This is a genomic window from Denitromonas iodatirespirans, from assembly GCF_018524365.1.
GTDB lineage: Bacteria > Pseudomonadota > Gammaproteobacteria > Burkholderiales > Rhodocyclaceae > Nitrogeniibacter > Nitrogeniibacter iodatirespirans.
Window position 1 is genome coordinate 1 of record NZ_JAEKFT010000032.1, and the last position, 50449, is coordinate 50449.

Here is a 50449-nt window from a genome sequence, read left to right on the forward strand (position 1 = left end):
GCAGCATTCGACCCTCGGCTACAAGTCGCCAGTTCAGTTCCTGGAGAACTGGATCAGAGCGCAGCATCAGGAAAAACAGGTAGCATGAAACCCACCCTTTGGCAGACGAAAAACCGAGGGAACCTCAGTTGTAGCGCCCTCTGCCGCGCCAACCGGAGGACGTGCCGGGCGGAAAGAGGGGCTTCGCTGTTTGAGCCCGCAGGGCGAGTTTGCGAAGCACCCCGCCCGGGGCGTCCGGAGGGTGGGGACCCCGAAGGGGCGCGAAAGTGGGCCGTGCTTCTTTGCCTATCTTTCTTGCACGAGCAAGAAAGTAGGTCGCCCGCCGGGGCGAGACCCGGCCAATCCAAGCCGATCGAAGCCGCCCAAAAATAAAACTACCGACACCCGAACCCGCAAGCCCCCCAGCGCGGGAAGCGCAAATCAAACTACCGCCTGCCACCCCGCCGAGCCAAGAACAAACCGGTGATTCCCCACCGGATAAAACAAACTCTCAGCCATATGCCGTCGCCAGACGACAAGATGCACATGCCCCGGCGTCACATCCAGCTGATGAAAAAACAGCCCCTCGGCGGAATGCCGCCCCGACGTCGGCGATCCGACCCCGATGCCGATCGCGTTGCGCCCCGCGTCCGACGCCAGCAGCCGCACTTCGCTGCGATGCAGGTGCCCCCATAGCAGCAGGTCGGCGCCGCCTTCGCCGATGAGCAGGTTGCGGGCGAGGTTGGCGCCGGCCATGCCGCCCTTGTTGCCGCGCTCGCGGGTGGCAAAGGGGTGGTGGGCGGCGGCGATGCGTAGTTGGCCCTCGCTGCCGCCAGCCAGCCACTGCGCCGCGTCGCGGGCGGCGGCGCTGCGGATGCGGCCGGAGCGCCAGGACAGCGGGTTGGTGCTGTCGATGAGGGCGAGGCGGACCTGGCGCCAGTCGAGATGGCTGGTGGTGGCGTCGTCGATGTGGCGGCGGTAACGGCCGCGCGGGGTGAACAGGCGGTGCCAGGGGCGGAACAACGGCATGTCGTGATTGCCGGGGATGGCCAGCCAGTCGCCGGGCAGCTGGTCGAAGAACTGGCGCGCGGCGATGAACTGGCTGTTGCGGGCGCGCTGGGTGAGGTCGCCGGTGATGAGCGTGAGCTGCGGCGAGAGCTGGCCGACGGCGTCGAGCAGGATCGGCGCGGCGCCCGGTGCCTGGGCGCCGAAGTGCAGGTCCGACAGATGAATCAGGCGAAGGGTTTCCGGTGCCGTGTTCATGGCCTCAGTGTAGTGGATCGGGGCGGACCACCTGCAGGCTGTCGGTCTGGTAGCTCAGGTGCAGCGGCAGCCGGCATTTGACCAGTTCGCCGTCGAGGGAGACGCGCAGGCGGCGGCGGTGGCGGTCGATGTCGACCTCGACGGACTGCAGCGCGGTGAGTTCGAAGGTGGGGACGTCGGACAGACGCTTGAAGAGCGCTTTGAACGCGGCCATCAGCACATGGCGCCGGCCCTGGTGGCGCATCAGCACCAGGCCGAGGGCGCGGCCGTCGCATTGTTGGGCGAAGGGGGCGTCCACGGTGGCCAGTTGCAGCGGGTTGGCGCCGAAGAACACGGCGTTGGCGTGGCAGCGCCGGGCCTCGCCGCCGGTGTGCAGGCGCAGCTTGAGAATCGGGTAGCGGTTGAACAGCGTGGCGATGCCGGACAGCACGGCGGTGACACGGCTGCGCCCGAGCAGGGCGGTGTGGCGCTCGCGCGCGGCGATGATGCGGGTGTACAGGCCGAAGGCGGCGTGATTGAAGAACAGCAGGCCGTTCACGTCGCCACAGGGCGTGGGCCGGGCGTGGCCGGTGAAGGCCAGGTGGGTGGCGGCGGTGAGGTCGGTGGGGATGCCCAGGTGACGGGCGAGCAGGTTGTAGGTGCCGGTGGGGATCACGGCCAGTGGCTTGCCGCGGATGCGGGCATGCTGGGCGGCGCTGCGCACCGTGCCGTCGCCGCCCACGGCCACCACCAAATCGGCCACGGCGGCGGCGCGCTGGCAGACCCGGTCGAGCCGGCTGGCCTTGCGCGGCTGGAACCACAGCAGGCGATCATCCGTGCGCGGCAGCGCGGCCTCGATGCGGGCGCGCAGATCGTCGTCCCGGCCGTTGGCCGAGCGGGTATTCACGACGATGGCGACGGTGCGCTGGGGCATGCGGTAGCCGGATCGGGGCGGGCAAGGGAGAATACGGGCTTTGCGGCGCAGCGGCCGCGTCGTCTGCGCATCATACCGCCCATGCCTCTCTTTGTTCGCAAGCATGCCGAGCGATTCTCCGCCTGGCTGATCCTGTTGATGATGCTGTTCGCGCTGGCGGTCGGCGCACGCCTGCCGGTGCCGGCATGGCTGGCCGGCGTGTGCGCGTGGAGCGCCTGCGCGCTGCTGTGGCCGAGCCTCGACGGGCGTCAGCGGCGCACGGCCGGGATCCTGATCGGCATCGGGCTGGCGGCGCTGGCCTGGGCGGGTTGGCAGACCGGTCGCTGGCCCTGGCAGGGGGTGCTCACGCAGAACATGGCGCTGCTCGGCATGCTGGCGGCGGTGAGCTTCCTGCAACTGATCGGGCTGTCGGGCGATGCGCAGACGCTGCCGCGCGGCCCCGGCGCGCTGTGGCGCACCATTGGCGGGGTGCATGTGTTCGGCGCGGTGATCAATCTGTCGTCGGTATTCATCATGGCCGACCGCATGGGCGGCGGGAAGTCGCCCTCGCCGGTGCAGACCGCGGCGCTGACCCGCGCCTTTCTGGCCGCGGCGCTGTGGTCGCCGTTCTTTGCCGCGACGGCGGTGGCCATCACCTATGCACCGGGCGCCACGCTGGGCGAGCTGGCGCTGGCCGGAGTGCCGCTGGCGATCGGGCTGAACTGGTTGGCGGGGCGGGATCTATTGCGCCATTCGGCCGAGGCGCGGGTGTTTGCCGGCTACCCGATGCGCCCGTCGGCGCTGTGGGTGCCGGCCGGCTTGGCGCTGATGGTGATCGCCGGCCACTATTTCTGGCCGGAGTGGACGACGCTGGCCATCGTGTCGCTATGCGCGCCGCTGATGGCGGCCGGCGTGGTGCTGACACGTAGCGGCGTCACCGAGGGGGCCGGCGCGCTGGCGCGCCATGTGCATCGACGCCTGCCGGCGATGCGCGGCGAGCTGGCGCTGTTTCTGGCCGCCGCGGTGTTCGCCACCGGGCTGGATGCGCTGATCGCCACCCAGGGCGGGCGCTTGACGCCTGCCCACTTCGGGCCGCTCCAGTCGGCGCTGGTGTTGGCCGGCATGATCGGGCTGTGCGTGATCGGGGTGCATGCGGTGATCTCGATCGCCATGGTGTCGGCCTGGCTGGCGCCGATCTCGCCCGACCCGATGCTGCTGGCGGCGGTCTTCACCCAATGCTGGGCGATCGGTCTGGCGGTGAGCCCGATGTCCGGCATCCATCTGGCCTTGCAGGGGCGCTATGGCCTGTCGGCCGGCGCGTTGGCGCGCGGCAATGCGCGCTACTGCCTGCAGGCCTATCTGGCGGCGGTGGCGGTGCAGGTGGCCATTGCGGGGTGGCGCGGCTTGCCGTTTTGAGCGGGACTACTGTTTCGCGGTCTCGGCGAGCAGGGTTTGCGTGGAGCTGGCGCAGTAGTGCTGGGCATCGGCGCTGGCCGGGGTGCAGTCCTTGAGGCTGTCGACCGGGCGGGCGGTCAGCACGCCATCGCGCACCGTGAGTTCATAGGCATGACGCGGGGCCGCCGAGGCGGTGGCATGCGAGAAACGGGCGAACTGCTGGCTGCCGCGCAGGCACTGGATCTGCTGCACATTGGCGCCGCCGGACTTGAGAATCGCGGCGATGGCGGTGGCGCGCGCCTCGCATTCGGCCTGATCGGCGGTGCTCACGAAGGCGGCCGACAGTTGTCCGTCGGCCAGCAGGGTGAGGATGAGCATGATGTGTCCGAGGGCCATGGCCGGGGTCCTGTGAGGTGATTGGTGAGGATTGTCGCCGTGGGGGTGGCGGGGCGTCCACCGCCTGGATCAAGTCCCGGCGAGCAGGCGGCGGGCCGTGTCGACGGTTTTGCCCACCACGGTCTCGTCATCGCAGGGCACCACGCTCAGGTCGCCCCAGTCTTCGACGAACTTGCGCTGCCAAGTGAGTTGCCGCTTGGCCAGCTGGCGGGTGGCGGCGATGCCCTTGTCGCGGAAGGTGGCAGCGTCGGTGAGGCCGTCGAGATGCTCCCAGGCTTGGCGGTAGCCGACGCAGCGCATGCTGGGCAGATCGAGGGTGAGTGCGTAGCGGGCACGCAGGGCGCGGACTTCGTCGAGGAAACCAGCGGCCAGCATGGCGTCGAAGCGCGCCTCGATGCGCGCATGCAGCACGCTGCGGTCCTCGGGCGCCAGGGCGATGCCGACGAAGCGGTAGGGCGGCGGCGCCATCTCGCGGCGCGCGTAGCTGTCGGCCAGCGGGCGGCCGGTGAGGCGCACGATTTCCAGCGCGCGCTGGATGCGCTGGGCGTCGTTGGGTTGCAGGCCGGCGGCGGCATCCGGGTCGAGCCGGGCCAGCGCCGCATGTATGGCCGGCCAGCCGAACTGGCGGGCGTCGGCATCGATATGGGCGCGCAGCTCGGCGTCGGCCTGCGGCAGGTCAGACAGGCCCTCGCGCAGCGCCTTGAAGTACAGCATGGTGCCGCCGGCGAGCACCGGCAGGCGGCCGCGGGCGGTGATCTCGGCCATCAGGCGCAGCGCGTCGTCGCGGAACTTCGCCGCCGAATACGCTTCTTCGGGGCTGAGAATGTCGATCAGGTGATGCGGGCACACCGCCTGCTCGGCGGCGCTCGGTTTGGCGCTGCCGATGTCCATGTCGCGGAACACCAGGGCGGAGTCGACGCTGATGATTTCGATCGGCAGGTGTTCGGCCAGGGCCAGCGCGCTGGCGGTCTTGCCGCTGGCGGTGGGGCCGAGCAGGAGCAGGGCGGGCGGCAATGCGGAGATGGGCATGGCGCCATTCTACCGGTGTGCCGGGGGGCGGTGTCCTTGCGTGCGGCGCTGCGGTATTCTCGCGGATCATGCCGGCAGGATGGGTGCAAGTGCTGCCGGAGCATTTGGGAATGGACTGTGATGATCGATCGTTTTCGCGCCGTGCGGCGCCTGTTGGCCGGCCTGCTGGCCGCGCTGTGTCTGTCGGCCGGTGCCCTAGCGGCGCCGACGCTGTGGGAGGTGCGCGACGGCCAGGGGGTGCTGCGCGCCTATCTGTTCGGCGCCATCCACCTGTGCCATGCCGCGTGCTACCCGCTGCCGGCGGGGGTCGAGGCGGCCTTTGCCGCGGCCGAACGCACCGCCTTCGAGCTCGACGTGAGCGATCCGTCGCTGCCACAGACCCTGCTCAAGGCCGGCTTGCTGCCGCCCGGCCAGACGCTCAAGTCCCTGATGCCGGCGGATCTCTACGCCCAGCTGCACGATGCCGCCAAGCAGGTGGGCATGCCGGTGTCGCGCATCCAGGCGATGCAGCCGTGGTTCGCCTCGACGCTGTTGATGGCCTTGGCGGCGAGCGAGGCCGGCTTTTCGACCGAGGCCGGGGTCGACGGCGTGTTGCAGCAGCGTGCCCGCCAGGCGGGCAAACCGGTGCTGGCGCTGGAGACACCGGCGCGCCAGATCGCCGCCTTGTCGGGCGGCGGCGAGCGGGCCCAGCAGGCGGCTCTGCGCCAGACGGTGGATCTGGTGGCCGGTGGGCAGATGGGCGCGTACCTGGACCGGATGGTGGACGCCTGGCAGCGCGGTGACGATGCTGCCCTGCAGGCGCTCATGGTCGAGGGCGTCGACCAGGCGGCCGTGGCGCCGCTGATCGCCGCGCTGATCGACGCGCGCAACCTCGAGATGGCCGACCGGCTGGAGACGCTGATGGCCGAGCCGGGCGTGTTGTTCGTGACGGTGGGCGGCGGCCATCTGGTGGGCGAGCTGGGTATTCCGGCCCAACTGGCGGCGCGCGGCTGGCAGGTGGTTCGGCGATAGCGTAGGCGGTTTCGTCGGGCGGAAGCGCGAAGCGTCATCCGCCACCGGTGCCGCTTTGGGGTGTTGTTTGGCGGATGGCGCTGGGCTTGTCCGCCCGACGGGCTTCCCGCTCGGTGCTTACTGCCCCCGCAAGAAGAAGCGATCCAGCTCGGCCATGGAAAACTGCGTCCAGGTCGGGCGGCCGTGGTTGCACTGGTCGGCGCGTTCGGTGGCTTCCATCTGGCGCAGCAGGGCGTTCATTTCGGGAATGGTCAGCGTGCGGTTGGCGCGCACCGCGCCATGGCAGGCCATGGTGGCGAGCAGCTCGTTGCGCCGGGCGGTGATGACCTCGGTGGCGGGCATGTCTTCGAGCTCGGCGAGCACCGAGCGGGTCAGTTCGCCGACGTCGGCGCTCGATAGCAGCGCGGGTACGGTGCGCACCGACAGCGCCGTGGGGCCGGCGGGGGAGATCTCGAAACCCATGCCGGCCAGTGCTTCGGCGCAGGCTTCGGCGGTGGCCATCTCGCGCGCCGACACCGTCAGCACGGCCGGGATCAGCAGGCGCTGGATCGAGGGCGTGCCGTCGAGCACGGTCTTGAGCCGCTCATAGAGGATGCGCTCGTGGGCGGCATGCATGTCCACCAGCACCATGCCGTGCGCGTTCTGCGCCAGGATGTACACCCCGTGCAACTGGGCCAGCGCGAAGCCGAGCGGCGGGGCTTCGCCGGTGTTTTCGGGCGGCATCGCCGGCGCGGTGTAGTTGCCCTGGGGGCGCGCTTCGGCGGGGCGGGCACTGGCGGCGAAGTCGTAGTAGCTGCGTGCAGCCGATTCCATGGCCAGCGGGCTTTGCACCGGCGTGGGGGCATAGTGGCCGAAGGCGGCGGCCGGCGGGGCGCCTGCGGGGGCGGCCGGCATGACGGCCTCGCGCCCGGCCTCGGCGGCGCCGGACTGGCCCAGCGCGCGTTCGACCGCGTGATAGACGAACTGATGCACCGCCCGCGATTCGCGAAAGCGCACTTCGATCTTGGCCGGATGCACGTTCACATCGACGGTGCGCGGGTCGATCTGCAAGAACAGCACATAGGCCGGATGCCGGCTGCCGTGCAGGATGTCGCGATAGGCCTCGCGGATGGCGTGGGTAATGAGCTTGTCGCGCACGAAGCGGCCGTTGACGAAGAAGTATTGTGCGTCGCGGCTGGCGCGGGAGTAAGCGGGCAGCGAGGCGAAGCCGGTGAGCTGCAGCGGGCCGGCCTCGACGCTGACGGCGCGGGCGTGGTCGAGGAAGTCGTCGCCCATCAGCAGGCCGACCCGGCGGGTCATGTCGCTGGCCGGCAGGCGGTGGCTGACCCGGCCGTTATGGGTGAGCTGCATGGCGATGTCGGGCCGCGCCAGCGCCACGCGGCGGAAGGCTTCGTCGCAATGGGCGAATTCGGTGCCCTCGGTCTTGAGGAATTTCCGCCGCGCCGGGGTGTTGTAGTAGAGCTCCTGCACATCCACCACGGTGCCGTGGTTGAGCGGTGCGGGTTCGGGCGCGCGGCCGGGGCCGTCGACCCGCCAGGCGTGGCCGGCGCCGCGAGCGCGGCTGGTGATGGTGGTGCGCGCCACCGAGGCGATGGCGGCCAGCGCCTCGCCGCGAAAGCCCATGGTGGCGACCGATTCGAGGTCTTCGAGCGAGGCGATCTTGCTGGTGGCATGGCGCTCCAGCGCCAGGGCGAGGTCGCCCTTGTCGATGCCGCAGCCGTCGTCGCTGATGCGGATGCGCCGCACGCCACCGGTTTCGAGCGCCACCTCGATGGCCTGCGAGTCGGCATCGACGGCGTTTTCAAGCACTTCCTTGAGTACCGAGGCGGGGCGTTCGACGACTTCGCCGGCGGCGATCTGGTTGATGAGCGGGTCGGAGAGGCGGTGAATCGCAGGCATGGGCAGGCAGTGAATCGTGTCAGAGGCAACGGAGCCGGTTGCAGGAGTCGAACCCGGAACCGGCGGCTTCGGTATGATACGCGCTGCCTTCTCTATTGCGCCGCGTCATGGAACTGATCACCCAATTCATCGATATCGTCCTGCACCTCGACAAGTACCTCGCCGTGGTGCTGGCCGACTATGGCAACTGGATCTACGCGATCCTGTTCCTGATCATCTTCTGCGAGACCGGTCTGGTGGTGACCCCCTTTCTGCCGGGCGATTCGCTGCTCTTCGTGGCCGGCGCGCTGGCCGCCACCGGCGGCATGGACATCGGCTTGTTGATCGGCTGCTTGTTCGTCGCCGCGGTGCTCGGCGACAACACCAATTACTGGATCGGCCGTTCGGTCGGGCACCGGGTGTTCCGCTGGGAGCAGTCGCGCATCTTCAACCGCGCCGCCTTCGACAAAACTCATGCGTATTTCGAGATGCATGGCGGCAAGACCATCATCATCGCCCGCTTCCTGCCGATCTTCCGCACCTTCACGCCCTTCGTGGCCGGGGTGGCGAAGATGACCTATTCGCGCTTCCTGCCGCTGGACATCGCCGGCGGGGCGATCTGGATCGGTTCGCTGTGCCTGGCCGGCTACTGGTTCGGCAACATTCCCTTCATCAAAGACAACCTGAGCTTCGTCATCCTCGGCATCATCGCGGTGTCGCTGATTCCGCTGGTCGTGGGCTGGGTACGGCACCGGCGCGCGGCGACGCAGGCGAGCTGAGAGCCTGAGCGGATGCGCCATGTCGCGCTGATGCTGTTGACGGGCGCGCTGCTGGCCGGCTGCGCCGCGCCGGGCTCGGGGCCGGCGCCCCGGCTCGATCGCGGCTTCTCGCTGGCCGGGCTGGCCAAGTCGGACATCGACAAGGTCGCCGAGGTCCATCACTACCACCTGTTTCAGTCGCTGCGCCGGCTGACGCTCAAGCTCTACCGGCGCAACCCGGCCGAATGGCGCAAGCGCGGCGTGGACAGCGCCGAGGCGGCCGTCGCCGACTTGTTCGACCGTGACCATCGCTGGCGCCTGGAGGCGCTCAACTACCGCCGTGGCGCCGAGGCGATCCAGATCGCGCTCACGCCCGACTACCCGGGCGACCGGGTGCGGGCCTTCGTCACCGGCATGGTGAGCATGGTGCAGAAGGCGCTGGGCGACCGGGCCGAGTTCTATCTGCTCGATGAGGTCGACCCGCAGCGGGTGTACAATGCCGCCCGGAACATCGAAGTCGCCGCCTGGAAGCTCGGGCAGGCGCGCGATGAACATGGGCAGTTGCTGCTCCTGAGCAACGAGATGGGGCCGGTGACCAATCTGAGCTTCGAGCGCGAGTTCGGCCGCCAGATCGCCTTGCTCGATGCGCTGGCCGACGTGCTGGCCGAGCGCGAGGGGCGCACCATCACCCGTGTCATCCAGAACGCCGCGACGGCCGTTTTTCTTCCCCTGTAATCGTCATCCGCTGGCGGGGTCGATCCCTGCCGGGCGAGAGCGCCCCGAGTCAGTCACATGAAATCCATCGTCATCCTCATTTCCGGCCGCGGCAGCAATATGGAAGCCATCGTGCGCGCGGCCATCCCCGGCGCGCGCATCGCGGCGGTGATCAGCAACCGGCCCAATGCCGCCGGCCTGGCCTTTGCTGCGGCGCAGGGCATTGCCACCGCCGTAGTCGACCACTCGGGCTACCCGGACCGCGCCAGTTTCGACGCCGCGCTGGCCGAGACCATCGACCGCCACACGCCCGACCTGGTGGTGCTGGCTGGTTTCATGCGCGTGCTGACGTCCGATTTCGTGCGCCGCTACGAAGGCCGGCTGATCAACATCCATCCCTCGCTGCTGCCGTCCTTCACCGGCCTGCACACCCATCGGCGCGCGCTGGAGGCCGGCGTACGGGTGCATGGCACGACGGTGCACTTCGTCACCGCCGAGCTCGATTGCGGGCCGATCATCATCCAGGCGGCGGTGCCGGTCATGGATGGCGACGACGAAGCGGCGCTGGCCGCGCGGGTGCTGGTGCACGAGCACCGCATCTTCCCGCAGGCGGTACGCTGGATCGTCGAAGGCCGGGTGAGCATCGACAACGGCGTGGCCCGCGTGGCCGGGGCGCGCCAGGACGGCGTGCTGATCAGCCCGCAGCCGGAGGTGGCGTGATGCGCCGTGGCGTGTTCGCCCGGGTGCTGTGCCTGGTCGCGCTGATGGCGAGCGCTTCGCTGGCGATGGCCGAAGCCGCGTCGTGGCCGGCGCAGGGGCGCATCATCTACCGCGTTTTTCACGGCGACGGCGGGCTTCAGATCGGCCGGGCCACGCACAGCTGGTGGCACGATGCGCGGCGCTATCGCATGGAGTCGCTGGTCGAGACCACCGGTCTGGCCGCGATCCTCAAGAATTTTCGCTATCTGCAACGCAGCGAGGGCGCATTGACGACACAGGGGCTGCGCCCCGAGCGCTTCAGCGTCGACCAGCGCGGCAAGCCGCTCCAGGCGGCGGTTTTCGACTGGGCCAAGGGCGAGGTGCGCATCGACCGTGGCGACAGCAAACGCCAGGCGCCGCTCGGTGCCGGCGATCAGGACGTGCTCAGCATCGGGCATCAGCTGGCGCAGCCGGCAGCACGCCAGACACCGTTCGAACTGACCGTGGTGAACAACAAGTCGGCCGCCGTGGCGACGGTGCGCGACCTGGGCGAGGCCGTCGTGAGCCTGCCGCTGGGCGAGTTGCCGACCCGCCATTTTTCGGTGCGCTCCGAGGATGGCAAGGTCAAGATCGACCTGTGGCTGGCCAGCGCCAGCCACAACCTGCCGGTGCGCATCCGCGTCGAGAACGGCAAGGGCGACGTGCTGGATCAACAGGCCGAGCGGGTCGAGCTCGGCGCGCCACGGTCCGGGAGTCCCTCATGAATTCGCCGTTTCCCGCCGTGCTGCACCAGCACACGGCACGTCTGCTCGAGCAACTGCTGCGTTTCGAGCACCCCGCCGATGCCACGGTGCAGCAGTATTTTCGCAAGCATTCGGCGCTGGGCAGCCGCGACCGCGCCCGCGTGGGCGATGCGGTGTTCGGCTGCCTGCGCCATCTGCGCCGGCTGCGACATGCGGCGGGCGAGGGCGCCGGGGCCGAAGCGCTGGTCGCGGCCTGGGCCGCCGGTGCCTGGCAGACGCAGGACGCCACAGCACTGACGCCGGCCGAACAGGCCGATCTGCCCGACTGGCTGTGGGCGCGCTGGCCGTGGCCGGCCGAGACCGCCATGGCCGTGGCCGAGGCCTTCAAGCAGCCGGCGCCGCTCGATCTGCGGGTGAACATCCTCAAGGCCAAACGCGAGGCGGTGCAGGCCGCGCTGGCGGCCGCCGGCATCGAGACCGTGGCCGGGCGCTGGGCACCGCAGGCGCTGCGTGTGATCGGCAAACCGGCGCTGCAGCGCCATGCGCTGATGGTCGATGGCAGCATCGAAGTGCAGGACGAGGGCAGCCAGCTGCTCGGTCATCTGCTCGGTGCGCGCCGTGGCGAGCAGATCGTCGATTTCTGTGCCGGTGCGGGTGGCAAGAGCCTGCAGATCGGCGCGCTGATGCGCAACAGCGGCCGCGTGCATGCCTTCGACGTGTCGGCCGGGCGCCTGTCGGAGCTGGCGCAGCGCGCCAAGCGTGCCGGGCTGGCCAATGTGCAGCCGATGGCGATCCGCGACGAGCTGGATGCGCGCCTCTCGCGCCTGGCCGGCAAGGTGGACCGGGTGCTGGTCGACGCGCCGTGTTCTGGCCTGGGCACGCTGCGGCGCAACCCCGATCTCAAATGGCGCCAGGGGCCGGAGCAACTGGCCGACAAGGCCGCGCTGCAGGCCTCGATCCTCATGGCCGCCGCGCGCCTGGTGAAGCCGGGTGGCGTGCTGGTGTATGCCACCTGCAGCCCGATGGCCGAGGAGAACGAGGCGGTGGTCGAGGCTTTTGTGGCCGAACACCCCGCGTTCGCGGTGGAGCCGGCGCTGCCGGCGTTGGCCAAACAGGGCATCGACCTGCCGCAAAGCGACAGCCCCTATCTGCGGCTCGACCCCTTCCATCACGACACCGACGGCTTTTTCGCCGCGCGCCTGGTGCGGTGCGCGTGAGTCGCTGGCTGCTGGTGGCTGCCATGCTGTGGCCGGCGATGGCCGGCGCGGCGCTCGGCCCGGTGGCGGCCGAGGGCCAGGTCGAGGTGCTGTTCGCCCCGCAGGATCCGGTCGAGGCGCGGCTGATCGCCTTGATCGGGCAGGCGCGCCGCAGCGTGCAGGTGCAAAGCTACATCTTCACCCGCAAGAGCGTGGCCGAGGCGCTGGTGGCGGCGCATGGGCGCGGTGTGAGCGTGCGTGTGCTGGCCGATGCGAAGATGAACCAGCGCGGCAAGAATGCCCTGCCGCAGCTGTTGGCGGCCGGCGTACCGGTGGCGCTGGAGACGGCTTACAGCGCCGCGCACAACAAGATCATTCTGATCGATGCCGACAGCGCGAACCCCGTGGTGATCAGCGGGTCTTACAACTTCACCTGGTCGGCCGGGCGGAAGAACGCGGAGAACGTGCTGGTCCTCCACGGGCACGGAGATGTGGCCCGCGCCTACCGAGACAACTGGCAACGGCACTGGACGGCGGCGACACGCATCGACCGTCTGCCGGTGAAATTGGTGGATTGAAGGGCCGGGACTGCCTTCACGTATAATCCACCCCCTGAGTTTTAAAAGGATGTGCCTCACATGTTGAATGGCCTGATTGATCTGCCCTGGTGGGGTTATGTGCTGGTGGCGCTCGGCCTGACGCATGTGACGATCGCCTCCGTCACCATCTTCCTGCATCGCCACCAGGCGCACCGCGCGCTGGAGCTGCACGCGATTCCCAGCCACTTCTTCCGTTTCTGGCTGTGGATGACCACCGGCATGGTGACCAAGGAGTGGGCGGCGATCCACCGCAAGCACCACGCCAAGTGCGAAACTCCGGACGATCCGCACAGCCCGCAGACGCGCGGCCTGAAGAAGGTGCTGTGGCAGGGTGCCGAGCTGTATCAGGCCGAAGCGTTGAACCAGGAAACCCTGGACCGCTACGGCCACGGCACGCCCGATGATTGGCTCGAACGCCATCTCTACCGGCGCAACACCCTGGGCATCGGCCTGATGCTGGTGATCGATCTGGTGCTGTTCGGCGCCATCGGCCTGACCATCTGGGCGGTGCAGATGATCTGGATTCCGTTCTTCGCTGCCGGCGTCATCAACGGTGTGGGGCATTTCTGGGGCTATCGCAACTTCGACTGCGCCGACGCCTCGCGCAACCTGCTGCCCTGGGGCATCCTGATCGGCGGCGAGGAGTTGCACAACAACCACCACAGCTTCGCCACCTCGGCCAAGCTGTCGGCGCGCTGGTATGAATTCGACATCGGCTGGATGTACATCCGCTTGCTGCAGTTCGTTCGCCTGGCAACGCCCAAGAAGGTGATCCCGCTGCCCAAGTTCGGCGCGGCGCGGCAGGTGCCCGACGGCGAGATGCTGGGGGCCATCATCACCCATCGCTACGACGTGATGACGCGCTATCTGCGCAGCCTGCGCCAGACCTACCACGAGGAGATCGAGGCGCTGCGCCAGAAGCATGCCCAGACCTTCAAGCTGCGTTCCACCGAGCTGGTCCGCCTGCTGCAGCGCGAATCGGCCGGCCTGCCCGACGACATGCAGGCCCAGCGCAACGCCGCTCTCGCGCACAGCGACCGGCTGGCCATGCTCGAGCGCATGCGCAGCGAGCTGGCGGCCCTGTGGGCACGCTCCTCGGTGTCGTCCGAGCAGCTGCTGGCGCAATTGCGTGACTGGATCGAGCGCGCCGAGCAAAGCGGCATCGCCCAGTTGCAGGAGTTCTCGCACCGTTTGCGCTGCTACGCGGCGTGATCGCCGCCGGGCGGTGAGGTCGGGCTCGGCCGCATGTCGCGTATCCTGCTGTTCAACAAGCCCTTCGAGGTGCTGTGCCAGTTCTCGCCCGAAGGGGCGCGGCTGACGCTGAAGCATTTCATCGACGTACCCGGCGTCTATCCGGCCGGGCGGCTCGATGCCGACAGCGAGGGCCTGCTGCTGCTGACCGACGACGGCGGCCTCCAGCACCGCATTGCCGATCCGCGCCACAAGGCGCCGAAGACCTATCTGGCGCAGGTCGAAGGGATCCCCGACGAGGCGGCGCTGGCCGTCCTGCGCGAGGGCGTCGACCTGGGCGACTTTCGCAGCGCACCGGCCGAGGCGCGCCTCGTGCCCGAGCCGGCGTGGCTGTGGCCGCGCACCCCCCCGATCCGCGAGCGCAAGGCGATCCCGACCTGCTGGGTCGAGCTGGTGCTGCGCGAGGGCAAGAACCGCCAGGTGCGGCGCATGACGGCCAAGGTCGGCCATCCGACGCTGCGCCTGATCCGCAGCGCCATCGGCGACTGGTCGCTGGCCGGCCTGGCACCCGGTGCCTGGCGCGAGGTGCCGGTGCCTGCGGCGCTACGCGCGCGGGTCGCCCGCATGTCGTCGCCGCGCGGCAGACACTGAACCGCAAAGCGGCTATGCTGTAGTCGTTGTGCTGCGGCGCAGCAAAAGCATCGCCGATACTTGATTGACGGAGTTCGCGTGACCGATACGATCATCGCCACCATCGCCGCCATCGGCGTCGTCGGCGGCGCCTGCCAGTGGCTGGCCTGGCGCCTGCGCCTGCCGGCGATCCTGTTCCTGCTGCTGACCGGCATCCTTGCCGGGCCGGTCGGCGGCTGGCTGAAACCGGACATCCTGCTCGGCGATCTGCTGTTTCCCTTCGTGTCGCTGGCGGTGTCGGTGATCCTTTTCGAAGGCAGCCTGACGCTCAAGTTCTCCGATATCCGCGGTATCGAAACGGTGGTGCGCCGCTTCGTGACCACCGGCGCGCTGGTCACCTGGGGCATCGTCACCGTCGCCACGCAGTGGATCACCGGCATCTCCTGGGGGCTGTCCACGTTGTTCGGCGCGGTGATGGTGGTGACCGGCCCGACGGTGATCGTGCCCATGCTGCGCACCGTGCGCCCGACCATGCACATCGCCAACGTGCTGCGCTGGGAGGGCATCATCATCGACCCCATCGGCGCGCTGCTGGCAGTGCTGGTGTATGAGTTCCTGATCTCCTCGGGCACCGGCGGCGGGGCCCTCGGGGCGACCCTGACGGTGTTCGTCCGGCTGATCCTCGTCGGCTCGATGACAGGCATCGGCGTCGGCTATCTGGTGGGCGAGGCGCTGCGCCGCGACTGGCTGCCGCACTACATGTTCAACGTGGCGACGCTGGCGGCGGTGATGGGCGCCTTTGCGCTGTCGAACGCGCTGGCGCACGAGTCGGGCCTGCTGGCGGTGACCGTGATGGGCATCTACCTGGCCAACCGCAAGGGCGTGCCGGTGGAGGAGATCCTGTCCTTCAAGGAAAGCCTGAGCCTGCTGCTGATCACCGCGCTGTTCATCCTCCTGGCGGCGCGGCTGGACCTGGACCTGCTGCTCGGGCTGGGCTGGTCGGCGGTGCAGATTTTCGTGGTGGTGCAGTTTCTGGCGCGTCCGCTCAACGTCTTGTGGTCCACCCGCGCCTCGAGTCTGAGCTGGCGCGAGCGCGGCCTGCTGGCCTGGATCGCGCCGCGTGGCATCGTCGCCGCGGCCGTGATCGCACTGTTCTCCTTGCAACTGGAGCAGAAGGGCTATGCGGACGCGGTGCTACTGGTGCCGCTGACCTTCGTGGTGATCATCGGCACGGTGGTGTTGCAGAGCCTCACGGCCGGCCCGCTGGCCCGGTTGCTGAAGGTGGCCGAGCCCGGCTCGGGCGGCTTCCTGATCGTCGGCGCCAATCCGCTGGCGCGGGCCATCGCCCAGGCCCTGAGCCAGAACGCTGTGGCGGTGCGCCTCACCGACATGCTGTGGGACAACGTCAGCCGCGCCCGCATGGCCGGTCTGCAGACGTATTACGGCAACCCGCTGTCGGAGCATGCCGAGGTGTATCTGAACACCGCGGGGCTGGGCCGGGTGCTGGCGATGACGGCCGACGAGCACCTGAACGAGCTGGCGTGCACCCGCTTCAAGGGCGACTTCGGCCCGAAGCGGGTGTATGCGCTGCGGGTCGGGGCGCGGGAGAAGGGGCGCAAGGCGGTGTCGCTGGCTGGGCTCGAAGCCTTCGGCGATGGTGTCAATTTCGTCGAGCTGTCGCGTCGTCTGGCGCGTGGCGCCGAGATCCGCCGTACCAACATCAGCGAGGCCTTCAGCTTCGAGCAGTTCCGCGCCAACTACGGCGAGCGGGCGGTGCCGCTGTTCGCCATCGACCCCAAGGGGCGGGTCGAAGTGTTTGCCTCCGAAACCGAGGTTCAACCCAAGGCGGGATGGGTGGTGCTGGCCTTGGTGGATGCCGATCCCGACGAGTACAAGCGCCCGCCCGCCAAGGCGGATGCAACGGCCTGAGGGCGGGGCTCAGGACAGCCTGACGCGGCTCTGCTTGGGCACATGCTGGACCAGGAAATCCATCTGGTCGGCCAGGATGTTGCGGTTGGAGAGGATCAGGTATTCGGCCTTGTTGGGCACGTAGGGGGCGTACAGCAGCGTCATGCCGGCGCGCTCGGGGCGGCGGTTGTCCTTGCGCTGGTTGCAGCTGCGACAGGCGGTGACCACGTTCATCCACACATCCTTGCCGCCGCGCGAGACCGGCTCGATATGGTCGCGGGTGAGCAGTGCGCCCGACAGGGTGGTGCCGCAGTAGGCGCAGGTGTGGCGGTCGCGGTGGAACAGTTCGCGGTTGTTCAGCGGCGGGACTTGCCGCAGGCTGCCGGGGCGCAAGGCACGGCCCTTGATGGCGATGATGCTCTGGCTGCTGATCGACGAGCGCTCGCCGGTGATGCGGCAGGTGCCCCCGAGAATGTGAAAGGCCTGGGCGCCGATCGACCAGGCGACCATGTCGCGCGCGTGATAGGTACAGGCCGCCTGCCAGCTGACCCAGCGGTGGGGGTGACCGTTGGTGTCCAGGGTGAGGATCCACGGACGGGCTGCCGGTCGATGGGGCTGCAGGTCAGGAGATTCAACGGCAGACATGTGGCAAGGCGCTCCGGTCAGTGGGGGGCGGGCGGTCCGAAACTCGCCTGTTAGAGCGTTTGGACCAGGCTTAGGTTCCTTCCGGGAGGGAGGTCCTGGCCAAGGCCAGATCCTCGGTATGGACGCCATAGCGTTCGTTGCGGCGATCCTCGAGAAAACGCTTGAGGGCGAAAGTGACCGAGCGGAAGGCCAGGGTGTCCCAGGGAATCTCGGCTTCGTGGAACAGCGCGACCTCGAGCGATTCGGCGCCGGCGGCAAAGTCGGCGTCCTGCAGTTCGGCCCGGTAGAACAGATGCACCTGGCTGATCTCGGGAATATTGACCAGCGCGAAAAGGGGGCCGACGCGGATGCGGGCGCAGGCCTCTTCGAGGGTTTCGCGGGCGGCGGCCTGGGCGGTGGTTTCGCGATTCTCCATGAAGCCGGCCGGCAGGGTCCATTTGCCGTAGCGCGGTTCGATGGCCCGTCGGCACAGCAGGATCCGGTCGCCCCACACCGGAATTGCGCCGACCACCATTTTCGGATTCAGGTAGTGGATTTCGCCGCAGTCGTCGCAGACATGACGGGGCAGCGCGTCCCCGGCCGGGACCCGCAGGCTGACAGTGGCGCCACAGGCTGAACAGAACTTCATGAACACTCTCCGGAACGCCCGCTCGCGCGGGCCGCTGAGCTGGCTCATTCTAGCAGGCGACGCGACCGTATCGGCCGGCCCATGCGCGCGGGTCTAAAGTCGGGCGGCGACGGGCCGTAAGCTGTCGGGAGATCCCCAGACGGCGCCACACGCGCTTCACGCGACCGGACGAGAACCAAGACAAACGCATGGGTTCCACGATAGACATCCGAACCTTCGAGCAGATCAAAGCCTCGGGGGATCTGCCTTCGCCCAAAGGCTCGGCGCTGGCCATCATTCGCCTGACCCGCCAGGACGACGTGTCGCTGGCGGAGCTGACGCGCGTGATCAAGACCGATCCGGCCTTCGTCGGCCGTCTGATCAAGGCGGCCAATGGCGCGACCGTCGGCGGGCGGCGGAAGATCGCTTCGGTCCAGGACGCGCTGACGGTGCTCGGCTTGCCGGCCGTGCGCAACATGGCCCTGGGCTTTTCGCTGCTGTCGAGCCTGCGCAGCGGCGCCTGCAAGGCCTTCGACTACGATGCCTACTGGTCCGGCGCGCTGCTGACGGCGGTGGCCCTGCAGGCGGTGGCACAGCGCATCCGCACGGTGCCGCCCGACGAAATGTTCTGCCTCGGTCTGCTGTCGCGGATCGGCGAACTGGCGCTGGCCACCATCTACCCCGATGCCTACGGCGAGCTGCTGACGCTCCTGAGCGCGTCCGACGACGGCGATCTGGCGGCCAGTGAGCGCACCGCCTTTGCCATGGACCATCGCGAGCTGACCGCCGCCATGCTGGCCGACTGGGGGCTGCCGCGTCTGTTCGTCGAGGCCGCGGCGCTGTTCGAAGTGCCTGAGCGCGCGCAATGGCCGGCCGACAGCCGGCAGCGCCAGATTCTGGATGCCCTGCGGTTGGCCGACGCCATTCGCCAGACCTGCCTGGCCGACCCGAGCGGGCGGGCCGAGCGGGTGGCTTGGCTGTATCCCTTGGGCGAGCGGCTGGGGATCGATCCCGACGGCGTCAACGCCCTGTGCGACGGCGCGATCGAGAGCTGGGTCGACTGGGCGCGCCTGTTGAAAATGCCGGCACAGGCCCTGCCGCCGATGACGACACCCGTCCCGGCGATGGGGCCGCGGTCGACATCGGGCGCGGCGGCCGAGGCGGCGAAGTCGCCGAGCATGGTGGCGGCCTCGCGCCTGCGGGTGCTGGTGGTCGATGCCGATCCGGCCGTGCGAGGGTTGCTGCGCGGCATGCTGGAGCGTGCCGGGCATGACGTGTTCGAGGCCGATTGCGGGCGCCAGGGCATGGAGCTGGCGCTGGAGGTGCAGCCGCAGATGATGCTGGTCGACGCGGGCGTGGTCGAGATCGACGGCCTGAGCCTGACCCGTGCCCTGCGACAGACGCGGATCGGCCGCGGTATCTACATCCTGGTCCTGACCGAACACGGGGACGACGAGTGCCTGATCGAGGCCTTCGACAATGGCGCGGACGACTACGTGACCAAACCGGTGCGGCCCCGCCTGCTGGCGGCGCGGCTGCGGGCCGGCCATCGGGTGATCCGGCTGCAGCAGGAGGTCGAGCACGACCGCGAGGAGATCCGCCGTTTCGCCGCCGAGCTGGCGGTCAAGAACCGGCGCCTCGAAGAGGCCGCCATGACCGACCCGCTGACCGGCTTTCCCAATCGGCGCTATGCCATCGAGCGCATGCAGCAGGCCTGGGCCAGTGCCCAGCGCAGCGGGCGACCGCTGTGCGCAATGGTGATCGACATCGATGCCTTCAAGCAGATCAACGATACCCATGGCCATGATGTCGGCGACCAGGTGTTGTGCCAGATCTCCGCGGCCATCAAGCATGCGCTGCGCGCCCCGGACATGGTGGCGCGCACCGGCGGCGACGAGTTCCTGGTGCTGTGTCCGGAAACCGATCTGGAGGCCGCGCTGCATTGCGGCGAGCGGGTGCGTCAGGCGGTGCGCGCCGCGCGGGTGAGCGCGGGCGAGGTGGTCTTGAGCCTGTCGATCAGCGCCGGAGTGGCCCAGAGCGAAGCGCACATGCCGGACCCGGACGCCCTGATCAAGGTGGCCGACCAGGGCGCCTATCTGGCCAAGGCGCAGGGGCGCAACCGGGTGGCGAGCGTCCAGTCCGGCGTATGCGCAGACGCTATCCGTCAAGGACTGGCGGGTCAGCATGTGGGCATGAAAGGGACTCAAGTTTATGCCGACGGTGCCGTAAGCCCGACGGTGTTGAACGAACGCGGCTAGGTCGATATACAAATGCAAGCGGAGGACGCCGCTGCCATGCCAGACAGACCGATTCGGGCGTTGGTGGTTGACGATGTCGAGGACGATGCTTTCCTGCTGCAGGCCGAACTGGCCCAGCGGGGCGTGGCCATCGAGTATCGCCGTGTCGATAGCGAAATCGACATGGCGGCCGAGCTCGCCGGCAATGACTGGGACCTGGTCATTTCCGATCACAACATGCCCGGCTTCGACGCGCTGGCGGCGCTCGAAGTGCTCAAGCGCAGCGGGCGCGACATTCCGTTCATCATCCATTCGGCGCACATCAGCCACCAGCTGGCCGTCTCGGCGATGTACGACGGCGTGCACGACTTCATTCCCAAGGGGCAGTACGAGCGCATGGTGCCGGTCATCGAGCGCGAGCTGCGCGGGGCCCAGGCGCGGCGCGCCGTGCGCCAGGCCGACGACCGCATCCAGCAGCTGTCCTACTACGACAAGCTCTCGGCGCTGCCCAACCAGAACCTGTTCTGCGACAAGGTCACCGAGTGGCTGGCGACCACGCAGCGCCAGGGCCGCACCGTGCGCGGTGCGCTGTTCGTGATCGACATCGACCGCTTTCTGCGGGTGAACGCCAGCTTCGGCTACGAGGCGGGCAACGCGGTGCTCAAGGAGGTCAGCCAGCGGCTGACCGAGGTGCTGCAGTCGGACGTGCTGCTGGCACGGCTCGGCGGCGACGAATTCGGCGTGTTCGTGCCCGGCATCGGCGAGCGGCAAAGTGCCGAAGTGTTCGCCCGCTGGATCGACAAGGTTTTCGACGCGCCCTTCATGAAGGACGGCATCGAGCTGTTTCTCACGCCCAGCACCGGCGTGGCCCTGATTCCCGCCGACGGCACGCAGGTCTATGAGCTGCTGATGAGCGCCGAGACCGCCAGTGCGCAGGCCAAGAAGCGCGGCGGCAACAACTACTGCTTCTACGACCGGACGATGAACGCGGCGTCCACCGAGCGTGTGGCGCTCGAGGCGGATCTGCGCCATGCGGTCGAACGCAACGAGCTGTTTCTCGAATTCCAGCCGGTGATCGAGGCGCGCACCGGCAAGGTGGTCAGCGCCGAAGCGCTGGTGCGCTGGAACCACCCGCGCCTGGGTCGGGTGGCGCCGGACCGCTTCATCACGCTGGCCGACGAAACCGGCCTGATCGTCGACATCGGCGCCTGGGTGCTGGAAGAGGCCTGCCGCTGCTGCCGCGGCTGGCATGTGGCTGGGCATTCGCACATGAGCGTGTCGGTCAACGTCTCGGCCGTGCAGTTCGGCCAGCCGCGCCTGCTCGAAGCGGTACGCGATGCGCTGAGCGCCTCCTCGCTGTCGCCCAAGGCCTTGATGCTCGAGATCACCGAATCCTCGCTGATGCAGGACGCCGAATCGACCGCCGGCATGCTGCGCGCGCTGCGCAACATGGGCGTGCGCATTTCGGTCGACGACTTCGGCACCGGCTATTCGTCGCTGTCCTACCTCAAGCGTTTTCCGCTCGACGTCATCAAGATCGACAAATCCTTCGTGCGCGACCTGTGCGTGGACGAGGAAGACGCGGCCATCGTCCGTGCCATCATCGCGCTGGCGCACAGCATGCGGCGCTCGACGATTGCCGAAGGCGTCGAGACGGCCGAGCAGGTGGAGATCCTCAAACGCGAGAACTGCGAGTATTTCCAGGGCTATTACTTCGGGCGGCCGATGAGCATCGAGCGTATTCTTGCGCTGCTGGAGACCCCGGACGACGTGCTCGCACCGAGCTGATCCCGGCCCGCGCACGGCGCGCCGCGCGCAAATATGTCTGAATGTGTCAGAAAAAACCTGACACGCCATACCGTCCATGTTCTGACGGGAACTTACCTTCCGCCCCGATACCGGCGCCGCCTGCCTCCGAGCACATTGGTCCCCAATAGTGCATCTGCGCGACCAGGGTCAGGAGGGTTCAATAATGAAAAGCGCCGACTTGCAGGACGAAATCCGGGAACTCAATCTCGCCTATCTCATGCTCGCCCAGCAACTGGTGCGCGAGGATCGCGAGATCGCCATGTTCCGTCTGGGTATCGGCGCCGACGTGGCCGATCTGCTCGCCTCGCTGACCACCGCCCAGATCGTGCGCCTGTCCAGCCAGCAGATGATGCTGTGCCGCGTGCGCTTCGACGACAGCGCGCTGCTCGGCATGCTCTCCGGCCAGGGCCGCGATGCGGCCACCGCCTCCTTGCATGCCGCCATCATCGCCGCCGGCAAGCCGGTCGAAACGCTGGCCTGATCCCGGGAGAGCCCCATGCGCAACAAGAGCGTTCTCGCCGAAGCCGAAGACATCCAGCGTGCAGTGGAGATGATCCGCCTCGGCGCGCGCATGCAGATGCTCGAATCCGAAACGCAGTTGAGCCGCGAGCGCCTGCTCAAGCTCTACAAGGAAGTGCGCGGCGTCTCGCCCCCGAAGGGCATGCTGCCGTTCTCGACCGACTGGTTCATCACCTGGCAGCCCAACGTCCATTCCTCGCTGTTCATGTCCTTCTACCGGTTCATGAAGGACACCGCGGCGCTGCCGGATCTGGACGCCATCCTCAAGGCGTTCCGCCTGTACCTCGATCACATCGAGGCCGAAGATATGGAAGAAGTGCTGAGCCTCACCCGCGCGTGGACGCTGGTGCGCTTCTTCGATGCCGATTTGTTGCAACAGGCCACGTGTACATGCTGCGGCGGCAACTATGTCGCGCATGCCTACGATCCCACGCATGAGTATGTGTGCGGTCTGTGCAACATGCCCTCCCGAGCCGGAAAGGGTCGCCGCTCACGGAGGATTGCGACTGATCGCAATGCCATGGTCTGACCTCCTCCTTGCTTTGCAAGGGGTTCCATGCCGCCGGAGATTACCGGCGGTTTTTTTTGAAAGGCCCGCGGCAAGCCATTCTCAGGCCGTTCAGGTGCTCAAGTTTCTCTTGGCAGCGCCGTTAGCAGGCTTGTGTCACGTGGCCCCGTGCGGAGCGCCCGTGCCGTAGATCAGACAACACAAGGGTTGCTTCGATGTTCCTCATCATCGGATACGTCATCGTGCTCGCCGCGTCTCTGGGCACCTATGCCATTCACGGCAGCCTGGCGGCGCTGTGGGTACCCACCGAATACGTGGCGATCGTCGGTCTGATGATCGGCGGCTTCATCGCCAGCAACGGCGCGAAGAACATCAAGGCGACCCTGGGCGCGCTGCCGTCGGTGCTCAAGGGCTCCGCCTACAACAAGGCCTACTACATGGACGTGCTGTCGCTCATGTACGAGCTGTTGTCCAAGGTGCGCAAGGAAGGCCTGATGTCGATCGAGGGCGACATCGAAAACGCCGAGTCCAGCCCGATCTTCTCCAAGTACCCGTCTTTCATGGCCGATCATCACGCGGTCGAGTTCTTGACCGACTATCTGCGCATGATGGTCGGCGGCAACCTCAATGCCTTCGAAATCGAAAACCTGATGGACATGGAAATCGAAACCCACCACCAGGAAGCGCATGGCCCGGCGCATGTGATGTCGAAAGTGGCCGATGCCGTGCCGGCCTTCGGTATCGTGGTGGCGGTGATGGGCGTGGTCAACGTGATGGGCTCGGTCGGCCAGCCGCCGGCCGTGCTCGGCAAGATGATCGGCGGCGCGCTGGTCGGCACCTTCCTCGGCATTCTGGCTTCCTACGGATTCGTGGCGCCGATCGCCGGTCAGCTCGAGCAGAAGGTCGAAGAGGGCAGCAAGATCTATCAGTGCATGAAGGTGGTGCTGCTCGCCAGCATGAACGGCTATGCACCGCAGGTGGCCATCGAGTTCGGCCGCAAGGTGCTGTTCTCGACCGATCGCCCGACCTTCATCGAGCTCGAAACCGAAGTCAAGAGCCGCAAGGGCTGAGAAGTTGTGAATAAATCGACTGCGCTTGGCATCTCGGGATTGGGCGGTGCTCGCAATGCTCATGTATTTGAATACATTCCGCTTGCTGCGCGCCGGCCGCACCCGATCTGCCTGCGCTCGCTACGATTTCTTCACAACTTCTGAGCCGGCCGGATCGCCTTGAGATCGTGATCGCATGAGTGACGATACCCAACAACCGATAGTCGTCAAGAAGATCAAGAAGGGCGGCGGGGGTGCCCACGGGGGCGCCTGGAAGATTGCCTACGCCGACTTCGTGACGGCCATGATGGCCTTCTTCCTGCTGATGTGGCTGCTCGGCTCGACCGCCCAGGGCGACAAGGAAGGCATTGCCGACTTTTTCCAGAACCCGCTCAAGGTCGGCCTGGAAGGCGGAACCGGTTCGGGCGACAGCTCCAGCATCATCAAGGGCGGGGGCGAGGATCTGACCCGCTCGCTGGGCCAGCTCAAGCGCGGCGACGTGCAGGGCAACAAGACCATCAACCTTGACGCCGCGCGCGATCCCTCGGCCATTGCCAAGGGGAACGACGCGGCCGAATTCGAAGCGAACGAACGCGCCGCGCTGCTCGACCTCAAGGGGCAGATCGAGGCCCTGATCGAGGCCAGCTCTGCGCTGCGGGTGCTGAAGGACCAGCTGGTGATGGACATCACCGAAGAGGGCCTGCGCATTCAGATCGTCGACGAGCAGAACCGCCCGATGTTCGCCCAGGCCAGCGACGTGCTGCAGTCCTATACCCGTACCTTGCTGCATGCCATCGGGCGTGCGCTCAACCAGGTGGACAACCGCATCAGCCTCTCCGGCCACACCGACGCCAGCCGCTATGCCGGCGGTAGCCGCGGGTTCTCGAACTGGGAGCTGTCGGCCAACCGGGCCAACGCCTCGCGGCGCGAGCTGGTGAGCGGCGGGTTGGAGGACGACAAGGTGATCCGTGTCGTCGGGCTGGCCGACACCGTCCCGTTCAAGAGCGACGACCCCTATGATCCGACCAACCGGAGGATCAGCATCATCGTACTCAACCGCAAGACCGAAGCGGCGATTCGGGGCACACCCGAGCCCCTGGAGGTCGGCAACGGAAGCGACGAGGCGGCCATTGCCGAGCGCATCGGCCAGCGCAAACCGCTGATCGCCTTGCCGCCGCCCCCGATGGACGCAGGGACGGCACCGCCGCCGCTGGATTCGCCGCGCGGCGAATTGCGGCCGCGCATCGTCATGCCGCAGATGCGCTGACGCCTGCCGCGCCGCCGCGTCGCGAGCCACTAAAGTCGATGGCGCCCATGACGTAGTGAACAGGGCGGACGGCGCGCGTACTGTGCGCCACTGGCGCGACCGCAACGAGGTGCCGGACGGCCGCGCAGGGCGGGTGCCAGGTCAATCAACAGGACAGGGAGCATGACCAAGAACGTACTTGCCGTTGACGATTCGACCTCCATTCGCCAGATGGTCTGCGTCACCCTCACCAGCGCCGGCTATACGGTGGTCGAGGCGGCGGACGGCTGCGACGGCCTCGAGCAGGCCAACGAGCGGGTCTTCGATCTGGTGCTGACCGATCTGAACATGCCGCGCATGGACGGCCTCGGCCTGGTCCGCGCATTGCGCGAGTTGCCTGCCTACCGGCAGGTGCCGATCCTGATGTTGACCACCGAATCCTCCGACGAGATGAAATCGCAGGGGCGCGCGGCCGGCGCCACCGGCTGGATGGTCAAGCCCTTCGATCCGCTCAAGCTGATCGAAGTGGTGCGCAAGGTCATCGGCTGAGGAGGGCGGATCGTGTCCATCGACATGCGCCAGTTCCATCAAGTGTTTTTCGACGAGGCCGCCGAGCATCTGGGCCAGATCGAATCGCTGCTGGTGTCGATCGACCTGCGTCGCCCCGACGACGAAGATCTCAATGCCGTGTTCCGCGCGGCCCATTCCATCAAGGGCTCGGCCGGCACCTTCGGTTTTTCCGACATGGCCGACATCACTCATGTGATGGAAAACCTGCTCGATGCGGTGCGCAAAGGCGAGCGGGCACTCACCGCCGACATGGTCGATGCCTGTCTGGCCGCCGACGACATCCTGCGCGCGCAACTGGCGGGCCATCGCCAGGAATGCCAGGTCGATCCGGCGCCGGCAGCGGCCATCATCGAGCGACTGACGCGGCTGCTGCCCGCCGCACCGGTGGGCCAAGCCCCGGCCGTGGCGGCATCGGCCGACCCCTTGCCCGTGCGCGAGTCCCGTGGCCTGCAGGCCGACGTGTTCGACGTGCGCTTCGTGCCCGAGCCGGCCGTGGCGGCGCAGCCGACGCTGCAGGACAACCTGCTCGACGAGCTGGGGCGGATCGGCGGGGTCGAGATCGTGTATCGCCCGCCGCCCGAGGCGGACGACGCACGCTGGTGGCTCAAGATCACCACCCTGATGCCGGCCGACACCTTGCAGGGCATTCTCGATTTCATGGCCGCGCCGGGCACGGTGGAGATTTCGGCCACCGACGGCGGGGCGCCGGCCGGCGAAGAGACCGCCTACGGCTTTTTCGACCCCTTGCCGGATCTGCCCGCCGCCCCGGTCTCCGTGCCCGCGCCGCAAGCGCCGCCGCGGGAGCCGGCCGGCGAGGCCAAGCCGGCGGCCGGGGCCGACACCTCGATCCGTATCGGTGTCGACAAGGTGGATCAGATGATCAATCTGGTCGGCGAGCTGGTCATCACCCAGGCCATGTTGCTGCAATCCTCGCAGGGGCTCGACCCGGTGCTTCACGAGCGCCTGCTGGCCAGCCTCGGCCAACTCCAGCGCAATACCCGTGACCTGCAGGCCTCGGTGATGTCGGTGCGCATGCTGCCGGTGTCGATGGTGTTCTCGCGCTTTCCCCGGCTGGTGCACGACCTGTCGCGCAAGCTGGGCAAACAGGTCGAACTCAAGACCCTGGGCGAGCACACCGAGCTCGACAAGGGACTGGTCGAGCGCTTGGCCGATCCGCTCACCCATCTGATCCGCAACAGCCTGGACCACGGCATCGAGTTGCCCGAGGCGCGTGTCGCGGCGGGCAAGGCGCCGAGCGGCTTGATCACGCTGTCGGCTTCGCAGCAGGGCGGCAGCATCGTGGTCGAGGTCGGCGACGACGGGGCCGGCCTCGACCGCGCGCGCATCCTTGCCAAGGCGCGCGAGCGCGGCCTGCCGGCGCCGGACAGCCTGAGCGACGAGGCGGTGTGGGCGCTGATCTTCGAGCCTGGCTTCTCGACCGCCGAGATTGTCACCGAGGTGTCCGGTCGCGGGGTGGGCATGGATGTGGTCCGGCGCAGCATCCATGCGCTGGGCGGGCGGATCGATGTGAAGTCGATCGCCGGCGTCGGCACGCGCTTCACCGTGCGTCTGCCACTCACGCTGGCGATCCTCGACGGCCTGTCGGTGCGGGTCGGCAGCGAAACCTACATCCTGCCGCTGGGGCATGTGACCGAGTCGCTGCAGGTGAGCCCCGACATGATCCACAGCCTCTCGGGCGAGCCGCGCCTGATTCGCTTGCGCGGTCGCTACCTGCCGGTGGTGGCGTTGCACCGCGAGTTCGGCGTGGCGGACGGGGGCACCGACTGGTGTGCCGGCATCATGGTGGTGGTCGAGGTCGACGGCGTCCAGATGGCGCTGTTCGTGGATGAACTGCTCGGCCAGCATCAGGTGGTGATCAAGAGCCTGGAGACCCACTTCCGGCGCGTCAAGGGCTTCTCTGGCGCCACCATCCTGGGCGACGGGCGCGTGGCGATGATTCTCGATCTGCAGGCACTGGTCGCCGGCGCCCGCCGCCTGCAGTCGGTCGCCGCCTGAGCGCCTGAAGGCTCCCGCCCAGACGCGCTTTTTGGCCGGGCTCGCCCTTCAGAAAGCGCCGCTTTCTGCCGTTGTCGGCGTCAACAGACCGACAGGATCGACCCGATGCCACTGCAGGCCGGCGCCCCCCCCAGCATCACCGACGACGCGGCGGGCGGGTGCGAGTATCTGACCTTTTTTCTGGGCGACGAAGAGTACGCCATCGACATCCTCCGGGTGCAGGAGATCCGCGGCTACGATCCGGTCACCCCGATTGCCGGCACCCCCGCCTTCATCAAGGGGGTTGCCAATCTGCGCGGCACGATCGTGCCCATTGCCGATCTGCGCATCAAGTTCGGCGTGGGCGGCGTCGAGTACACGCCGTTCACCGTGGTGATCATCCTCAACATCGGCCTGCGCGTGGTCGGCATCGTGGTCGACAGCGTCTCGGACGTGGTGTCGCTGCCGGCCCGCGAGCTGCATCCGGCGGCCGGATTGTCGGCATCGATCGGCGCAGGATTCCTGCGCGGACTAGGCACCGTCGGCGAGCGCATGCTGATCGTGCTCGACATCGAACGCATGATGCGCTCGCCCGACATGGGGCTGGTCGATCCCGACGACGCCGGCTGATCAACCCCGCGTGGCGGCGTTCAAGTCGCCCGGGCGCCGGCCGTAAATAGCCTCAATACCGAAAGAGGGCGATGCCCGCGCGACGCGGAGCCATCGGAAGGGAGCGCCATGAGAACCAACCTGCCGGTCACCGATCGCGAGGCCGACGTCGAGAGCGATGCCTCGCTCGTCTCGATGACCGACCTCCAGGGGCAGATGACCTATGTGAGCCGCGACTTCATCGAGGTCAGCGGCTACACCGAAGCAGAGTTGATCGGCCGCCCGCACAACATCATCCGCCATCCCGACATGCCGGCCGAGGCCTTCGAGGACATGTGGCGGACCCTCCGGGCCGGGCGGGCGTGGACCGGTTACGTCAAGAACCGCTGCAAGAACGGGGACTACTACTGGGTGCTGGCCAGCGTGGCGCCGGTGCGCGAAGGCAACCAGGTGGTCGGCTACATGTCGGTGCGCAGCAAGGCCGACCGCATGGCGGTGGGGCAGGTGGCCGAGGTGTATCGCCAGTTTCGCGAGGGGCGGGCAGAGGGCCTGGCCTTCGACGGCGGCCAGATCGTCAGCCGGCGCCAACGGCGCTGGCGCGAGCTTGTCGGCGGCATCACCATCCGCCAGCGCCTGAGCGCGCTGGTGCTGACCGTTTGCACCTTGATCCTGGTCGGCACCGCGATCGGCTACTTCGGCATCCGGACGGCCGAGCATGGCATGGCGTCGGTGTATGAAGCACGTCTGGTGCCGACGATGAAGCTGGCGCAGGCCCATGAGCGCTTTGCCGAGATCGGCCTGAATCTGCGTCTGGCCGCGGCGCAAGATCCGGGCGGCCCGGCCCAGCTTCAGCGCAACGGTGGTATCGAGCGGCATATCTCGGCCATCGAAGAGGACATCGCACAGGCCAATGCCCTGTGGGCATCGGGCGCGCCGGCCGGTCTGCCGGAGGATGAGCGGGCGCGGGTGGACGGCTTCCTGAAGGCCCGGGCCGACTTCCTGGATCAGGGGGTGCGCCCGGCCGTGCAGATGCTGCGCGAAGGCCGCCTCTCGGCTTTCGACAGCCATTTCGCCAGCGTCGTGCTGCCGGCGCAGGCGCGTTTGTCGGAACGCGTCGCCGAGCTGATGGGCGCGCATGATGCGCTGGCCCGCTCGGATATCGCAGCGGTCGCCGCATCGTCTTCCGCCTTCCGTTGGGTGGGCCTGTCCGGCGGGGTGATCGCCTTCGTGGTGCTGGTGGTGATGGGCGTCGGCACGCTGCGCGCCGTGACCCGCCCGCTGGCCCGGGCCAACGAAGCGCTGCGCCAGATCAGCGGGGGCAATTTCCGCGCGCGCCTGCGGATCGACCAGCATGACGAACTCGGCGCCGTGCTCAACGGGCTGCAGTGCATGCAGGTCAAGCTGGGCTTCGACATGAGCGAGGCGCGGCGGGCGGCGGCGGAGACGCGGCGCATCAAGATCGGTCTCGACAACGTGGCGACCAACGTCATGATCGCCGACCAGGATCTGAACATCATCTACATGAACCGCTCGATGGCCGAGACCTTCCGCGAGGCCGAATCGGACATCCGCAAGGATCTGCCGCATTTCTCGGCCAACGCGCTGATGGGGCAGAGCATCGATGTTTTCCACCAGGATCCGTCGCACCAGCGGCAACTCCTCGAGCGGCTCAACCGCACGCACCGGGCGGTCGTCTCGCTGGGCGGGCGCACCTTCAATTTTTCCGTCACGCCGGTGCTCGACGATGCGGGTACTCGGCTGGGAACGGCGATCGAGTGGGTCGAGCGCACGGCCGAGGTGGCCGTCGAGCACGAGGTGGCCAGCCTGCTCAAGGCGGCGTCCCGCGGCGACCTGAGCCAGCGCGTGCCGGTCGACGACAAGCATGGCTTCGTGCGCCAGCTGTCGGACGACCTGAACGCGCTGATGGACCTGATCCAGTCGGGGCTGAGCGACGTGGCCGCGGTGCTCAACAGTGTGGCTGCCGGCGATCTGTCGCGCACCATCGCCGCCGACTATGACGGCACCTTCGGCCAGCTCAAGGACGACACCAACGCGACCGTTGCGCGCCTGCGCGAGCTGGTGGGCCAGATCCAGGAGAGCGCCGAGCTGGTCAGCAACGCGGCCGAAGAGATCGCCGCCGGCAACGCCGACCTGTCGAGCCGCACCGAGGAGCAGGCCAGCACGCTGGAGGAGACGGCCAGCTCGATGGAAGAGCTGAACGCCACCGTCCAGCAGAATGCCCAGAGCGCCCGCCAGGCCAACGAGCTGGCGCTGGCCGCCAATACCGAGGCGCAGGCCGGCGGCGAGAAGATGCATCAGGTGGTGAGCATGATGCGCACCATCCAGAGCTCGGCACGCAAGATCAGCGACATCATCGGCGTCATCGATACCATCGCCTTCCAGACCAACATCCTGGCGCTCAACGCCGCGGTCGAGGCGGCGCGGGCCGGCGAGCAGGGGCGCGGCTTCGCCGTCGTGGCGACCGAGGTGCGCGGCCTGGCCCAGCGCAGCGCGCAGGCCGCCAAAGAGATCAAGACCCTGATCGCCGATTCGACCAAGACCATCGAGGACGGCGTGCAACTGGTCGACGACACCGGCCAGACCATGCATCACGTGGTCGGCAATTTCGAACGGCTCACCACCCTGGTGACCGACATCGCCAATGCCAGCCGCGAGCAGAGCGCCGGGATCGAGCAGGTCACCCAGGCGGTCAGCCAGATGGACGAGGTGACGCAGCACAATGCAGCGCTGGTCGAGCAGGCCACCGCCGCGGCGGTGGGGCTCGAAGAGCAGGCCCGCGCGTTGGTCGACATGGTGCAGCAGTTCCATGTGTCCGACGACATGCCGAGCGCGGTCGCCGGCCGCCGCGCGCCGGCGCGGGGGGCGAAGGTGGCGACCTTGCCGACCCGCACCACGCGTCGCACGGGTATCGGCGCGCCGCTGCCCAAGGTCAAGCGCGCACGGGGCAGTACGCTGAATGATGAGTGGGAGGAGTTCTGATCGTGGTCGATGGTTTCAATCGTTTGCCCCCCCTGGCGCGCGCCGCGACCCTCGGTCGCGATACGGCGGCGCGCCCGGTGGCGCCGTCTCCGATCGACACGGCAACGCCGCTGCGCGAGTTTCAATTCACCACGGCCGACTTCGAAAAGATCCGCCGGCTGATCCATCAGCAGGCCGGCATCTCGCTCTCGCCAGCCAAGCAGGACATGGTTTACAGCCGGCTGTCGCGGCGTCTGCGCGCCTGTGGCGACAAGACCTTCGCCGAGTATCTCGAGCGGCTCGAGCGCAACAAGGCCGAGGTCGAGACCTTCGTCAATTCGCTCACCACCAACCTCACGTCCTTTTTCCGCGAGGCGCACCATTTCGAGATTCTCGTCGAGCGCCTGCAGAAGATGGGCACCCGCCAGCCGATCAAGATCTGGTGTGCAGCGGCTTCGACCGGCGAAGAGCCTTACTCGATCGCCATGGCGGCCTGCGAGGCGTTCAACTCCATGACACCGCCCGTGCAGATCGTCGCCAGCGACATCGATACCCAGGTCCTCGCCCAGGGCGAGGCCGGGGTGTATCGCGCCGACCGGATCGAGCGCATGGACCCGGCGCGGGTGCGGCGCTTCTTTTTGAAGGGCGTCGGCAGCCAGACCGATCAGGTGCGGGTGCGTCCCGAGCTGCAGCGCATGATCAGCTTTCGCCGGGTGAACCTGCTCGATGCGCGCTATTCGGTGAGTGGGCCGCTGGACTTCATCTTCTGCCGCAACGTGATGATCTATTTCGACAAGCCGACCCAATACGGCATCTTGCAGCGCTTTGCGCCGCTGCTGCGACCGGAAGGGCTGTTGTTCGCCGGGCATTCGGAGAGTTTTCTCCATGCGGCGGACTTGTTCCGCTCGCGCGGCCGCACCGTGTATGAGCGCAGCGATGCCCCGCGCGACACCCGCTGAGCGCACCGGGCATCTGGCGGCCCAGCGCTATTTCGACCGGACTTTCGCGCGCGAGATGGTCAAGGTGCAGCCGGGGGAGTACTTCGTGAGCGCCGACGGCGGTGCGATGACGACGGTGCTCGGGTCCTGCGTATCGGCCTGCATCCGCGACGTGGCGCTGGGGGTCGGCGGGCTCAACCATTTCATGCTGCCCGGCGCGGAGCGCGATGCAGGGGCCGTTTCGGCCTCGGCGCGCTATGGCGTGTTCGCCATGGAGGTGCTGATCAACCACCTGCTCAAGCTCGGCGCCCGGCGCGAACGGCTCGAAGCCAAGCTGTTCGGCGGCGGCCGGGTGGTAGCATCGATCATCCATAGCGACGTGGGGGCGCGCAATGTGCGTTTCGTGCGGGACTACCTCGCCACCGAGGGCATTCCGGTCGTGGCCGAAGATCTGCAGGACGAATGCTCGCGCAAGCTGGTGTACTTTCCGGACAGCGGTCGGGCGATGGTGAAGCGGATGAGCGCCACTGCGCCGGTGGATGCACTGCTGCGCGAACGGATCTACCAGCGACGGCTCCTGGCAGCGCCGGTCGTCGGCGAAGTCGAGCTGTTCGGCGCGGCACGGATGGCGTCCGTGTCATGAGCATCAAGGTGCTGATCTGCGACGATTCGGCCGCAACGCGCCTGTTGCTGCGCCGGATGATCGATGCCCAGCCCGACATGAGGGTGGTCGGCATGGCGGCCGACGCCTTGGCGGCGCGGGAGATGATCAAGACGCTCAACCCCGATGTGCTGACGCTGGACGTGGAAATGCCGCGCATGAACGGGCTCGATTTCCTCGAACGGCTGATGCGTCTGCGGCCGATGCCGGTGGTGATGGTGTCGGCCTTCACCGGCAAGGAGTCGGAGGCCTCGATCAAGGCGCTGGAGCTGGGCGCGGTCGAGGTGTCGGGCAAGCCGGACGGGCGCAACCCGGCGGTGCTGGCCGCCTATGCCGAAGAAATCTGCGACAAGATCCGCGCCGCACGCGAGGCCCATGTGCGTCGGCTGTCGCCGCCCTCCGTGGGCACGGCCAGTGCCGGCGCGCCGGTGGCCAGCGTGGGCGCGGCTGCGGGCCGGATCATCTGCATCGGCGCCTCCACCGGTGGGACGGAGGCGATCCGCGAGGTGCTGGTGCGCCTGCCGCGGCAGTGCCCGCCGGTGCTGATCGTGCAGCACATGCCGGAGATGTTCACCAGCGCCTTCGCCAAACGTCTGGACAGCCTGAGCCAGATCCATGTGAAGGAAGCCGAGCATGGCGAACGCATCATGCCGGGCTGCGCCTATCTGGCGCCGGGGCATTCACATCTTCTGCTCAAGCAGCGCGCAGTAGCCTATCATTGCGAGCTTTCAGGGGCGGATCCAGTCAATCGTCATCGTCCCTCGGTCGATGTATTGTTTCATTCGGCCGCCGCCGTGGCCGGCAAGTCGGCCCTCGGCGTGCTGCTGACGGGGATGGGCAAGGACGGTGCACAGGGGTTGCTGGCGATGCGCCGCAGCGGTGCCTGGACCATCGGCCAGGATCAGGCCAGTTGTGTGGTCTATGGCATGCCGCGGGAAGCGGCGATGATCGGTGCCGTGTCGGAAGTGGCGCCGCTCAACGAGGTGGCCTTGCGCATCATGAGCCGCCTGTCGGGCAGCGTGACCGGGGCGACGGCGCAGGACGCCTGAACAGGGCAGTCGAGTCAGGAGAGTCATGATGGACGTAACGGTAAACCAGGACGAGTCCGGCGCCGTGATCAAATTGGTCGGGCGCTTCGATTTCAACGCGCATCGCGAGTTTCGCGACAGCGTCGAACGGGCCATCGGCCACAAGGCGGATGTCAGCGTCGATCTGGGCGAGGTGTCCTACCTGGATAGCTCGGCGCTGGGCATGCTGTTGATGCTGCGCGACAAGGTCAAGACCGAGGGCTATCAGGTGCGCCTGGTGAACGCCCGCGGCAGCGTCCGGCAGGTGCTCGATATCGCCAACTTCGGCAAGCTGTTCGTCATCAGCTGAGCGTGTCGCGGCACGCTCCCTGCGTGCCTGAGCGGCGCGACGGCGCAGCCGTTCGTCGGCTATTACCAAAGAACTAGCTTTCGTGCCCGGCCTGCGTTCGCCCAGGCGCCGCCGGCACGCGTCAGTCCCTGCCGTTCGGCGGCTTTCCTTCCTTGCTGCATCGAAAACGCCGCTAAAGATTGCGTCCCCCGTACCGTAATCCGGCTTACCAATGCAAATCGCGGTTTGCGATAGCGGTAGAGTCATCCCGGATTCGACACGGGGGAGGGAAATGAGCATGGGCACGTATCTTGGAGTGGGCATCATCGGGCTCGTCGTCGCGGCGGCCGGTGTTGCTGTTTCGATGATGGCCGGAGCATCGCCCGGTGCGGCACTGATCGGCGGGCATGTGGTTTTGGGGGGCGTGTTGGCGGCGGTGCTGGCCGGTGTGCTCAAGGCCCGCATCCTGGCGCCGCTCGAGACCTTGCAGGCGGCCTTCAACAAGATGTACCGCGATGGCGACCTGTCGCAACGGGTGCATCTGGGCGGCGGCCCGGTCGGGGTCTGTGCCGAACGGTTCAACGACCTGATCGAGAGCTTCCAGGGGATCGTCGGCAAGGTGATCTTCGACGCCGACCGGGTGGCCGAGGCGGCGGACAAGCTGTCGTCGCATGCCGGCAAGGTGGCCGACGGCTCGCGCACCCAGAAGACCGAATCCGAGGCCATGGTGCATTCCATCGAGGAGATGACGGCTGGTGTCAATGCGGTGGCCGAGCATGCCGGGCAGACCGCGCAGAATGCCCAGCAGGCCCGCGAGTTGTCGCTCGAAGGCGGGCGCATCGTCTCCGAAGCCTCCAACGAAATCGAACGCATCGCCCGCTCGGTCGAACAGTCGGCGCAGGTGATCGCCGCGCTCGGCGAGCGCTCCGAGGCGATCAGCGGCATCGTCAAGGTGATCCGCGAGATCGCCGACCAGACCAACCTGCTGGCGCTCAATGCCGCCATCGAAGCGGCCCGCGCCGGCGAGCAGGGGCGGGGCTTCGCGGTGGTGGCCGACGAAGTGCGCAAGCTGGCCGAACGCACCTCGACGGCGACGACCGAGATCAGCGCCATGATCGAGGCCATCCAGTCCGAAACCCGCAGCGCCATCGGCGCCATCAAGGCCGGTAGCGATCAGGCCCGCTCGGGCGCCGAGCTGGCCCGCCAGGCCGCCGACTCGCTCGACAAGATCAACCGTGGCGCCACCGAGACGATGGAGAAGATCGATGCCATCGCGGTGGCGATCACCCAGCAGAGCCGGGTGGCCGACGGGGTGGTGGCCAATGTGCGCGAGATCATGACCATGGTCGAGCGCAATACCGAAGGCGCGTCGGCAACGCTGGACGAGGCCAAGCGGCTGGAGAGCCTGGCGGTCAACCTGCATGAGATCAGCAAGGTGTTCCGTCTGGGCGCCACCGGCGAAAACGCCATGAAGATCCACGGCCAGATGCCGGCGCTGGCCAAGGCGGCCGCGGCGAAGATCTCGGCGGCCCTGGAGCAGGCGGTGGCCAACAAGCGCACCGACATGACGGCGCTGTTCGATCGCCACTACGAGCCGATTCCGAACACCAAGCCGCAGAAATTCACCTCGCGCTACGACAAGCTGGCCGATGAGATCTTCCCGGCCATCCAGGAGCCGGTGCTGTCCGAGCACCCGGCGGCGGTCTACGCGATCGGCACCGACACCAAGGCCTATGTGCCGACCCACAACAAGGCATTCTCCAAGCCGCTGACCGGCGACTACGAGAAGGACTTCGTCGGCAACCGCACCAAGCGCATCTTCGACGACCCGGTGGGCCGCCAGTGCGGGGCGCATGAGCTCGAATTCCTGATCCAGACCTACCGCCGAGATACCGGCGAAATCTTCCATGACGTGTCCGCGCCGGTGTACGTCAATGGCAAGCACTGGGGCGGCTTCAGAGTTGGATACCGTGCCTAAAGGTATATCGGCAACATGCCGTAAGTAGCAGGAACAGCCAAGAGGATGCCTCGCCAATGGGTTGGCCAGGCATCGACGGAGAACCGAGATGTCCGATTTGCTCAAGAATATCGATGCGCGCACGCGCCTGGCAGGCACCAACAAACTGGAGATCCTGCTGTTTTCGCTCGGAACCGATCCGCGCACCGGCCGCCGCGAGACCTTCGGTATCAACGTCTTCAAGGTGCGTGAAGTGATGCGTACCCCGGCGGTGACCGCGGCCCCCGAAATGCCCGGTGCGGTCGAGGGGATGGTCAGCCTGCGCGGCACCCTGGTGCCGGTGGTGGATCTGGCCAAGTATTCGGGCATCGGCGGCGATACGAAGCGCGAAATCATGATCGTCACCGAGTACAACGGGCATACCCAGGGCTTTCTGGTCGAGGCGGTCGACACCATCCTGCGGCTCGACTGGTCGCAGATGCGTGTGCCGCCCGAAATGCTGGTGGCCAAGCTCGGCGGGCTGGTGACGGCCGTGACCGAGTTGCCCAACGGCGAACTGGTGATGATGCTCGACGTCGAGAAGGTCTTGTCCGAGACCTCCGGCTATGACGACGACCACCTGTTCAAGGGCATCTCGCCGATCGACAACCCGGAAGCCACGGTGCTCTACGCCGACGACTCGTCGGTGGCCCGCAACCAGATCGCCCGGACCCTGGAAGCGCTTGGCGCGAAGGGCATCGTCGCAGTGAATGGGCGCATGGCCTGGGAGGAGTTGCAGAAGATCGCCGTGGTGGCCGAAAGCACCGGACGCAAGGTCAAGGACCTGGTCGGCGTGGTGCTGACGGACATCGAGATGCCGGAAATGGACGGCTACATCCTGACCAAGAAGATCAAGTCCGACCCGCGCTTCGAAGGGATTCCCGTGCTGATGCATTCCTCGCTGTCCGGCATGTCGAATCAGCAGCTCGGGCTGTCGGTCGGTGTAGATGAATACGTGCCCAAGTTCGAGCCGCAGCGCTTGTCGTCGACACTGCGCCGCTTGCTGGAGAAGGGCCAGTCGGACGCTGCGGCGGCCTGAGAGAGGATGACGCACATGAACAAAGTGCAGAAGCAAACCCGGAACGACGCCTACGCGGCGGCCGAGAAGAACCTGCTCGACGCGGTCGATGCGCGCACCACGCTGGCCGGCTCCAACCGCATGGAGATCCTGCTGTTCTCGCTGGGTACCGGCGAGACCTTCGGCATCAACGTCTTCAAGGTGCGCGAGGTGTCCAAGGCGCCGTTCGTCACCAAGGCCCCCAACATGCCCAAGGGCGTCGAAGGCCTGATCTCGTTGCGCGGCAACGTGATCCCCGTGCTGGCCTTGGCCAAGGTGCTGGGTCTGACCCAGCCGGGCGACCCGCTGGGCGGCTCGATGATGGTCACCGAGTACAGCAAGCGCACGCTCGGCTTCCTGGTGGAAGAGGTCGATCGCATCATCCGAGTCGATTGGGACAAGGTGCGCGCCCCCGAAAACGTCTCCTCCGGGGGCAGCAACTTCATCACCGCGATCACCGAGCTGCCCGACGGCACGCTGGTCTCGATTCTCGATGTGGAAACCATTCTCGCCAACACCTTCGGCGAAGCGATCATCGGCAGCATCGAGCCGCTGGGTACCGAGCATGACGTGAATATCTTCTTCGTCGATGACTCGGCGGTCGCCCGCAAGAAAATCGCGGAAGTCCTCGACAAACTTGAGGTCAAGCACAAGCACGCCCAGAATGGTCTGGAAGCCTGGACCCGGCTCGAAGGCATGGCCAAGCATGCCCATGCCTGCGGTCGGCCGTTGATCGACGAGGTGGATCTGATCCTGGTCGATGCCGAAATGCCGGAAATGGACGGCTATGTGCTGACCCGCAACATCAAGGCCGATGCCCGCTTCGAGGGCATTCCCGTGGTCATGCATTCGTCGCTGTCCTCGGAGGCCAACCGGGCGATGGGCAAGCGCGTGGGCGTCGATGCCTATGTGGCCAAGTTCGATGCCGACAATCTGGCGGACACCTTGCGTCCGCTCCTGATGCGCCACCGGTGAGCGGCATCAGGGAAACAGGAAAACTCCGGAGAAAACTATGGCGGATCCCAACATGAAATTCCTCGTTGTCGACGACTTTTCGACCATGCGCCGCATCGTGCGCAACCTGCTCAAGGAGCTCGGCTACACCAACGTGGACGAGGCCGAAGACGGGGTGGCCGCACTGCAGAAACTCGCCAGCGGCGGATTCGAGTTCGTGGTGACCGACTGGAACATGCCCAACATGGACGGCCTGACCTTGCTGCAGACCATCCGGCAGACCCCGCAGTACAAGGACTTGCCGGTGCTCATGATCACCGCCGAGGCGAAGAAGGAAAACATCATCGCCGCGGCCCAGGCCGGCGCCAGCGGCTACATCGTCAAACCCTTCACGGCGGCGACGATGGCAGAGAAGCTCGAGAAGATCTTCGAGAAAATGGGGAAGAAGGCGGCCGCCTGAGCGCCGTTGGACAACAGGAGGCTCAAGCATGGCAAAACGGATGAAATTCGACGAGTCCGGCGATTCCGACGATCTGCAGGCGCTGTTCGACAGCATTGCCTCGGTACCGGAGAAGCCGCGCCTGGAGATCATTGCCCAGGCAGTGCCCGACGACGGTTCGGACTCGGACGATCTGCAGGCGCTGTTCGACGCGGTTGCCGACGAATTTGCGGAAGCGCCGGGCAGCGCCGCGGTGGCCGAGGCGGCACCGGTCGCCGCCCCCGCCCCGGGCAACGAGGTACCCCTGTCCGGCGTGCCGGGCGACGATCACAGTTGTGATGTGGTGTATCAGAGACTTGGCCAGATGACCCGCAAGGTGCACGACTCCCTGCGCGAGCTGGGTTACGACCAGCAATTGCAGGCGGCGGCCGAGGCGATGCCCGATGCCCGCCAGCGACTCAACTACATCGCCCAGATGACCGAGCAGGCGGCCAGCCGCGTGCTCAACGCCACCGACATCGCCAAACCGCTGCAGGACCGCGTGGAGAACGGCGCGCAGAGCCTCAAGCAGCAGTGGGACAAGCTCTTCGCCAACGAGCTGTCGGCGGACGAGTTCAAGGCGCTGGCCAGCCAGACCCGCGATTTCCTCGGCAAGACGGTGGACGACAGTCGCGCGACCAATGCGCAACTGACCGAAATCATGATGGCGCAGGACTTTCAGGATCTGACCGGCCAGGTCATCAAGAAAGTGGTGGCGATGGCGCAGCAGCTCGAAGCCCAGTTGCTCGAGGTGTTGATCGAAACCGCCCCGAAAGACAAGAAACCCGCCCGCAAGGACGAAGGCCTGATGAACGGCCCGGTGATCAGCGCCGACGGCCGGGATGATGTGGTGTCCAGCCAGGAGCAGGTCGACGATCTGCTCGAGAGCCTGGGATTTTGACGATACGGGACGGCCGGCGCATGACCCGGTCGTCGCCAGCAACACAGTGGAGCGAGCCAAAATGAGCGATTTCGCTGGAATGGAAGACCTGCTGCAGGATTTCCTTCTCGAGGCCGGTGACTTGCTGTCGGATGTCGACAACAAGCTGGTGGACCTGGAGCGGGCCCCTGACGATCGCAGCTTGCTCAACGAGATCTTCCGGGGGTTTCACACCATCAAGGGCGGCGCGGGTTTTCTCAACGCCACCGAGCTGGTGACCTTGTGCCACCTGACCGAGAACCTGTTCGACAAGCTGCGCAACGGCGAACTGCGGGTGACGGCCGAATCGATGGACGTCATCCTGTCGGCGACCGGCTCGGTGCGCGACATGTTCGGCTCGCTGGAAAGCGGCACCCAGCCGCGCCCCGCCGATCCGGCCCTGATCGACGCCCTCAAGCAAGCCATTGCCGGCAAGCTCGGGTCTGCCGACGTGCCGGCCAAGGCGCCCGCCAAGGCAGCTGAACCGGCCGCTGCGGTGAAGTCCCCGGCCGCCGGCGAGCCCGACTGGGCAGCGCTGCAACAGGCCGTGACCGGCGTGCCCGCGGTGGTGGCGGCCGCTGCGCCGAAGGCACCGGTTGAGGTCGAGGTCGTCCCCAAAGAAGATCCTGAAGAAATCGTCAAGGCGGCGATCGGACGGCGCGCCGCCGACAAGCCGGGCTACTCGGGCCCCACCGGACGGCGCGACAGCGAAAAACAGCGCGACAACTCGATCCGGGTGGACACCACCCGGCTCGACCAGGTGCTCAACCTGTCCGGCGAGATCGGCCTGACCAAGAACCGCCTCAACGCGCTGCGCAGCCAGATTCTCAACGGCGACGACGATGCCGAGACCATGCATGCGCTCGACGTGGCGGTGAGCCAGCTCGATCTGCTGGTCTCCGATCTGCAGAACGCGGTGATGAAGACCCGCATGCAGCCGATCGGCCGCCTGTTCCAGAAATACCCGCGCATCGCCCGCGACCTGGCCCGTAACCTGGGCAAGGATGTCGAGCTGGTGCTGGCCGGCGAGGAAACCGAGATCGACAAGACCATGATCGAGGATCTGTCCGACCCGATCATCCACCTCATCCGCAATGCGGTCGATCACGGCGTCGAAGGCAAGGCCGAGCGCCTGGCCAACGGCAAGAGCGAGAAATCCATCCTGCGCCTCGAAGCGCGCCAGGAAGGCGACCACATCATCATCCTGGTGGCCGACGACGGCCGCGGCATGAACCCCGAAAAACTGCGCGCCTCGGCCGTGGCCAAGGGCCTCATCACCGATGAGGAAGCCAACACCATGGACGAGCGCCAGAGCTTCAACCTGGTGTTCCTGCCCGGTTTCTCGACCGCCGGTGTGGTCTCCGACGTGTCCGGCCGCGGTGTCGGCATGGACGTGGTGCGCACCAACATCCAGAAGCTCAACGGCCAGATCGACATCAAATCGACGGCCGGGCAGGGCACCAGCTTCATCATCAGCCTGCCGCTGACCCTCGCCATCCTGCCGGTGCTGCTGGTGCGTCTGGGCGACCAGCCGCTGGCCGTGCCGCTGTCGATGGTGCGCGAGATCCTGCCGATCACGCCTGAAGAGGTGCAGGAAGTCGGCGGTCGCGCCACCATGGTGGTGCGCGGCGAAGTGCTGCCGATCGTCCCGCTGGCCAACCTGCTGGGCTGGCCGCAGGAGCATCAACCCGAATACGGCGTGCTCATGCAGACCGCGGAGCAAAGCTTCATCCTGGCGATCGACAGCTTCGCCGGGCGCGAAGATGCGGTGATCAAGTCGCTCGACGATTTCCGTCCCAAGGGCGTGGCCGGCGTCACCACCTTGTCGAACGGCCAGATCGTGCTGATCCTCGACATGAAGGAGTTGCTCGGCAACACCGGCGAGCGCCACGGCGTGTCGCGTGCGGTGCTGATCCAGCAGCCTAGAAAACTGCTCGCCGCCTGATTTTCAGCGTTTTTCCGCCTGCCCCGACTCGCCGCCCGGCGCGTCGGGGCATGTCGTTTCGTGACATCCTTGCCTTGCCTGAGGGGGAGCGTCGCCGTAGCATCGGACGCGTGCACCACGCCCAAGGAGGCGAGCGAGCATGCGGGATTTCGATTTCGATGCCTGGAGCAATCTGGCCAGACGCAGCCCGGCGGCGTTCTTCCGTGCGCGCGAGCGCGTCATCGGCCGCATGATCGACGGCCATCCGCCGGCTCAGGCGGCGCGCCTGCGCGAGTTGCAGGTCCAGATCGACAGCGTCCGCGCGCTGGCCGGCTCGCCGATGAAAGCCACCCTCGAATTGACCGGCATGATCGAAGATCGCCTCGCCGCGTTGCGTGCGCGCGTGCGGGCCTTGCAGCGCAATGCCTCCGAGCTCGAAGCGCTGCGCCTGAATCTCTTGAAGGGGCAGCGAAACGCGCCGGATGGCGATAGCTGGCGCTGAGTCGGCACCCACGGTCGACGCCCGCAGGGATCAGCGCCTTCGCCGCATGTCGCCCGGGGCGGGCGCGGTGTCATGGCTTGCCGGCCTGCCGGAAAGCCCTGCCCACCCAACCTCAAGGAGTTTCCCATGTCCGATATCGAACGTTTCCACCCCGGCCCGCGCATGTCGAAAATCGTGCGCCATGGCGGCCTGGTCTATCTGTGCGGGCAGACCGCCGGCGGGGCCGAGGGCCTGGAGGGCGTGACGGCCCAGACCGAAGAGACGCTGGCCCGGGTCGATCGCCTGCTGGCCGAGGCCGGCAGCGACCGCAGCCGGATTCTGTCGGCGCTCATCCATCTCAAGGACATGGCCGATTTTGCGGCGATGAATGCGGTGTGGGAGGCTTGGTTGCCGGCCGATGCGGCGCCGGCGCGCACCACCGTCGAGGCCAAGCTTGCCTCGCCGGCCTTGTTGGTCGAGGTGACGGTGGTCGCAGCGGTCAAGTGACCGCCGAATGCCTCAGGCGGTGACGGCCAGCAGTTCGGCGAAGGCGCTTTCGAACTGCGCCAGCCCGGCGCGCTGCAGCTCTTCGCCGATGGCGGTCATGTCGAGGCCGAGATGTGCCACGCCGGCGAATTGCGCCTGGGCGCCGACCACGTTGGTCTCCAGCGTGTGCTGGATGCGGCCGTGGTCGAGCAGGGCGGTGAGGGTGGCGTCGGGCAGGGTGTTGACGGTCTCCGGTCCGATCAGCGGCTCGACATAGAGCAGGTCACTGTAGGCCGGGTTCTTGGTGCCGGTGCTGGCCCACAGCATGTACTGCGGGCGGGCGCCCTGGGCGCGCAGGGCGGCGAAGGCCTCGCCATGGAAACGGTTGCGGTAGGCCTGGTAGGCCAGGCGCGCCATGGCCACGGCGGTGCCGCCGCGCAGCTCGCGCGCGGCGTCGGTCATGGCGTCCAGCTGGCCGTCGACCAGGGTATCGACCCGGCTGAGGAAGAGGCTGGCCACCGAGAAGATGCCACTCACCGATTGGCCGGCCGCGGCGCGGGTTTCGAGGCCGCGCACATAGGCGGCGGCAACGGCCTCCACATGGGCCAGCGAGAACATCAGCGTGACATTGACGCTGATACCGTCGGCGATCAGGCGCTCGATGGCGCGCACGCCGGCCGCGGTGGCCGGTACCTTGATCAGCACGTTGTCGCGCGCCACGGCGGCATGCAGGCGATGGGCGGCGGCGACGGTGCCGTCTTCGTCATGGGCCAGCGCGGGCGACACTTCGAGGCTGACATATCCGGCCTCGCCCTTGGCGTCGGCCCAGGTGGCGCGCAGCAGGTCGCAGGCGGCCTGCACGTCGGGGATCACCAGTTGCTCGTAGCGCGCTTCGGCGTCCAGCGGCTCGGCCTTGAGGCGGGCCAGATCGTCTTCGTAATAGCGGCCGGCGGCGATGGCTTTCTGGAAGATGGCGGGGTTTGTGGTGACGCCGGTGATGCCATGTTCCTGGATGAATTCGGCCAGATGGCCGTCGCGGATGAGACTGCGGGACAGGTTGTCGAGCCAGATCTGTTGGCCGAGAAAGCGGGTTTCAAGCAGGTGATCCATGGGGCAGGGGCGACGAATAATTGTTAGCGGCCCATTGTGCCTGCAAACCGGCGCGATCGAAAGCCGCGTCAGGTGTCGGCGTGGGTAAAGCGCGCGACGAAGGCGCGGTCGATGCGATCTTTCCAGGACCACACCCAGCCGCCTTCCGCGCATAGCGGCCCCCAGGCGGCGAGGGCGCGCTCGTCGCCGGTGCTGATGAGATAGAGCGCGCGCCGCTGCGGGTGCCAGGGGGCGAGCGGCTGGCCGGTGACGAGGCGGCGCAGGTTGTCGGCCAGCGGCGGGCCGGCGCGCACCGCGAAAACGCCGGACTTGGGGCGCGGGTCGGCATAGGCGGCCACATCGCCGGCGGCAAACACGAAGGGGTGGGAGACCGACTGCAGCGTGGGCCCGACGCGGATGAAGCCGGCCGTGTCGGTGGCCAGCCCGGCTTGTGCCGGCCAGGCCGGGGCGGTGGCACCGGTGACCTGCAGCACCTGCGTTGCGGCCACGGTGTCGCCGTTGTCGAGCGTCACGCCGTCGGTGTCGATGCGGATGGCGCGTCGCGGGCCGAGCCAGTGGATGTGACGCTCGGCGAGCAGGCGCCGGGCGCGGCGCTGGAGCCGGCCGGGCAGGCCGTCGAGCGGATGGGCGCTGGCGCCGATCAGGGTCAGCGGCAGCGCCGGCAGGCGCTGGCGCAGGGCGAAGGCCAGCTCGACGCCGGCGGCGCCGCTGCCGACGATTGCCAGGCGAGCGGCTGGATCGGTCTCGGCGCGGTGGATCAGGGCGTCGATGTGGCGCACGAAGTCATCGATCGGCCGCACCGCAATGGCGTGCTCGGCGCAGCCGGCGATACCGGTGTCGGTGGTCGGGCCGGTGTCGATGGAGAGCAGATCGAAATCGATCGTCTTGCCGTCGTCGCACTGCAGTTGCCGTGCGTCCAGGTCGAGCCCCGTCCCCCGCGCCTGCACAAAGCGCACGCCAGCGCGCTGCGCCAGCGGCATCAGGGGGATGGCGATCTCGTCGCGCCGGTAGTGGCCGGCAATCCAGCCGGGCAGCATGCCCGAGTAGATCTGTTGCGCAGAGGGCGTGACGAGGACGACTTCGGTGTCGGGCAGCGATGTGCGTGCCAGCGCGTCGAGCACATGCACATGGGCATGGCCGCCGCCGAGCAGGACGAGGCGTTTCATGGCGCGGCCGGGCGCAGGCGCAGATCGCCGAAGCGGGCCTCGACCGTGGCGCCGGTGTTGTCGGTATCGGCGCCGAGTGCGATGCCGGTGACGGCCGGCGCGGCTTCGCCGAAGGCGGCTTGGAAGTCGGCGGCCAGGTCACGCGATTCGCTCACCCACTGGCCGGCGCGGGCGTCGCCGCGCTGCAGGACGATCATGCGCACGCGGTCGGTGTAGGGATTGGGCGCGATGGTGCCGACGGCGTCGGCGGTGCCCCACACGTAGCACAACGCGGCGGTGGGCAGGTCGGCGCCGTAGAGATTGCGCGCCAGATCGATCTTGACCCGGTCGGTGAAGGGCAGGCGCGACTTGTCGTAGTCGAAGAAGACGTAAACCCGGGCGGCGTAGTCGTCGGTGGCCTTGCTGGCGATGGCCGATTGCGGCACGGCCTGGGAGACTTTCCAGCGCCAGTCGAGGCGGGTGTGCGGCGAGACCGGGGCCGGCAGCGTATGCACCAGACTGGAGGCGGCCGCCTGCGAATAGGCGCGCAGCACGCCGTCACCGGCCTCGCGGACGATGGAGAAATCGGTGCCGGGCAGATCCTCGTGGATCTGCGTGTATACCCAGGCGGGCGGCGGCGGACCGGCAGGCGCCGGGCTGAACGGGGCGGGCTGGACCGTCGCGGGCGTGGCCGCGGCGGGCAGGGCGAACAGCAGGGCGCACAGCGGCAGCAGGGCGCGGACGGACATGAGGGGGGCTCCCGGAGGGCGGGGTGACGCCGGCTCTGACCCGGCGGCCGGGTGGGGGTTCCGGCGGCTCATCGGGCCTGGAGGTCCAGGTCGTGCAGGCGGGCGAGGTCGTCCGGTCGGTCCACATCCCACACCGTGGCCGGTTCGGACCAGCGCAGGCCGTGCAGATGCAGGCGCTCGCGGGTGTGCGCCATCACCGTGTCGCTGCCCCAGGGGATGGCGGCGAACAGCGCCGGCTGCGGTTGGCGCAGGCCGACCAGCGCATAGCCGCCGTCTTCGGCAGGCAGAAACACCGCGTCGTCGCCATGGCGCAGCGCGGCGGCGCAGTCGTGCAGCAGGGTTGGCGTGAGCATCGGGCAGTCGCTGCCGATCAGCAACACCAGGCCCTGCGGGGTGAGGGTGGCGAAGGCATGCGCCATGCGTGCGCCGAGGTCGTCGCCGTGCTGCGGGTGCAGCGGCAGCGCGGCCGTGGCGGCCAGGGCGCGGAAGAAACGGTGGCCGATGCCCGGCGCGCACCACAGGCTGACCGGACCGAGATCGGCGGCGCAGGCGGTGCGCACTGCCTGGCGCACCAGCTGCCGGTGCAGGCGCGCGGCACCGGCCGGGCCGAGGGTGGGGATCAGGCGGGTCTTGGCCTGACCGGCGACGGGGGCCTTGGCGAAGAGGGCGATCTGGATCGGTTCAGGATTCACGGGGTCGGTAGCCATAACGTCGGGCAAGCTCGGCGGGGTCGGCGCCGAGGGCGAAGGCGGCGCGCAGGCGCCACATGAGGACGATGGTGCGGAACACGCCGTGGGTCTCCCAGCGGCGCCCGGCGGTGGTGACGCGCGTGCGCAGGCAGGCCGGCGGGCCGAGGCGCTTGAGCGCACGGCTGATGGCGATGTCTTCCATCAGCGGCAGGTCGGGGAAGCCGCCGACACGCTCGAACGCGGTACGGCGCATGAACAGGGCCTGGTCGCCGGTGGCGATGCCGCTCAGGCGCGAGCGCAGATTCATCATCGCGGCGACGAGCGCGAGCATCGGGTGGCGACCGTCGATGCGCACATCGAAGCGCCCCCAAACCTGCGTGTCGAGCGCTGCATGGAGGGCGGCGACGGCGCCGTCCGGCAGGCGGGTGTCGGCATGCAGGAACAGCAACCGCTCGGCCTGCGCCACCGCGGCGCCGGCGTTCATTTGGCTGGCGCGGCCGCGCGGTGCGCTGACGAGGCGGTCGCACAGCGGCGTGGCCAGGGCCATGGTGTCGTCGACACTGCCGCCATCGACCACGATCAGCTCCACGCCATCGGCCCGCAGTGCCTGCAGCGGCGCCAGCACCGAGCCGATGCCGGCGGCTTCGTCGAGCACGGGAAGGATGATCGACAGCGCGCTCATCGGCTCAGCCGCGGCAGTCGGGCAGGGCGAGCGCCTGCAGGACGTCGCCGCTGTGCATGTCTTCGACGAAGGCGGCCACGCCGCCGGGCTTTTCCGGCGCGCGCAGGTGGATGTCGGTGTTCAGCGGGGTGTCGGTCGGCATCGGGTGGGTCTCCCAGTCTCGCACCACGAAATCGTGGTCGAGGGTGGCGCCGCTATTTTCGCCGGCTTTGACCACGCTTTGATGACCATTTTCATAGCGGGCGATGACCAGCCGGGCGCTGCGGCCGGCCGGTGCGCTGGCCTGCACGCGCACGGTGTCGCCGTCGCTGGTCAGCCGGATCTGCGCTTGCGCCGAGCCGCGTGCCAGGCCGGCGAGCGGATCGCCGCCGCGCCAGGCACGGCTGTCGCGGCCATTGACCATGATTTGCGGGGTATAGACGGTGCGCCCGCCGGCCAGCGCCACCTTGTCGCGCTGGCGCTGGCCGTTGCGTGGCTCGGCGAAGCGGTCCTTCCAGCCGATGTAGTCCCAGTAGTCGACATGAAAGGCCAGCGCCACGGTGTCTTTGGCGCCGGTGAGGCGGCTCAGCCAGCGGTCGGCCGGTGGGCAGGAGCTGCAGCCTTCGGAGGTGTAGAGCTCGACCAGCGGCGTTTGCGTCGGGCCGCTGCTGACGGTGCAGTCGGCGGCGGCCGTGCCGGCGAAGAGGGCGGCGGTGAGCGCGAGGAGCGGTTTGGCGGACATGGTTCAGCCTCCTGTCGTCAGGCCCGGCGCCACGCATGGAAGCGGGCCACCCATTCGAGCAGCTTTTGTGGCGCATGGGCGCGCTTCCATTCGCCGGCGGCGTACTTGTTGGCCTCGGCCAGCGTCGGGTAGATGTGGATGGTGCCGAGGATCTTGTTGAGCCCCAGGCCGTGCTTCATGGCTAGCACGTATTCGGCGATCAGGTCGCCGGCATGCTCGCCGACGATGGTGACGCCGAGGATGCGGTCCTTGCCCGGCACGGTCAGCACCTTGACGAAGCCATGGGCCTCGGAGTCGGCAATCGCGCGGTCCAGGTCGTCGATGCCGAAGCGGGTGACTTCGTAGGCGATGCCCTGTTCGCGCGCGTCCTGCTCATTGAGACCGACGCGCGCCACCTCGGGTTCGACGAAGGTGGCCCAGGGGATCACCGAGTAGTCGGCCTTGAAGGTCTTGATCGGGTCGAACAGCGCATTGACCGCGGCATACCAGGCCTGGTGGGCGGCGGTGTGGGTGAACTGGTAGGGGCCGGCCACGTCGCCGGCGGCATAGATGTTGGGGTAGATGGTCTGCAGGAAGTCGTTGGTGTCGACCGTCTTTCCGGTCGGGATGCCGAGTTCTTCGAGCCCGAAACCGGTGAGGTTGGCGGCGCGGCCGACCGCCACCAGCAGCGTGTCGAAGGGAATGCGCAGGTCCTGGCCGTCGTGTTCGGCGATCAGCAACTTTTCGCCGTCCTCGATCACGAATTGCTTAGCCTTCGTGCCGACACGCACATCGACGCCCTCAGCGATGAAGCGCTCCATCACCAGCTGCGACACCTCTTCGTCTTCGCGCACCATGAGGCGCGGGAGCATTTCGACCTGCGTCACCTGGCTGCCGAGGCGGGCGAAGGCCTGGGTCAGCTCGCAGCCGATCGGGCCGCCGCCGAGCACCAGCAGGCGGCGCGGCTGTTCGCGCAGCGCCCACAGGGTGTCGGACGTCAGGTAGCCCGTGGCCTCGATGCCGGGGATCGGCGGCACGAAGGGGCGCGCGCCAGTGGCGATGACGATGGCGCGGGTGGTGAGCGTGTCGACGTGGCCGTCGTCGTGCGTGACCTCGACCGTCCATGGTGAGGTGATCTTCGCCGTGCCGGCGATCACGTCCACCCCGAGGCCGGTGTAGCGCTCAGCCGAGTCATGCGGTTCGATGGCCTGCACCACCGACTGCACGCGTTCCATCACCTGGGCGAAGTCCAGCTTGGCCTCTGCCGCCTCAATGCCGAATTCCTCGGCGCGGCGTACATGCGAGAGGAACTTGGCCGAGCGGATCAGTGCCTTGGAGGGCACGCAGCCGGTGTTGAGGCAGTCGCCGCCGAGCTTGTGGCGTTCGATCAGCGTCACCTTGGCCTTGACCGCGGCGGCGATGTAGGACGTCACCAGCCCGGCCGAACCGCCGCCGATCACCACCAGGTTGCGGTCGAAGCGCGTCGGGCGCTGGCCGGCCCAGCGTGCATAGACCTTGCGTCCCTTGACGGCGGCGACGATGCGCTTGGCGATCAGGGGGAAGAGACCCAGCAGCACGAAGGCGCCGAGCAGGCCGGGCGAGAGAATGCCGGAGAGCGATTCGAGCTGGCCGAGTTGGGTGCCTGCATTCACATACACGATGGTGCCGGCGAGCATGCCGACTTGGCTCACCCAGTAGAAAGTGGTGGTGCGGATCGGCGTCAGGCCCATCACCAGGTTGATGACGAAGAACGGAAAGGCCGGCACCAGGCGCAGGGTGAACAGGTAGAAGCCGCCTTCGCGCTTGACGCCGGCGTTGATCGCCTTGAGGCGGTCGCCGAAGCGCTGCTGCACCCAGTCGTGCAGCAGGAAGCGCGAGACCAGGAAGGCCAGCGTGGCGCCGATGCTGGAGGCGAAGGAGACGATCAGCACGCCGGTGAGCAGGCCGAAGATGGCGCCGGCGATCAGCGTCATCACCGCGGCGCCGGGTAGGGACAGAGCGGTGACGGCCACGTAGATGGCGAAGAACAGGCCGGCCGTGGTCCACGGATGGGCCGCCCGGTAGGCCTCGACGGCGGCTTGCTGGCTCTTGAAGAAGTCGAGGCTGAAGTAGCGCCCCAGGTCGAAGATGAAATAGCTCGCCACCAGGGCGGCGATCAGCAGGATGAGTCCGGTTTTTTTCTTGTTCATGGCCTTGACGGGGCTCCAGGGGCGGTTCGATGGCCAACCGCCAGTGCGGTGATGGGCGTGTGATGTCTCAGACCGTGCAGGGGGTGAAAACCTGACAGCCACATGCTGCCATGCTTCGACGATATTTTTGTGCCGCGCACAAAAATCGAGTAGAATGAAGCCCTTATCTCGGTCGCACGTCCGTTTGGCGGGCGTGGGCCGATCCAGCATGGCGCAGCAGCGCCGTCTCATTCGCCGTTCCGGCGGGCCGTCGAGGCACCGGAGTGGCCGGAGCGTCGGGCCAGAACCCGTCACTTGCGTCCGGATCGTGTTGGGTCCGGGCCGCCCGTCGGCACAGGGCATGCATTGCCTGCCGCCAGCACATGAATCAATCCCGGCACGCGCATTGTGCGCGCGTGGCGTGTTGCCAGGCCGCCGCCTTCGGGCGTCGATCGCGCCGGACCCCACAGTAGATTAGGAGAGAGAATTTATGGCCAAAGAAGAAATGATCCAGTTCGAAGGTGTGGTGCAGGAAGTCCTCCGTGATGCCCGTTTCCTCGTCAAGCTGGACAACGGTATGGACGTCGCCGCCTACGCTTCGGGCAAGATGCGCAAGTTTCGCATCCGGATCTTGGCCGGTGATCGGGTGACGCTCGAAATGTCGCCCTATGATCTGTCGAAGGCGCGCATCAGCTTCCGCCACAAGGAAGTCCAGCGCCGCACGCATTGAGCGCTGCTTCAGACAGACAAACGCCCGGTTCGCACCGGGCGTTTTCTTTGTGCGCCCAGCATGGGCGCACTCCTGCGGGTGCAAGTCCCGCCGTAAGTTGATCACAGCGAACGAAGTGAAGCGCAACTGCGCGAGGGCGACCGAGCGTGGGAAGGAAGCGTGGAGCATAAAC

At 67.6% G+C, this 50449-nt stretch carries 48 protein-coding genes; 34 read left to right on the forward strand and 14 right to left on the reverse strand.

Annotation, left to right across the window (positions count from 1 at the left end; all coding sequences use genetic code 11):
- Positions 1-420: 420 nt before the first annotated feature.
- Positions 421-1242: a metallophosphoesterase family protein gene (locus tag I8J34_RS20275; protein ID WP_214363460.1), complete on the reverse strand. Its 822-nt coding sequence runs from the start codon at positions 1240-1242 to the stop codon at positions 421-423.
- Positions 1243-1246: 4 nt separating this feature from the next.
- The gene (locus I8J34_RS20280) at positions 1247-2155 is read right to left on the reverse strand and encodes a diacylglycerol/lipid kinase family protein (RefSeq protein ID WP_214363461.1); all 909 of its coding nucleotides are present in this window, start codon (positions 2153-2155) and stop codon (positions 1247-1249) included.
- An 81-nt stretch (positions 2156-2236) separates the two neighbouring features.
- Here I8J34_RS20280 and I8J34_RS20285 point away from each other — a divergent pair, with 81 nt between their 5' ends.
- A complete protein-coding gene (locus I8J34_RS20285; RefSeq protein WP_214363462.1) occupies positions 2237-3550 on the forward strand; it encodes a hypothetical protein in 1314 nt (437 codons plus the stop codon).
- Positions 3551-3556: 6 nt separating this feature from the next.
- Here I8J34_RS20285 and I8J34_RS20290 read toward each other — a convergent pair whose 3' ends face one another.
- A complete protein-coding gene (locus I8J34_RS20290; protein WP_214363463.1) occupies positions 3557-3925 on the reverse strand; it encodes a hypothetical protein in 369 nt (122 codons plus the stop codon).
- A 69-nt stretch (positions 3926-3994) separates the two neighbouring features.
- Positions 3995-4954, reverse strand: a complete 960-nt coding sequence (miaA, locus tag I8J34_RS20295) for a tRNA (adenosine(37)-N6)-dimethylallyltransferase MiaA (RefSeq protein ID WP_214363464.1) — start codon at positions 4952-4954, stop codon at positions 3995-3997.
- 120 nt (positions 4955-5074) lie between these two features.
- Between miaA and I8J34_RS20300 the strand changes: the two genes are divergently transcribed.
- Positions 5075-5965 (forward strand): TraB/GumN family protein, encoded by an 891-nt coding sequence (locus tag I8J34_RS20300; protein WP_214363465.1) that lies wholly within the window; start codon positions 5075-5077, stop codon positions 5963-5965.
- A gap of 117 nt (positions 5966-6082) precedes the next feature.
- On the opposite strand, the gene mutL is transcribed toward I8J34_RS20300, so the two are convergent.
- Positions 6083-7864: a DNA mismatch repair endonuclease MutL gene (gene mutL, locus I8J34_RS20305; RefSeq protein ID WP_214363466.1), complete on the reverse strand. Its 1782-nt coding sequence runs from the start codon at positions 7862-7864 to the stop codon at positions 6083-6085.
- Between the two features lie 107 nt (positions 7865-7971).
- Here mutL and I8J34_RS20310 point away from each other — a divergent pair, with 107 nt between their 5' ends.
- The 9 genes from I8J34_RS20310 (at position 7972) to I8J34_RS20350 (ending at position 16302) form a co-directional block, all read left to right on the forward strand.
- Positions 7972-8622 (forward strand): DedA family protein, encoded by a 651-nt coding sequence (locus I8J34_RS20310; RefSeq protein ID WP_214363467.1) that lies wholly within the window; start codon positions 7972-7974, stop codon positions 8620-8622.
- Positions 8623-8634: 12 nt separating this feature from the next.
- On the forward strand, positions 8635-9336 hold the full coding sequence (locus tag I8J34_RS20315) for a hypothetical protein (protein WP_214363468.1): 702 nt from the start codon (positions 8635-8637) through the stop codon (positions 9334-9336).
- A gap of 57 nt (positions 9337-9393) precedes the next feature.
- Positions 9394-10035: a phosphoribosylglycinamide formyltransferase gene (gene purN / locus I8J34_RS20320; protein WP_214363469.1), complete on the forward strand. Its 642-nt coding sequence runs from the start codon at positions 9394-9396 to the stop codon at positions 10033-10035.
- Positions 10035-10778, forward strand: coding sequence for a DUF3108 domain-containing protein (locus I8J34_RS20325; RefSeq protein ID WP_230411936.1), 744 nt, complete (start codon positions 10035-10037; stop codon positions 10776-10778). Before purN ends, I8J34_RS20325 begins: the two co-directional genes overlap by 1 nt.
- Positions 10775-11974: an RsmB/NOP family class I SAM-dependent RNA methyltransferase gene (locus I8J34_RS20330; protein ID WP_214363471.1), complete on the forward strand. Its 1200-nt coding sequence runs from the start codon at positions 10775-10777 to the stop codon at positions 11972-11974. The genes I8J34_RS20325 and I8J34_RS20330 overlap by 4 nt, the downstream gene beginning before the upstream one ends.
- A complete protein-coding gene (locus I8J34_RS20335; protein ID WP_230411932.1) occupies positions 11971-12531 on the forward strand; it encodes a phospholipase D family nuclease in 561 nt (186 codons plus the stop codon). Before I8J34_RS20330 ends, I8J34_RS20335 begins: the two co-directional genes overlap by 4 nt.
- A gap of 60 nt (positions 12532-12591) precedes the next feature.
- Entirely contained in the window at positions 12592-13764 is a 1173-nt protein-coding gene (locus I8J34_RS20340; protein WP_214363472.1) for a DesA family fatty acid desaturase, read from the forward strand.
- A 33-nt stretch (positions 13765-13797) separates the two neighbouring features.
- A complete protein-coding gene (locus I8J34_RS20345) occupies positions 13798-14394 on the forward strand; it encodes a pseudouridine synthase (protein WP_214363473.1) in 597 nt (198 codons plus the stop codon).
- Positions 14395-14472: 78 nt separating this feature from the next.
- Positions 14473-16302 (forward strand): cation:proton antiporter, encoded by a 1830-nt coding sequence (locus I8J34_RS20350; protein WP_214363474.1) that lies wholly within the window; start codon positions 14473-14475, stop codon positions 16300-16302.
- Between the two features lie 9 nt (positions 16303-16311).
- Here the strand turns inward: I8J34_RS20350 and I8J34_RS20355 are convergent, their stop codons facing one another.
- Complete coding sequence (locus I8J34_RS20355; RefSeq protein ID WP_214363475.1) at positions 16312-16926, reverse strand: HNH endonuclease; 615 nt, start codon at positions 16924-16926, stop codon at positions 16312-16314.
- Positions 16927-16996: 70 nt separating this feature from the next.
- Positions 16997-17554: an NUDIX hydrolase gene (locus I8J34_RS20360; protein WP_214363476.1), complete on the reverse strand. Its 558-nt coding sequence runs from the start codon at positions 17552-17554 to the stop codon at positions 16997-16999.
- 188 nt (positions 17555-17742) lie between these two features.
- On the opposite strand from I8J34_RS20360, the gene I8J34_RS20365 reads away from it, so the two are divergent.
- The 22 genes from I8J34_RS20365 (at position 17743) to I8J34_RS20480 (ending at position 42325) form a co-directional block, all read left to right on the forward strand.
- Entirely contained in the window at positions 17743-19791 is a 2049-nt protein-coding gene (locus I8J34_RS20365) for a GGDEF domain-containing response regulator (protein WP_214363477.1), read from the forward strand.
- A 36-nt stretch (positions 19792-19827) separates the two neighbouring features.
- Positions 19828-21558 carry a putative bifunctional diguanylate cyclase/phosphodiesterase gene (locus I8J34_RS20370; RefSeq protein WP_230411933.1) on the forward strand — a complete coding sequence of 577 codons (1731 nt, stop codon included), beginning with the start codon at positions 19828-19830 and terminating at the stop codon, positions 21556-21558.
- 184 nt (positions 21559-21742) lie between these two features.
- Entirely contained in the window at positions 21743-22060 is a 318-nt protein-coding gene (flhD, locus tag I8J34_RS20375; RefSeq protein WP_214363479.1) for a flagellar transcriptional regulator FlhD, read from the forward strand.
- Positions 22061-22075: 15 nt separating this feature from the next.
- Positions 22076-22627, forward strand: a complete 552-nt coding sequence (gene flhC / locus I8J34_RS20380; RefSeq protein WP_214363480.1) for a flagellar transcriptional regulator FlhC — start codon at positions 22076-22078, stop codon at positions 22625-22627.
- A gap of 194 nt (positions 22628-22821) precedes the next feature.
- The gene (gene motA, locus I8J34_RS20385) at positions 22822-23676 is read left to right on the forward strand and encodes a flagellar motor stator protein MotA (RefSeq protein WP_214363481.1); all 855 of its coding nucleotides are present in this window, start codon (positions 22822-22824) and stop codon (positions 23674-23676) included.
- A gap of 175 nt (positions 23677-23851) precedes the next feature.
- Positions 23852-24922: a flagellar motor protein MotB gene (gene motB, locus I8J34_RS20390; protein WP_214363482.1), complete on the forward strand. Its 1071-nt coding sequence runs from the start codon at positions 23852-23854 to the stop codon at positions 24920-24922.
- Between the two features lie 162 nt (positions 24923-25084).
- Entirely contained in the window at positions 25085-25450 is a 366-nt protein-coding gene (locus I8J34_RS20395; protein ID WP_214363483.1) for a response regulator, read from the forward strand.
- A 12-nt stretch (positions 25451-25462) separates the two neighbouring features.
- Positions 25463-27487, forward strand: coding sequence for a chemotaxis protein CheW (locus I8J34_RS20400; protein WP_214363484.1), 2025 nt, complete (start codon positions 25463-25465; stop codon positions 27485-27487).
- A 105-nt stretch (positions 27488-27592) separates the two neighbouring features.
- Positions 27593-28096, forward strand: coding sequence for a chemotaxis protein CheW (locus I8J34_RS20405; RefSeq protein ID WP_214363485.1), 504 nt, complete (start codon positions 27593-27595; stop codon positions 28094-28096).
- A gap of 108 nt (positions 28097-28204) precedes the next feature.
- The gene (locus I8J34_RS24715) at positions 28205-31075 is read left to right on the forward strand and encodes a methyl-accepting chemotaxis protein (protein WP_304513756.1); all 2871 of its coding nucleotides are present in this window, start codon (positions 28205-28207) and stop codon (positions 31073-31075) included.
- A gap of 77 nt (positions 31076-31152) precedes the next feature.
- Positions 31153-32013: a CheR family methyltransferase gene (locus I8J34_RS20425; RefSeq protein WP_230411937.1), complete on the forward strand. Its 861-nt coding sequence runs from the start codon at positions 31153-31155 to the stop codon at positions 32011-32013.
- Positions 31991-32635, forward strand: coding sequence for a chemoreceptor glutamine deamidase CheD (gene cheD / locus I8J34_RS20430; protein WP_214363486.1), 645 nt, complete (start codon positions 31991-31993; stop codon positions 32633-32635). Before I8J34_RS20425 ends, cheD begins: the two co-directional genes overlap by 23 nt.
- Positions 32632-33702, forward strand: a complete 1071-nt coding sequence (locus I8J34_RS20435; RefSeq protein WP_214363487.1) for a protein-glutamate methylesterase/protein-glutamine glutaminase — start codon at positions 32632-32634, stop codon at positions 33700-33702. Before cheD ends, I8J34_RS20435 begins: the two co-directional genes overlap by 4 nt.
- A 28-nt stretch (positions 33703-33730) precedes the next feature.
- The gene (locus I8J34_RS20440; protein WP_214363488.1) at positions 33731-34030 is read left to right on the forward strand and encodes an STAS domain-containing protein; all 300 of its coding nucleotides are present in this window, start codon (positions 33731-33733) and stop codon (positions 34028-34030) included.
- Positions 34031-34307: 277 nt separating this feature from the next.
- Positions 34308-35987: a methyl-accepting chemotaxis protein gene (locus tag I8J34_RS20445; protein ID WP_214363489.1), complete on the forward strand. Its 1680-nt coding sequence runs from the start codon at positions 34308-34310 to the stop codon at positions 35985-35987.
- Positions 35988-36075: 88 nt separating this feature from the next.
- Positions 36076-37044 carry a chemotaxis protein gene (locus I8J34_RS20450; RefSeq protein WP_214363490.1) on the forward strand — a complete coding sequence of 323 codons (969 nt, stop codon included), beginning with the start codon at positions 36076-36078 and terminating at the stop codon, positions 37042-37044.
- A gap of 15 nt (positions 37045-37059) precedes the next feature.
- The gene (locus I8J34_RS20455) at positions 37060-38037 is read left to right on the forward strand and encodes a chemotaxis protein (protein WP_214363491.1); all 978 of its coding nucleotides are present in this window, start codon (positions 37060-37062) and stop codon (positions 38035-38037) included.
- A 37-nt stretch (positions 38038-38074) separates the two neighbouring features.
- Positions 38075-38476 (forward strand): chemotaxis response regulator CheY, encoded by a 402-nt coding sequence (cheY, locus tag I8J34_RS20460; protein WP_214363492.1) that lies wholly within the window; start codon positions 38075-38077, stop codon positions 38474-38476.
- 28 nt (positions 38477-38504) lie between these two features.
- The gene (cheZ, locus tag I8J34_RS20465) at positions 38505-39395 is read left to right on the forward strand and encodes a protein phosphatase CheZ (protein ID WP_214363493.1); all 891 of its coding nucleotides are present in this window, start codon (positions 38505-38507) and stop codon (positions 39393-39395) included.
- 61 nt (positions 39396-39456) lie between these two features.
- Positions 39457-41358 carry a chemotaxis protein CheA gene (locus I8J34_RS20470; protein ID WP_214363494.1) on the forward strand — a complete coding sequence of 634 codons (1902 nt, stop codon included), beginning with the start codon at positions 39457-39459 and terminating at the stop codon, positions 41356-41358.
- A 139-nt stretch (positions 41359-41497) separates the two neighbouring features.
- A complete protein-coding gene (locus I8J34_RS20475; RefSeq protein ID WP_214363495.1) occupies positions 41498-41839 on the forward strand; it encodes a DUF3135 domain-containing protein in 342 nt (113 codons plus the stop codon).
- A gap of 126 nt (positions 41840-41965) precedes the next feature.
- Entirely contained in the window at positions 41966-42325 is a 360-nt protein-coding gene (locus I8J34_RS20480; RefSeq protein ID WP_230411934.1) for a RidA family protein, read from the forward strand.
- Positions 42326-42337: 12 nt separating this feature from the next.
- Here the strand turns inward: I8J34_RS20480 and tal are convergent, their stop codons facing one another.
- From tal to I8J34_RS20515, 7 genes are all read right to left on the reverse strand, one after another.
- On the reverse strand, positions 42338-43414 hold the full coding sequence (gene tal / locus I8J34_RS20485) for a transaldolase (RefSeq protein WP_214363496.1): 1077 nt from the start codon (positions 43412-43414) through the stop codon (positions 42338-42340).
- Positions 43415-43482: 68 nt separating this feature from the next.
- Positions 43483-44580 carry an FAD-dependent oxidoreductase gene (locus tag I8J34_RS20490; protein WP_214363497.1) on the reverse strand — a complete coding sequence of 366 codons (1098 nt, stop codon included), beginning with the start codon at positions 44578-44580 and terminating at the stop codon, positions 43483-43485.
- Positions 44577-45308 carry a DUF3047 domain-containing protein gene (locus I8J34_RS20495; protein ID WP_214363498.1) on the reverse strand — a complete coding sequence of 244 codons (732 nt, stop codon included), beginning with the start codon at positions 45306-45308 and terminating at the stop codon, positions 44577-44579. Before I8J34_RS20495 ends, I8J34_RS20490 begins: the two co-directional genes overlap by 4 nt.
- A 68-nt stretch (positions 45309-45376) precedes the next feature.
- On the reverse strand, positions 45377-46000 hold the full coding sequence (locus tag I8J34_RS20500; protein WP_230411935.1) for a TIGR04282 family arsenosugar biosynthesis glycosyltransferase: 624 nt from the start codon (positions 45998-46000) through the stop codon (positions 45377-45379).
- The gene (locus I8J34_RS20505) at positions 45990-46679 is read right to left on the reverse strand and encodes a TIGR04283 family arsenosugar biosynthesis glycosyltransferase (protein ID WP_214363500.1); all 690 of its coding nucleotides are present in this window, start codon (positions 46677-46679) and stop codon (positions 45990-45992) included. Before I8J34_RS20505 ends, I8J34_RS20500 begins: the two co-directional genes overlap by 11 nt.
- A gap of 4 nt (positions 46680-46683) precedes the next feature.
- Positions 46684-47400 carry a DUF1223 domain-containing protein gene (locus I8J34_RS20510; RefSeq protein ID WP_214363501.1) on the reverse strand — a complete coding sequence of 239 codons (717 nt, stop codon included), beginning with the start codon at positions 47398-47400 and terminating at the stop codon, positions 46684-46686.
- A 17-nt stretch (positions 47401-47417) separates the two neighbouring features.
- Complete coding sequence (locus I8J34_RS20515) at positions 47418-49568, reverse strand: dihydrolipoyl dehydrogenase family protein (protein ID WP_214363502.1); 2151 nt, start codon at positions 49566-49568, stop codon at positions 47418-47420.
- Between the two features lie 469 nt (positions 49569-50037).
- Between I8J34_RS20515 and infA the strand changes: the two genes are divergently transcribed.
- Complete coding sequence (gene infA / locus I8J34_RS20520) at positions 50038-50277, forward strand: translation initiation factor IF-1 (RefSeq protein WP_214363503.1); 240 nt, start codon at positions 50038-50040, stop codon at positions 50275-50277.
- The last annotated feature ends 172 nt before the right edge of the window (positions 50278-50449 follow it).

Excerpts from the sequence above, each read along its gene's own strand:
- I8J34_RS20300 (WP_214363465.1), top strand. The coding sequence starts at position 5,075 with ATGATCGATCGTTTTCGCGCCGTGCGGCGCCTGTTGGCCGGCCTGCTG.
- I8J34_RS20325 (WP_230411936.1), top strand. The coding sequence starts at position 10,035 with ATGCGCCGTGGCGTGTTCGCCCGGGTGCTGTGCCTGGTCGCGCTGATG.
- I8J34_RS20515 (WP_214363502.1), bottom strand. The coding sequence starts at position 49,568 with ATGAACAAGAAAAAAACCGGACTCATCCTGCTGATCGCCGCCCTGGTG.
- I8J34_RS20445 (WP_214363489.1), top strand. The coding sequence starts at position 34,308 with ATGGGCACGTATCTTGGAGTGGGCATCATCGGGCTCGTCGTCGCGGCG.
- I8J34_RS20505 (WP_214363500.1), bottom strand. The coding sequence starts at position 46,679 with ATGAGCGCGCTGTCGATCATCCTTCCCGTGCTCGACGAAGCCGCCGGC.
- I8J34_RS20275 (WP_214363460.1), bottom strand. The coding sequence starts at position 1,242 with ATGAACACGGCACCGGAAACCCTTCGCCTGATTCATCTGTCGGACCTG.
- motB (WP_214363482.1), top strand. The coding sequence starts at position 23,852 with ATGAGTGACGATACCCAACAACCGATAGTCGTCAAGAAGATCAAGAAG.
- I8J34_RS20310 (WP_214363467.1), top strand. The coding sequence starts at position 7,972 with ATGGAACTGATCACCCAATTCATCGATATCGTCCTGCACCTCGACAAG.
- I8J34_RS20315 (WP_214363468.1), top strand. The coding sequence starts at position 8,635 with ATGCGCCATGTCGCGCTGATGCTGTTGACGGGCGCGCTGCTGGCCGGC.
- purN (WP_214363469.1), top strand. The coding sequence starts at position 9,394 with ATGAAATCCATCGTCATCCTCATTTCCGGCCGCGGCAGCAATATGGAA.
- flhD (WP_214363479.1), top strand. The coding sequence starts at position 21,743 with ATGAAAAGCGCCGACTTGCAGGACGAAATCCGGGAACTCAATCTCGCC.
- I8J34_RS20440 (WP_214363488.1), top strand. The coding sequence starts at position 33,731 with ATGGACGTAACGGTAAACCAGGACGAGTCCGGCGCCGTGATCAAATTG.
- cheY (WP_214363492.1), top strand. The coding sequence starts at position 38,075 with ATGGCGGATCCCAACATGAAATTCCTCGTTGTCGACGACTTTTCGACC.
- I8J34_RS20340 (WP_214363472.1), top strand. The coding sequence starts at position 12,592 with ATGTTGAATGGCCTGATTGATCTGCCCTGGTGGGGTTATGTGCTGGTG.
- I8J34_RS20365 (WP_214363477.1), top strand. The coding sequence starts at position 17,743 with ATGGGTTCCACGATAGACATCCGAACCTTCGAGCAGATCAAAGCCTCG.
- I8J34_RS20395 (WP_214363483.1), top strand. The coding sequence starts at position 25,085 with ATGACCAAGAACGTACTTGCCGTTGACGATTCGACCTCCATTCGCCAG.
- mutL (WP_214363466.1), bottom strand. The coding sequence starts at position 7,864 with ATGCCTGCGATTCACCGCCTCTCCGACCCGCTCATCAACCAGATCGCC.
- I8J34_RS20490 (WP_214363497.1), bottom strand. The coding sequence starts at position 44,580 with ATGAAACGCCTCGTCCTGCTCGGCGGCGGCCATGCCCATGTGCATGTG.
- I8J34_RS20510 (WP_214363501.1), bottom strand. The coding sequence starts at position 47,400 with ATGTCCGCCAAACCGCTCCTCGCGCTCACCGCCGCCCTCTTCGCCGGC.
- I8J34_RS20455 (WP_214363491.1), top strand. The coding sequence starts at position 37,060 with ATGAACAAAGTGCAGAAGCAAACCCGGAACGACGCCTACGCGGCGGCC.
- I8J34_RS24715 (WP_304513756.1), top strand. The coding sequence starts at position 28,205 with ATGAGAACCAACCTGCCGGTCACCGATCGCGAGGCCGACGTCGAGAGC.
- I8J34_RS20285 (WP_214363462.1), top strand. The coding sequence starts at position 2,237 with ATGCCTCTCTTTGTTCGCAAGCATGCCGAGCGATTCTCCGCCTGGCTG.
- tal (WP_214363496.1), bottom strand. The coding sequence starts at position 43,414 with ATGGATCACCTGCTTGAAACCCGCTTTCTCGGCCAACAGATCTGGCTC.
- I8J34_RS20330 (WP_214363471.1), top strand. The coding sequence starts at position 10,775 with ATGAATTCGCCGTTTCCCGCCGTGCTGCACCAGCACACGGCACGTCTG.
- motA (WP_214363481.1), top strand. The coding sequence starts at position 22,822 with ATGTTCCTCATCATCGGATACGTCATCGTGCTCGCCGCGTCTCTGGGC.
- I8J34_RS20290 (WP_214363463.1), bottom strand. The coding sequence starts at position 3,925 with ATGGCCCTCGGACACATCATGCTCATCCTCACCCTGCTGGCCGACGGA.
- cheZ (WP_214363493.1), top strand. The coding sequence starts at position 38,505 with ATGGCAAAACGGATGAAATTCGACGAGTCCGGCGATTCCGACGATCTG.
- infA (WP_214363503.1), top strand. The coding sequence starts at position 50,038 with ATGGCCAAAGAAGAAATGATCCAGTTCGAAGGTGTGGTGCAGGAAGTC.
- I8J34_RS20495 (WP_214363498.1), bottom strand. The coding sequence starts at position 45,308 with ATGTCCGTCCGCGCCCTGCTGCCGCTGTGCGCCCTGCTGTTCGCCCTG.
- flhC (WP_214363480.1), top strand. The coding sequence starts at position 22,076 with ATGCGCAACAAGAGCGTTCTCGCCGAAGCCGAAGACATCCAGCGTGCA.
- I8J34_RS20345 (WP_214363473.1), top strand. The coding sequence starts at position 13,798 with ATGTCGCGTATCCTGCTGTTCAACAAGCCCTTCGAGGTGCTGTGCCAG.
- I8J34_RS20355 (WP_214363475.1), bottom strand. The coding sequence starts at position 16,926 with ATGTCTGCCGTTGAATCTCCTGACCTGCAGCCCCATCGACCGGCAGCC.
- I8J34_RS20475 (WP_214363495.1), top strand. The coding sequence starts at position 41,498 with ATGCGGGATTTCGATTTCGATGCCTGGAGCAATCTGGCCAGACGCAGC.
- I8J34_RS20450 (WP_214363490.1), top strand. The coding sequence starts at position 36,076 with ATGTCCGATTTGCTCAAGAATATCGATGCGCGCACGCGCCTGGCAGGC.
- miaA (WP_214363464.1), bottom strand. The coding sequence starts at position 4,954 with ATGCCCATCTCCGCATTGCCGCCCGCCCTGCTCCTGCTCGGCCCCACC.
- I8J34_RS20370 (WP_230411933.1), top strand. The coding sequence starts at position 19,828 with ATGCCAGACAGACCGATTCGGGCGTTGGTGGTTGACGATGTCGAGGAC.
- I8J34_RS20470 (WP_214363494.1), top strand. The coding sequence starts at position 39,457 with ATGAGCGATTTCGCTGGAATGGAAGACCTGCTGCAGGATTTCCTTCTC.
- I8J34_RS20280 (WP_214363461.1), bottom strand. The coding sequence starts at position 2,155 with ATGCCCCAGCGCACCGTCGCCATCGTCGTGAATACCCGCTCGGCCAAC.
- I8J34_RS20435 (WP_214363487.1), top strand. The coding sequence starts at position 32,632 with ATGAGCATCAAGGTGCTGATCTGCGACGATTCGGCCGCAACGCGCCTG.
- cheD (WP_214363486.1), top strand. The coding sequence starts at position 31,991 with ATGCCCCGCGCGACACCCGCTGAGCGCACCGGGCATCTGGCGGCCCAG.
- I8J34_RS20360 (WP_214363476.1), bottom strand. The coding sequence starts at position 17,554 with ATGAAGTTCTGTTCAGCCTGTGGCGCCACTGTCAGCCTGCGGGTCCCG.
- I8J34_RS20480 (WP_230411934.1), top strand. The coding sequence starts at position 41,966 with ATGTCCGATATCGAACGTTTCCACCCCGGCCCGCGCATGTCGAAAATC.
- I8J34_RS20405 (WP_214363485.1), top strand. The coding sequence starts at position 27,593 with ATGCCACTGCAGGCCGGCGCCCCCCCCAGCATCACCGACGACGCGGCG.